The organism is Actinospineispora spinosispora DSM 44797 (assembly GCF_000429025.1).
Classification (GTDB): Bacteria; Actinomycetota; Actinomycetes; order Mycobacteriales; family Pseudonocardiaceae; genus Pseudonocardia; species Pseudonocardia spinosispora.
In genome coordinates this window covers 1-57,671 of sequence record NZ_AUBB01000047.1, presented here as the reverse complement: position 1 = coordinate 57,671, position 57,671 = coordinate 1, and the positions used below count along the sequence as shown (strand labels likewise).

Genomic DNA, 57,671 nt, shown 5'->3' with positions numbered 1-57,671 from the left:
CTGACTGATTGGCCGGGGCGAGTGGTCAACCGCGGGGTGGTGGTTGTGCAACGAGGCTGGGGTCGGCGCGAAACTCGCGCAAGGTGGTTGACGAGCCGTCGCTCAGGGAGATGTGCCAGAACGTCCAGTCGGTGCACGACTTGCGACCAGTCACCATCATTCCAGCCTCGTCTGGGCTGCCAAATGAGTCCACATCGCTGAGCCAGAGTAGGCCCTGCGCGTCTACAGTGGCCTCCTGTCGAGCAGCTTGGTGTTGTGCGAACACTCGCGTTCCCGGGGCGATGCGCCCGTTCGCGACGAGTGTGCCGAGTGGGGTGCGCGGCAATCTGCGACCCGTGCCGGTTCGGTCCGGCACGGTCGAATCAGAAGGTAGGAGCCCTGACGGGGTTGGCTCCGTTGTTTCGGCCTCGGGGACGATGAGACCGAGGACGGCGGGATCCCAAATGCGGAGTAGAAGCTTCCTGTAGAGCTCGCCACGAACGTCGATGACTTTGCGCATCGGCGTCGCCGTGCCGAAGGAGCGCAGTGTGCCGTCGAGGCGGTGCGAGTCGCGTAGCTTCCTCAACGCTGGATTGTTGCGTGCGTAGCCGTCGGAGAGTACCGCGAGCAGAGTGTTCCGGCGGATGTACCAGCGGGCCTTGGGGTCAAATGTCAGGTCTCGGATGCTGGCATTGTCGGAACTTGGCAGCAGGCCGAGCGCGCCGAAGCGGTCGCGGAGGAGCCGGAATTGGAGAGGGGTGAGGTCTGGATGTCGTTCCGCGTGGTTCGCGTAGAGGTGCTCGATCTGCCAGAGCCTTTGGGCTGGCATACAGGCATGGACGTCTGCGGGTTTGCTCATTTTGTCTTCAACGTATGTGGTCAGTCTCGCAAGGATGTAGTGGACCTGGGCGCGGTTGTCACCACGGAGGCGGAACGTATGTACGACGTCGAAGTCGGTGGTCGGGGTCTCTCGGCCGAGGCGTGCGGCGAGTTCTGATGACGTCCGGCACCCTCGGATGAGTGGGATGAGTTGGAAGATGCGCTCGGTCAGGTCCTCGGGCCGCGTCGGCTCGTCGTGCACTGCGCGTATGGCGTAGATCAGATCGAGGTAGTTGCCGGCGATCCGGGCTTTTTCTGTGCCTGGGACAAGGTGTCGTCGGGTTGGACGGCGGCCATGATCAGGGCCATTTGCGCGGTGAGACCGTTGATGTGGTTGTAGTAGAGGGAGCTGAGACCGTTTTCGGTGTACGGCTTCGTGGTCGCGGCGGCGAGGTTGGCGTAGTGCCTGCCGAGACTCACAAGGTGTTCTACGAATCGTGAGTAGGAGTCGTCATCGTCTCGTAGGTCGAGTCGGTCGCTGTTGCGTCGGACCCAGAGGTGTGGGGTGACGCGGATTTCCTCGGCATCCGCGGCGTCTTCGTCGAGGTCGGCGTAGCGGGCGAGAAGCACTGATTTGAGGAACTCCAGCGGGGCCGTTCGGTCGCCGCGGACCCTGGTGACCTCCGACAGCATGTCCCGCCAGCGCTTGTTCACCGCTTCCTCGTCGGCGCGGACCTTGGACAACAAGAAGCTCTTGACGAGGTCGACCGGCGTCAGGCGAGCGCCCCGGTCGTTCCTCGACTCGAAGATGCGGAACCCGTTATTGCGGTCGACTGCCTCGATGCCTGCCATGACGACGTTGTCGAGCAGCCAGTCGACGAACTGACCGTGCTGCTCGGACTCGAACCTAGCTTTCAGCGCTTCTTCGATCTGCCAGCTGCGATCCCACAGGTTCTGAACCGACAACGACGCACCGAGTGGAACCTCATAGTCGCGGTCGAAGAACAGCGCCTCCAGCGCGTCCTGGCGCTCTTCGATGTCAACGCGGAACCGTGGGCGCCGTCCGTGCTCGGCGACGATGACCCGGTCGAGCGGGTACCGCCTCCTGGCCGTCAGGGGACTCAGGCGGAAGAGATGCAGAAAGATCAGATGCAGCGTGGTGAAGCGCTGTTGGCCATCAACCAGGAACCGGCGGTCGCCGTCTTCCTCCGCATAGACGAACGGACCCAGGAAGAACGGCAATGGACGTTCTCTGCGCCGCCGCAGCGCCCGCCCTCGTTCGGAGGCCTCGAACTCGTCGAACAGATCGTTGAGCAGGATCTGGACTTGTTCGGCCGTCCACTCGTACTCGCGCTGGTAAGGCTTGGGGTTCTCCAGCGGTCTTTTACCGGTGAGTGGGCGGGTGGAAGGGCAGGGTTGGTGCGAGCAGGGTGAGCAGGGTGAGCACGACGGTTAGGAGGATCAGCAGGTAGAGGAACGTGTAGCCGACGATGTCGCGGGCTTTGAGCGAGAGCACGCCGAGGAGGGGCAGCATCCAGAAAGGGTTGATCAGGTTGGGGAGCGCCTCGGCGGCGTTGTAGGTCTGCACCGTCCAGCCGAGGTTGACGCCCATGTCGGTGGCGGATTGCATGACATAGGGGGCCTCGATGATCCATTTTCCGCCGCCGGAGGGAATGAGGAAGCCCAAGATGATCGAATAACCACCGATGAGCAGTGGGAACAGTTCGGGGGAGCTGATGCTGGTGAAAGCGGAGGCGAGGTAAGTCGATAGGGAGTGGCCATCGTGGTTGACGGCTTTGGTCATGATGGCCGCGATGCCCGCGTAGAACGGGAACTGGATCAACACACCACCGATGGCGGGCACTGCCTGGGTGACGGCGGCCAGGAAGTGGCGGGGGCGCCAGTGCAGTAGCAAGCCGAGTGTGAGGAACAGCAGGTTGTAGGTGTTGAGACCGGAGATGGCGACGATCGGGTCCTGGTCGGCGAACTGTTGAACGGCCCAGCCGCCGGTGAGTGCGACCACGACCAGGGTGAGCAACGGACTGTATTCGAGCCATTCGCCGGGGCGAGTACGGGGCGCGCTGTCGTCGATCGGCTGATCGGGGGCGACGCCCAGGTCAGCGGCGGTACGGGCCAGCTCGGCCGGGGGCGCGGAGAAGAACGCGACGATGACGCACACGGCCACGATGACACCGGCGAGCAGCATGGATTGCCAGGTGAAGATGGTCTCGCGGAAGGGGATCACGCCGGTGATCGGGAGCAGACTCTTGGGGATGCTGGCGGGGTTGGCTTGCAGCTGGGCGGCTGATGAGCTGAGGCCGAGGGCCCAGCTGCCACCGAGGCCGAGGTAGGCGGCGGCCGAGGCGGCCCGGTAGTCCATGCGAAGTGTGTCGCGGTCGGCCAGGCGTCGTACCAGGAGCGCGCTGAAGATCAAGCTGAATCCCCAGTTGAGCAGGCCGGTCAGGAGGCTGACGGCGGCGACGAACGCAACCGCTCCACGCGGCGTCCTCGGCAGCCGGGCGAACCTGGTGATGAGCCGGCCGACGGGACGGGCGGTGGCCACGACGTATCCCCCGATGGCGACCATGGCCATCTGCATGGTGAAGGGGATCAGATCCCAGAATCCATCGCCGAACACCAGGGCCACTGTGGCCGGAGGGGCGCCGATGCCGAGCGCGGCGACGGCGACGGCCGCGACGGTGAGGAGCGCGAAGACCAACGTGTTGGGGAACCAGCGTTCCGACCAGGCCGCGCTGCGGATCGCGAGTTTGGCCAACGGGCCGGATGCGGTGGGGGAGGTGGTGGTCATGAAGACTCCTCGCGGCCGGGGTGCGTGGCGTGGATGGCGTCCCGGTACACGAGTGATGCCGCGGTGAGATCGGCCAGTGCGGTGCCCACGGTTTTGAACAGGGTGATCTGCCCGTCGTCCCGGCGGACTGGCACGTCTCCCCGGCACAGCTCGGGCAGGGTGGCGGCGATGGTGGCAGGGTCGAGGACTCCAGCGGCGATGGGTTGAGTGAGGTCGCCCGACTCCTCGAGCGCGACCGGCGAGTCGAGATAGATCGTCGCTTGGCGCACGCAGTCGTCGTCGGACTCGCGCATGCTCGTGCGGAAGCTGCCGATGAGGTCGAGGTGGGTTCCGGGGCGAAGCCACGACCCGTGGATGACCGGTTCCGTGGCGAGGGTCGCGCAGGTGATGACGTCGGCGCGGCCGGCGGCTTCGGAGAGCTGGGTGACCACCTGCGCATCGGTACCGGCGCCGGCCAGCTGGGCGCGCAGTCTGGCGGCCGCCGCGGGGTCACGGTCGTGGATGAGCACGGTCTGGATGTCGAGTACTTCGGCGTAGGCAGAGGCCACCAGACTGCCGACATGTCCGGCGCCGACTATCAGATGGACACGGGACTTCTGACGGGCCAGGTAGGACGCGGCCAGCGCGGAGGTGGCCACGGTGCGCCTGCGGGTGAGCTCGTTGCCGTCGATTACCGCGAGGTGTTCCCCGGTGCGCGCGCTGGCCAGGACGAACGCCGAGGAGAGTGCGGGCCGGCCGGCTGAACTGTTGGCCGGGAACACGCTCACCAGCTTGACGCCCAGATGGTCGCCGTCCGTCCAGGACGGCATCAGCAGCAGGGTCGCGTCTGTGTCGGCGTCGATGACGTGGTGATGGCGGTGAGGGGTATGGCCACCTCTGGCGAAGCCGTCGCGCAGCGCGGGTATGAGCGCATCGAATCCGAGTGCGCGGACGGTGTCTGCGGCATTGATGATCAGCATGAGTTTCCTTCTGGGGTCAGGCGTCCAGGACGAGGTCGCCGATCGGGATGGATTGGCAGGTCAGGCAGTGGTCGGCGGGCAGGTCATCGGCCGGTGTGACCAGGTGGGCGACCGATCCGTGAAGGACCGGTACGGCGCAGCTCTCGCACTGGCCGAGGCGGCAGCCGCTCGGCATCGGAATGCCGGCCTGCTCGGCGAGCTGCAGCAGGGTGCCGTTGTTCTTATGCCAGCGCAGCTGGGTGCCCGAGCGTGCGAAGCGCACCAGCGCGGTCGCGTCATCGGGCACGGTGACCGGTCGAGCGGCGGCGTGGAACTTCTCGGCGAAGACCTCGAACCGGGCGACCCCGCGGCGGCGCAGGCCCTCGGTGAGCTCCTCCAGCATCGACTCCGGCCCGCACAGGTAGAACCGCGCGCCCTGCTCGATGAGCTCGTCGTCGAGGGCATCGACAGTGATGCGGCCGTGCCGGGCGTAGTCCTGCCCGAGGATCTCGCCGTCGGACGGAGTGCTGTAGTGATCGACGACGCGGAGTCGGGGGATCCGGCTGGCCAAGGCACGAATGCGGTCGGCGAAGAGGTGACCGGCGCGGTTGCGGCTGCCGTGGTGCAGGACCACGTCGGGTCTGTCGGCGCGCTCGGCCAACGTCTCCAGATACCCGAGGAACGGCGTGATCCCGATGCCGGCGGCCAGCAGCACGATGGGGCGGGTGTGTCGGGTCGGGATGGTGAACGTTCCGCCCGGCGGCGTCAACCAGACCCGGCTACCGGGGCGGAGCTGTTCGTGGATCACCGTGGACAGGCGGCCGCCGCTGACCCGCCGCACGGCGATCGAGTATTCGGCCCGGTCCGGTGCACGCGCCGGGCCGGTGAGGGAGTAGCTCCGGGCGGTCGCCAGGTCGTCGGCGCCGGCCAGGGTGATGTGCTGCCCGGGTAGGTAGTCGGGGAGCGGGTCGGTGTCGGCGGGGCGCAGCCGCAGTTCGACCACGTCGGCGCCGGCCGGCGAGGCGGCCGCCACGACGAACTCGCGCTGCCCGCGCCACGTCGTGGCGCTGGCCCGCCGCACGCGGCAGGCGGCGGAGCGCATGGGCACCGAACCACTGATCGGGTCGTGGTACTCGTCGTCGATGAGCAGGTTGTAGTTGCGCCCGCCGTCGCGGCGCAGTGGGTCCGAGCCGGGCAGGCCGAGGTCGGGGGTGTCCTGCCACCAGCCGTATTCGGCGACCACGACCTCGGGGTGCAGCGACTCGTCGAGGCGGGCCCTCATCTGTACGGCGGCGTTGCGGGTGCGGATCTCCACCCAGTCGCCGTCCTGGATCTCGTGCCGGGCCGCCAACACCGGGCTGAGGTCGACGACCGGGTCGATCGAGCGTTTGCGCAGTGAGGTGAGGCCACGATGCTGGCTGTGGCAGAAGTACCCGTTCTTGGCGCACGTGAGGACCAGTGGGTAGCCCGGGTCCTCGGCTCGGACCGGGTGCACCGGTACCGGCGAGTAGCCGTGCTCGGCCAGCCGCTCGGAGTAGAGCTCCACCCGGCGGGTCGGGGTGGCGAAACCGGTCACCTGCCCGTCCGGTCCGAGCTCGGCGTACTTGCGGTACCGGGTCTGTAGCGGCAGCCGGAGGCCGCCCGGGTGCGCTCGCAGGTCGTCGACAGCCAGCCCCAACGGGGCCAGCTGATGGTTCCAGGCGGCCTCGATGTCGCCGTCGAAGAACTCCGATCCCATCCCGAGTCGTTCGGCCAGTTCGAAGACGACCTCGGTGTCCGAGCGCGACTCGCCGACGGGGGAGACCATGCGGGGCCGGACCTGCACGGTTTCCTGGGCCCGTTGGTTGATCTCGAAGCCCACCTTGATCGCTTCGTGTTCCCAGGGGCTGTTGACCGGCAGCAGGATGTCGGCGAAACGCGCGGTGGGGTTCTCGAACAGATCCAGGTGCACGGAGAATTCGAGTGCGCTCAGCGCCGCCGCCGTTCGATGCGGGTCGGGCTGGGAGAGCAGCAGGTTGCCGCCGAAGGACACCAGCGCCCGGATCCGGTAGGGATCGCCGGTGAGCACGGCCCGGCACAGATCTCCGGCGTTGACCCAACCCTGTGCGGCCGGGCCCAGTGGGAAGCGCTCGGCCCCGACCGCCTTGGCGCGTTGCTCGGCCGGCAACTGCTCGGGCGAGGTGACCGGGCCGGCGGGCAGGCGGGGGAGTAGGACGTTGCCCCCAGGAGCGTCGAAGCTGCCGGTCAGCGCATAGAGGGTGGCGATCGCCCGTTCGGTCTGGGTGGCGTTGTCGTGCTGACCGATCCCGGACCACGCCGCGTAGGTCACCGAGGAAGCGTGTGCGAGCTCCTCGGCGCAGGCCACCAGCTGGCCGGACGGGACATCGGTCACGGCGGCGGTGCGTTCCAGCGGCCATGCCGCACACGCCTCGGCGTACCGCTCGAACGCGGGTACACAGTCGACAGGGCCGAGGCGGGTGCGCACGCGTCGCTGCCCGCGCAACGCGAACCGCTCGGGCGCGGAGGCGGCCACCCGGGGGTCGTAGGACTCAGGTTGGCCGGCGACCTCGTCCCACACGACGTAGCCGGCCAGCTCCGGATGTACCTCGTCGGCGCGCAGGAACCGACCGTCGTCGCAACGCACGAGCAGCGGACCGTTGCTCCACGCGCGTAGGAACGCCGCGTCCGCGCCTCCACCGGCCAGCACTTGGTGAGCCAGGCCCAGGGCCAGCGCCGCATCGGTGCCGGGGCGCACCCGCAGCCAGTGATCGGCGTTGAGCGCACTGGTCGAGCGGCGTGGGTCGACGACCACGAGCCGCGCGCCGCGGGCTCGCGCGGTGGCCAGGGCGGCCGACTGGGCCAGCCACGACTTGGCCGGGTTGTGTCCCCACAGCACCGCCAGATCGGTGCCGGCGTAGTCCGGCGCCGGCAGCCCGGTGCCGAAGGTGAACGCGTGGGCGAAGTCCTTGTGCCAGTTGCAGATCTCGGTGGAGTAGCACGTGTTGGGGCTGCCGAACAGGCGGATGAACCGCTCGACCCAGTCGATCGAATCGGACAGGGCGGTGCCGCTGGGCGAGGTCACCGAGAACGCAACCGCCTCCGGCCCGGACTCCGCGCGGATGCGACCGAGCTGCCCGGCCACCTCGCTCAGGGCCTCGTCCCAGCTGATCTCTCGCCACCGGGGGTCGGGATCGGACTTCGAGGTGGTGCGGCGCTGTGGACGGGTCAGCCGGCTCGGGCTGTGCACGATCTCGGGCGCCGCCCGTCCTTTCGGGCAGAGCGCGGCGCCCGTCGGATGCTCCGGATCGGGGCGGACCGCTCGGAGCGCATCACCGTCCACCGAGTACACCGCCCCGCAGCGGGATCGGCACAGCGTGCAATAACCGCGAATCTCCGGCACTGCCACCTCCGTATAGCTATCGGTGACCGGTAACCGGTTACCCATTACCGGTGACGAGTACTATCTGCTCGGTCATGGCGAAAGTCAAGGTCGAGCACGCAGACCGAGGAGCCCGGGTGTCCGAACTGCACTACACGAACCTGCGTGACCAGGCGCTGGAGGTGGTCCGCCAGGCGCTCGTGTCCGGCGAGATAAGGCCCGGCGACATCTACTCCGCCGCCGCGCTCGCCAACCGCCTCGGCGTGTCGAGCAGTCCGGTCCGTGAAGCCATGCTGACGCTGGTGAATCAGGGTCTGCTCGAACCGGTGCGCAACCGCGGCTACCGGGTCGTGGAGATGAGCGAGCGTGACCTCGACGAGGTGTACGAGATGCGGCTCCTGATCGAGCTACCCGGCACACTGCGCGCGGCGTCGCACGCGACCGCCGAGGACATCGAACGGCTCGGACTGATCGCCGGCGAGATCGAGAAGGCCGCCAACGACGGCGACATCGTGCGCTTCCTCGACGCCGACCGCCGGTTTCATCTCGACCTGCTGGCGCTGTGTGGCAACCGTCGGCTGGTCGACACCGTCGCCGCGCTGCGCGACCAGACCCGCCTCTACGGGTTGGAGAGTCTTGCCGAGCACGGGCGTCTCGGGAGCGCCGCGAGCGAACATCGGGAGTTCCTGGCCGCGATGGCCGAAGGCGACGCCACGGTCCTGGAGGCCATCGTGCGGCGCCATCTGGAACACGTCCGCGCGGATTGGGCGGGCATGAGTCCAGACAACTGACGGACCGGCGCGTGCGGCCATCGCTTGGCTGAGTACTAGGTGGTCGCCGCGATCAATCAGGCGCTGAGGCCTCGCCACCAGGGACTCGAACCCCGGACCCGCTGATTAAGAGTTGCGACCCGGACAGTGGTCGTCCCGGCACAGTCGTAGGCCTGGAGACACTGCACCGCGGCGTCCAGGATTTGGCGGCGCGTCGCGGCGCTGCGTTGCTCCTGGGTGCGTCTCAGTGGCTTGTTCTCAGCGTTGACGCCTTGTGGCATGGACCGAAAGTACTGCACCAATAGGCAACGCCATGGTTCCGAAAGCGTCTGCGCGGCCGCCGTGTGATCGGTGAGCGCTGGGGTCATGATGCCGGCGCGTTGTGGTCATAGGTCGGGCCCGATGGTCGCCATACCGTCGAGTGGTCGGCCGCAAAGGTGCGGGTTGTCGAGTTCGGAGAGCGAGGCTTCACCGTGGTGCAGTCGCCCATGATTCGGTGTGTCGACCGGGAACGGAGTTATCCCGAGCTGCGTGAACGACTCATGGACGCGAGGCGTGATCGGTGCTTCGCCGACGCCTTTAGAGGCCGTGACGAACCAGCTTGCGTAGGGCCGCGCTACGTAGGTAGAGCCCGAGCCACACTGGGATCGCGAAGACGACAGGAATCAACAAGACGGGAAGCGGTGCGTGAATCCGGAGCGTTGCGCACAGTGCTCCGCCGAGGTAGGCCGTGATGAGAACCGCGCCGAAGAGTGAGGTTTGTGGCACCGAGTACAGCGCGACACTGATCAATAGTAGCGTGCCGATCACCGGGAGCGTGCCGGGATCGAAGCCTATTGTGGCGGCGGCGGACGCCTCGGCGTGAGAGGCCAGCAACTTGCTGACGGCGTCGACGAGTAGGAAAAGAACGACGAGTGTGCCTATCGTCATTCCTGCCCAATTCATGCGACGGTCGGGCCTGGTGTCGCCCGGTTCGGTAGGGGGTTGGGCATTGTTGGCGGTCATTATGGTCACCTTTCCCGGGATGTTTGCTTGCCGCAGTGCGTTTGTTGGGAGGTGGAGCACAACTCGCGAAAGAGAATTTCGAGCGGTATTGCTTCGCTTGGCTATTGATTCAACCGGTGATGCGAGTTAGAAGCCTTCTGGATTGCGAGGGTGTAGCTCTCCTCAAGCCATGTGACTTCTTCGTCGGATAGCGCCAGGTCGACGGCGGCCACAGCGTCGGTGATGTGGTGGGGCTTGGTGGCGCCGATGATGGGCGAGGTGACCGCGGGATTGTGCAGTACCCAAGCCAGGGCGACTTGAGCTTTGGTGACTCCACGATTGGCCGCGACGCTTGCCGCCGCTTCGATGATCTTGTTGTCGGAGTCGAGGTCTTGCTGGTAGCGCACTCGCGCGAATCCGTCGTTGCGCCCGCGGTCGGTCGGTACGTCGGGATTCCGGGCGAGCTTGCCTCGGGCCAGGGCGCTGTAGGGCAGCACACCGATGCCCTGGTCCTGGCAGAACGGGAGCATCTCCCGTTCCTCCTCACGCATGATCAAATTGTAGTGATTCTGCATGGATACGAATCGAGTCCAGCGGTGTAGGTCGGCCAGGTGTTGGGCTTGGGCGAACTGCCAGGTCCACATCGAGGACGCGCCCAGGTAGCGGACCTTGCCTGCTGAGACCAAGTCGTGCAGTGCTTCCATGGTTTCCGCTATAGGCGCCGAGGGGTCGTAGCGGTGGATTTGGTAGAGGTCGATGTAGTCGGTACCCAGCCGGCGCAGGCTCTGGTCTACCTGGGCAAAGATCGCGCCACGGGACAAGCCCCTGCCCTTGGGGCCTTGATGCATGGGGAAGAAGACCTTCGTGGCGATCACGACTTCGTCGCGCGGGGCTAGTTCCGCGAGGAGCGTGCCGGTGATCTCCTCGCTGCTGCCCTGACCGTAGGTGTTGGCGGTGTCGAAGGTGGTGATCCCGGCTTCGAGTGCCTGACGAAAGAAGGTGCGCGCTTCGTTGAATCCGAGAGTCCACGAGCTGCCGCGATCGGAGGCGCCGAAGCTCATGCAGCCGAGCGTGACACGTGAGACCTCGAGTCCGGAGCGGCCCAGTCGTGTGTACTTCAACGGCCTTACCTCCTAGGGGGCGGCGTATGGTTCGGTCGGCTAGAGCAGGGCGTCCAGGGTGATGGGGAGCTCGGTTATACGTCGACCGGTCGCGTTGAAGACGGCGTTGGCGATCGCGGCGGGAATCCCTACCATGACCAGTTCTCCCAGCCCTTTGATTCCGATCGGATCGGCTGTGGGTTCTTCGGTATCGAGAAATACCGCGTCCAGCTCGGGCACGTCGGCGTTGACCGGGACCAGATAGTCCGCCATGTTCGCGTTGACGATCCGTCCGTCGCGGTGGTCGGTGATCCCGTTTTCCAGAAGGGCCATTCCGATTCCGGCGATCATGCCGGATAGGGCCTGGCTGTGCGCAAGCTTCGGGTTGATGACTCGGCCTATGTCGTAGGCGGTGAAGATGCGCCTGATCCTCGCGGTGGCGAGCATCTCGTCGACGGATACCTCGGCGAAGATCGCGCCGTAGGCGTAGGAGGAGAAATGCTGGTTGAAGTCTCCTGGGCCCCAGCTCTGCTGTGTGTCCATGTGGGTCTGGTTGTGTCGTTGAAGGATCTGCCGGTATGAATCGCTCCGTCCTGGGGCGTTGCGCGCGCTCAGCAGCCCGTCCCGAACTGTGATCGAGTCCGGAGACGCCCCGTGCAGCGGGGAGGCGGGGTCCACCACGGCGGTGCGTATGAAGCTGTCGCGCAGAGCGTTGCAGGCTGTGAATACCGCCGAACCCACGCTCGCTAGGGTCTTGGAGCCGGAGTGCATGGGTGCGGTGGGGAGAGTCGAGTCACCGAGCTGGAAGGTGACCCTGCTGGCTGGCAGACCGAGTGCGTCAGCGGCGATCTGGACCATGGAGGTGTAGGTGCCCGGGCCCATGTCCGCGGTGGCGCTCGCCACCACGGCGGTGCCGTCATCGTGGACGCGGGCCATCGCGGTCGCGGACGTTCGGTTGTTGGAGTGCGCGGCCGTGGCCATGCCCAGACCGATCAGCAGGTTGTCTTCGCGCAGGGCCCGAGGTGTCGGGCTACGTCTTGACCAGCCGAATCGCTCTGCTCCCAGTCGGTAACAGTCGGCAAGTCGGCGGGTGGTGAAGGGCAGGTTGTTGAATGCGTTGTCGGCCGGCTCGTTCCGTAGCCGCAGCTCGATCGGGTCGATCCCGAGTTCGTGGGCTAGGGCGTCCATGGATGACTCGAGCGCGAAGGCGCCGGTCACTGTGCCTGGGCCGCGCATGAACGTCGGGGCGTGCACGTCCAGTGGTACGAGGCGGTAGCTGGAACGCACGTGTGGACAGCGGTAAAGGAACTGGGATAGTTCCATGCCCGAGTCGTCGTAGTCGGTGTAACGGGCTGTTTCGGAGATGCCTTCGTGGACGACCGCGGTCAGCTGGCCGTTCGCGCTGGCACCGATCCTGAAGCGTTGCCGGCTCGTCGGTCGGTACCCGACGCCGCTGTACATCTGCTTGCGGGTGAGCACCACCTTGACCGGCCGCCGCATCTCGCGGGCCGCGAACGCGGTCAGGATCACGTGTGGCCAGGTACGACCAGAGCTGCCGAACGCGCCCCCGATGAACGGGCAGATCACCCGGATGTTTCCCGGCGGTACGCCGAGCGCGGTCGCCACATTCTGGGCGTTGCCCTGCACCCACTGTGTCTTGTCCCAGAGCGTGAGTCGGTCGCCCTTCCAGGCCGCGATCGTGGAGGGCAGCTCCATGGGATTGTGGTAGTTGCGGGCGATGCTGAAGGTGTGGTCCAGCACCGTGCTCGCGCCGCGCAGCGCGCCGTCAGGATCCCCCCGACGGTAGTCCGGAGTCTCCGACGACAAGTGCGGCGTTGTGTCGGGTGTATCGATGTCGCTGCGCCCTGGCTGGTCCGCATACCGCACGTCGACCAGCGTCGCGCCGTGCTCGGCTTGCTCCAGGGTGGCTGCCACGACGACGCCGAGAGACTGACCGAAGAAGTTGACTTGGTCGACGGGGTAACCGAGGTTGACGCCGCGTAGGTCGGTCAGGACGCGAAGGACACCGGGTGCGGCCAGCGCACGGTCGGGATTGATCGAGATCACGCGGCCCCGGCTGACCGTGCTGCTCACGATCACGCCATGGACGATGTCGGGTACGGGATGCTCCGCGGCATAGGTCGCGCGGCCGGTCACCTTGAGTGGGCCGTCCACGCGTGACATCGGTTGGCCGACCGCACCTCCGCTGTGTATCTCTCCAACGACGCTCATGGCAGCGTCGCCACAGTGGCGAGTTGGCGGGCAACGGTGCGCTTCACCAGTTCGATCTTGAATCCGTTCCGCGAGAGCGGTCTTGCCCCGCTCGCCGCGTGCTGCGCCGCGTCGCCCCACAGTTGCCGCGCGGCGGTGTGACCGACAAGGGCCCGCTCCACCTCGGGCAACCTCCACGGGACTGTGGCGGTCCCTCCGACCGCCACCCGCGCGCCGCGAATGATGCCGCCCTGGATGTCCAGGGCTACCGCCGCGGAGCTCAGCGCGAACTCGTAGGACTGGCGGTCACGGACCTTCAGATAACCCGATCGCGCGGTATGGGGTCCCGAGGGCACTTCCACGGCGACGATGAGCTCTCCCGGGCGCAGGTCATGTTCTTGGTCCGGAGTGTTGCCCGGCTCCCGGAAGAACCGCGCCACCGGGATGCGCCGGTCACCGCCCCGCGACCGGGCGATGACCACAGCATCGAGTGCAACCAGAGCGACCGCCAGGTCGGAGGGGTGAGTCGCGACGCACTGATCACTCGCGCCCAGCACCGCGTGGCCACGGTTCTCGCCGCCGATCGCGGGACATCCCGAGCCCGGCTGCCGCCGATTGCACGCCGAGGTGACATCCCGGAAATACAGACACCGAGGTCGTTGCATGATGTTGCCCCCGATCGAAGCCATGTTGCGCAGCTGCGCCGAAGCGCTCAACTCCAAGGCCTCGGCAATCACCGGGTATTGAGTGCGCACCCTCGGGTCCTTGGCCAGGTCGGTCATTCGGACCAGCGCCCCAACACGCAGACCCCTCGGGTCGAGCTTGATGTCGCGGTAGGGAAGGGCGTTGATGTCGATCACGGTGGCCGGGCGCTCCACGGTCTCCCGCATGAGGTCGACCAGCGTCGTACCGCCCGCGATGTACCGACCGCCGCGCTCTCCGGCCGCGAGAGCGGAGCGCTCATCAGCTGCCTGGGTGAAAGCAAAAGGAAACATTGTCGCCTCAGGTCCGGGCCGCGGTCTGCGCGATCGCGCTGACGATGTTGGTGTACGCGCCGCAGCGGCAGATGTTTCCGCTCATCCATTCACGGATCTCCGCCGGTGAACCTGTGTGGCCCTCGGCGATACACCCCATTCCGGACATGATCTGGCCCGGAGTGCAGTAGCCGCATTGGAACCCGTCGTGATCGATGAAAGCCTGCTGCAACGGATGCAGCCGGTCCCCGTCGGCAAGACCTTCGATGGTGGCGATCTCGGCTCCGTCGTGCATGACCGCGAGGGTCAGACACGAGTTCACCCGCCTGCCGTCCACATGGATCGTGCACGCCCCACAAGCACCCTGGTTGCAGCCCTTCTTGGTGCCAGGTAATCCAGCTCGTTCACGCAGCAGATCCAGTAGAGAGGTGCGGTTGTCCACCTCGATGACACGATGCGCGCCATTGATGGTCAGCGTCACGGTCGTGAGGTCTTCCGGTCCTCGTTCGGTGCCACAACCGGCCAGTGCAGGCGCGGCCGCCACCAGACCGCCGACCACCGCCGTCGCCCCCACGAATTTCCTGCGGTTGATGCTGAAGGGCGCGGCGGCACCGTCAGACTGCTCCGGATGCTCCGCCGGCACGGGGACCGTGCTGTCCACGGGCTACCTCCCTCTCGACGTACCGACGTCGGGAAAGCCCAGCGTCCGATGGGGTTGATACGTCAACCCTAGCACCGAGGGCGCAGTGGATTCCGTGTGAGAAACCTAAGAACTCGCAACTGGTGCCGCAGGCGAGCGGCCTCGGGCTCGGCGACGCGAGCGCGACCGCTCATCGACGTGTCGCTGGGCTCCGCCGCGTACCGGGGGCGACTCAGTGCGCTGAATCAGCCCTGCTCTGAGCTGAGCTGGGCATCGACGACCCGGTTCGCGAGGTTGATGATGAACTCTTGCTCTTCGTCGCTGGTGATCGAGAGGAAATACCTGCGGACCGCCTCGGCGTGAACCGCGCGGGCATCCTTCATGATCTGCTCGGCCCGAGGGGTGACCGACATGGTGACCAGGCCAGTGCCTTCTTCGTAGACCCGCTCCACCAATCCGCGAGCCTCCATCCTCTTGAGCTGGTGCGAGAGGCGGCTCGCTGACCAGTTCAACTTCACCGCGAGCGACTTCATGCCTGAGAGTCGATTCTCAGGCGCGTCACTCAACCTGTTGAGCACCAAATAGTCGGGAGAGCTCAATCCGGTAGCGGGAGTGAGCTCGCCGCTAACTGAGCTGCGCAGGGAATCAGCCAGTTTTAGTACACCGCGCCACGCGTCCTGCTCGCGCCCGGTCAAGGGTTCGTTGATCACTCGGCCGCTCACCAACCGAACGCTACCCCGCTCAAGACGGACGCTCAGACCTGCGCCTTCGCTGAACTCAGGAACTCATCGACACTGACCTGCTACATGGCCTAAGGGTTCCGCGAACTCCGGATCCAAATCGACGTGATCGCCGTGGGAGTCATCCGCGCCTAACTGGTGACGGGCTGAGCGGCGACATTGAGACTCAACTCGTGGTGACACATCACGACAACTACCACCGGGCCGTGATCTGCGAGAGCGACATACAGCGGGTCGCAAGATGGGGGTAAATGGTCTCCACCGACCCCGCCTCAAATGTCCACTCCCACCGAAGACCGACCTTGCGGGTCTCGTCGGCCAGGAGGTAACGGCGGTCCTACGAATGGCCGAAGGCTGCCCGGCGAGCTGAGTTGTCGCCACAGCGTCTGTGCGGCGGCGACCGCTCGGGTGTCGGCGGTGGGGCGGATGTTGATCCGGCGGCGTTGGCGAAGTAGGCCATCGTCGAACGTGCCGGGGTCAAGGTCCGAGAAGCGTCCCGTCCGAGGAAGCCACCACCACGACCCGACTTGCGGCGTTGCTAGGTGTTGGCAGCCCGATCCGACCGGCCGAGTGAGTGCGTGCGCCACCGGTATGAGCCTTGCGCCGCGGGGTGAGGACGCCGAGCGGGTACGTCGGGCAGGGCCGCCCGGTAGGCCTCAGCGGTAGTCGCCACACCGAGGGCGCGTAACGCCGGGATCGTGGCCCTTGTCCCGGACAAGGGCCACGGACCATCTGATGCTCAGCGCAATTCGCACCGGCCCTCGCTACGTCGAAGTCACACTGTCGGCGTTGACTGGGGTATGGCGGCGATGCATCGGATTGACGCACGACCCGGATGCGGATCGTGGGGGAAGCAGCCGCGCTCATCTCGAACCCGCTTACAGCTCCTGACCGGGCCGCGTACTTAGTTCACACAATGAGGGTCGTGCGCCCAGCGGGCTGCTGCGGTGAACCGGCGCGCATGCCCTAGGTGAGGTACTACCCACTACTCAGAAGACGGCCCAAGATCAATGAACAAACATGGGTCTGTTATCTCGGGCGCAACTCGGGCGCAACTACGTCCATAGTGGATAGACGAAGGAGAGATGCAACGACACTTAGAAAGCAAAAACCGCAGGTCAGCGACATCTCGACCTGCGGTGTGAGTGTGCGCCGCCAGGGACTCGAACCCCGAACCCGCTGATTAAGAGGGTGCCAGAGTATGCCGTTCTTGCAGCTTAGGCTCAGTAGTCGCTGTCGTGATGTGGCACTTTCTGTCGGCATGTGGCGGTTGTCTCGGGCGCAACTCGGCCGCAGAGATGTCGGCTTTTACTTAAGCGAGCGCGTGTACGAACAGCACGCGCAAGTCGGTTTTCGCCCTGTTCCAGCGCGCTTCAGGCCCGCGCGAGGACTGAAGTTCCGCCGTATGCATCAGGAGAATTCCTCGGACAGTGTCCATGGCGGTGTAGATGGCATGTTGTACGGCGGGTCGTGCGCCGTCGGCGCCGAACAATGCCCGGTCCTGTCCCAGGCGAACAAGGCCGCGAACGGCAGTCCGGCACCCTGCCTTCCGCTCGGGCCCTCCGCCAACTCAGCTCCACCGTCGGGAGGACACCGATGACGCGCGTGACCGCACTCGCCATCGCCGCCGTCGTGGTGCTCGCCGGCATCGGATGGTTCCTCTTCGGCACCGGCCCGGCGCGCAAACACGTGACGGCGGACTTCCCGAACACGGTGAACCTGTATCCGGGCGCCGAGGTCAAGGTTCTCGGCGTGACCGTCGGCTCGGTCGAGGCGGTGACCGTGCGGGGGACCAGGGTGGACGTGACGATGAGCTACGACGGGGCGCTGACGCTGCCCGCTCACGCACACGCGGTGATCGTGCCCCCGTCCATCGTCGGTGACCGGTTCGTCCAGCTCGCGCCCGCCTACACCGGCGGCCCAACACTGGCCGACGGGGCGCGGCTGGACAGCGAGCACACCGACGTGCCCGTCGAGCTGGACGACGCCTACACCAGCATCGACAACCTGGCGAAGGCACTCGGCCCGAACGGCGCGAACGCGCACGGCGCGCTGTCGCGGCTGCTCACCGAGTCGGCCGCCAACCTGAACGGCAACGGTGACGCCGCGCACCGCACCATCCAGCAGCTGTCCGGCGCGGTGAGCACGCTCGCCGACAGCAGCCCGGACTTCGCCGCAACGGTCACCAACCTCGGCGAGCTCACCGGCACGCTGGCCGCCGACGACCCACAGGTGCGGGCGCTCGTCGGCAACCTGGCGACGGTCTCCGGGGAACTCAACGGGCAGCGCGACGAGCTGGCCGGCGCAACCGACAACCTGCCGACACCGACCACGTCGTCGCCACTCGACCAGCTGCTCGGGGGTGGCCGGTGATTCGCAGAGGCGTCGCTGTCCAGCTGGTGGTGTTCGGGGTCATCTCGATCGCCGCGATCGCCGTACTGCTGTTCCGGTTCGCCGGCCTGAGTACCCTGATCAGCCCGCCGTACCTGGTCCAGGCACATTTCACCGACGCCGGTGGGATCTTCCCGCGTGCCGAAATCGACCTGCTGGGCACCGCCGTGGGCACGGTCGAGGACGTGGCGGTGGACGCGTCGGGAGGTGTGGTGGCGAGCCTGCTGATCAACAACGGCGTGTCCGTCCCCGTCGACGTGACCGCGACGGTGACCAACAAGTCGGCGCTCGGCGAGCAGTACATCGAGCTGGTTCCGCGTTCCTCGGGTGGACCGTTGCTCGCCGAGGGCAGCGTGATCCCGGTGGACCGCACCCGCACACCGCCGCTGGTACGCGACCTGCTGGCCAACCTGAACTCCCTCGCTGCGTCAGTCCCGAAACAGGCGCTGGCCACCAACCTGGTCGAGCTGTCCGCTGCCTTCGGCGGGACCGGCCCCGACCTGCAACGTCTGCTGGACCAGAGCGACACACTGACCAGCACCAACCTCGCCAACCTGCACGACCTGATCGGGTTGATCGACAGCAGTGGGACGGTGCTGGACACCCAAGCCGCGCGTGGCGACCAGATCCGTGACCTGGGTCGGAACCTCGCCGGGCTCACCGACCAGGTACGCGAGTCGGACCCGGTACTCGCCGAGCTGTTCGGTCACGGCCGAGGGGCCACCGACCAGGTCACCGGGCTGGTGCGGGACAACAAGGAGGTGTTGCCCGGTCTATTCACCGATCTGCTCGCCGTCACCGACGTGGCGCACGCACGGCAGCCCCAGATCCGCAAGTCACTGGTGGTACTGCCCTGGGCGCTGGAGCGAGCCGCCGGCGCGATCCGCTACTGCGACGAGAACGACCCGAAGACCGGCGAGCCGATCCCGAGCACCTGCCACTACGACGCCGAGGGCCGACCGGACCTCGCCGCCCGCTTCGCGTTCCAGCTGCCGGAGAAACCATTGGTCAGCGCCCCGTACAACGTATGCGTACGTGGCTACCAGGACACGAAGAAGTACCTACCCAGTGGGCTGCCGGCCGACGGTCATGGCCCGGTGGAACGCCCCGACCAGCGGCCGAACAACAACGCCCGATGCGCCGCGCTGCCGACCGATCCCGGAACACCCAACATCCGAGGCGCCCAGAACGCCCAGCACCCCCGCTAGGTTCGGTGCGAGAACGACCTCGTCGACCGGTCGAGTGGCTCACCACCCCGCGGACGGTCAACGCGTTCTACAACCTCCGGCTCAACGAGGTGGTGTTCCCGGCCGCGGTCCTGCGGCCTCCGCTGTTCGACCCCGACGTTGACGACGCAGCCAACTACGGCGGCATCGGTTCGACCATCGGCCACGAGATCGGACGCGGGTTCGATGACCAGGGCTCCCAGTACGACGGCGAAGGCAACCTGGTCGACTGGTGGGAGGCAGCCGACCGGACGGAGTTCGAACGCCGCGCCCAGGCCCTGCGCACCCAGTTCGACGCATTGTCTCCCGCCGGTCTTCCAGGACACACCGTGAACGGTGCCCTCACGCTGGGGGAGAACATCGGTGACCTCGGCGGCATGATCATCGCGTCAGGTGTCGCCTGCCATCAGGACCGCTGACGAGTACCGGACTGTGCCGGTAATCGAGCGTGCTCGGTCGTTGCGAGACTTGCTCGGCAGCTCGGGCCAGATGTATGACCAGCTAGATGCGTTCTGCCTGACTCCGGCTCTCGCACCATCGGAGCTGCCCGGTTCCGACGAGAGTCCCGCTTGAGCCACGAGGGGAAGCCGTCTTGCCTGTACAAGTTGCCGTCTGCGGTCCACGCGAGTGCACGGAAGCAGATCAGGCGAACGCCTACGAGGTGGGCCAGTTGCTGGCTCGCGCTGGCGCCACCGTGATCTGTGGTGGCGGTACCGGCGTGATGGCGGCTGTGTCGGCAGGTGCGCGGTCCGAGGATGGCTTAGTGATCGGTGTTCGACCAGGGGCCAACGCAGACGATGCGAACCCCGACCTGTCGGCCGTGATCGTGACCAACATCGGCGAAGCCAGGAACGCCGTGATCATTTGGTCGGCCGACGCCGTGATCGTGATAGGTGGTTCTTGGGGAACCCTCTCGGAGCTGGCCCTAGCCAAGCGCCGCGGCGGTATCCCCGTAATCAACTTGAACGGGTGGACCTTGCGGCAAGCTGACGGCACTCCACCGCCAGATGCTCCAACCGAGGCGACCAGCGCCACCGAAGCAGTGGACCTCGCGCTACGTGATCTGCGGTTTATGGGACCGGTTGGTGGCTAGATGGGGAGTCGTGGCCCGGCTCGAGCCTGAGTAGACGGAAGCCCTGGCGACCAACCCTGGGCGGGCCTCGTCGAGTGGCGGTCAAAGGTGGAGCCACGCTCGCCCGAAGAATGGAGCCGTTGACGAGCTGTCCAGAGACGCGACAGATCGAGAATTGTGGGTATGGACTCGTCCATCACGTTGTGTCGCCTCGGTGCAGCACGTTTGCTGGGAACAAACGAGCAGCGGCCGGTCGCCTATCACATAGTCGTTCCAGGGGCCCGAGCGTGCCCGCCGTGGCGGCGCCCTTCACCAGCCGACGGTGGTGCGGGTGGTCATCCGGAGGCGGTAGGCGTGGTCGGCGTAGTGCCTGGTCAGCCGGTAGACCGTTCGCATGGGGTAGCCGGGGTCGGGGCTGTAGACGGTGTACATCCGGGTGCGCGTCGAGGTGCGGACCTGCGACCCGAGCAGCCCGCCGATCTCGGCTGTCCAGGTGCCGCCGTTGGTGACGCTGAACCGGCTGTCGGCCGGGCCGAAGCCGAACGCGACCGTGTACGACACCGGGGCGACGATCCCGTGCGCGATCGGCGGCTGCCCCTGGCACGGGTACAGCCAGGCCAACTGCCAGTCGACCAAGGTGCGCCCGTCGCTCGGCAAGGCGTCGGCGACCGGTAACAACCTGCGCACGGTGGGCATCGCGAAGGCGAGCCAGCCTCGCGTCACCGTCGCGGTCAACCGGAATGCCACGGCTCCGACGGGCAGGTCGGAACCACTGGTGATCGAGGCGTCCCGCCAGGAGGTGTCGTCCTCGTGGTCGTCGAGTCGACTGTCTCCGACCACCCGGAGCCCTCCTACGCTCCCGGTCGAGGGTGCGGCGAACTCGGCGGTCAGCTCGTTGCCCGCGCCGGTCAGGCCGCTGACCGTGGTCATCAGCTGGTTCCTTACGGACAGACCGGCTGGCAGGCGCAGCCAAGGCGTGCGCAGCCGGTGCGGCGCGCCGACCGTGACTGGGAGGCTGCCCCACACCTGCTCGGTTGCCGGGCCCGGCTCCGGCGGGCTGTCCGGCCACCAGCGATTGCGGGCGAAGCCGTCGACGGCCGGCTCGCCGGACCACACGGTGACCCCGACAGCGGTGTCCGGGTCGGCTACCCACAACACCCGAGCCTCCCCGCAGCGGTGCCCGAGCGGGTCCTGCACCGCGTCCGCCCACGGCGACCAGTTGTCCCACGTGCGGACCACCGCGACCCCGAAACCGGTGACCAGGAAGGCCAGCTCCGCTGTAAGGAAGCACCCGATCAACACCCCCGAGGTCAGCACCGGCGCGAGTGAGCGCCGGGCTCGCCAGGTCCACAGCCCGACGGCGATCACCACCGCGACGGCCACGGCCGCGATCACCGAGAATGTTCCGGCCAGCAGCGGTTCGCCGGCCCTCGGCACGCCCGGCATCACGTTGTCCGCCCACCAGTTTCGTCCCCGCCCGGACAGCCACACCCAGCCGACCGTCGCCGCCAGCGACAGCGCGCCGGCCCCCCGCGCCAGGCTCGGCCGGTCGCCCAGCAGCATGACCGCCAGCCGGGGCAGGGCCAACGCCCACGCGCTGAGGAAGACCGTGGCGATCCCGGCGAATGCACCGAAGTGCCAGGTCCACTTGCTCGGGGTGAGCACCAGCACACCGAGACCGAGCAGACACGTCCATCCGGTGAGCCACAAGACCCTCGGCGGTGGTCGCTGCCGCCTACGGGCATGCGCACAGAGCATCACGAAGAACGGCAGCACGAGTAGGAGCAGCAGCACCGGGGTCCGGATCGCGTAGTTGCCGATCGAGCCGTCGCCTAGCAGCAGCCGGTAGCGGTCGATCTCGTCGACCAACGGTCCGGCTGTCGACCCTGCCGACGTGCCACCGAAGGATGAGCCGCCTCGGACGAAGTCTTTGAGCGAGCCGTCGGCGAAGCCCGCGAAGCCGGCCACGGTCGCGCAGCAGAGCACGCATACGGTGGTGGCCACGGCCTCCACCGCGGTGCGTGAGGTGCGTCGGACCAGACGCGCGGCGGCGGGGCCGCCGAGCAGCAGCGGCAACACCCCGATCGCGCCGGCGGGGTGGTCGATCAGCCCCAGCGAGGCGGCGGCTACCGCCAGACCGAGGTAGGCGGGTTGCTGGCGCCGGTGCGCGGCGGTCATGGCGTACCCGGTCACTGTGAGGCAGGCGGCGACCGAGGCCTCCTGGCGAGTGCCGAGACCGAACGGCAACCACCAGGCCAGGAACAGCAACGCGGGGACGAGCAGCCGCCGGCCACGGGCGAGGTCGCCGAGAGTCCCCCGCACCGCCGCCCAGGTGACCAGCGCGAACGCCAGCGACGGAATCCGCATGAGCACGGGTGAGATACCGAGCCTGGACCACCACGAATAGATCCACAGCAGCCAGGTGAATGGTACGTAGGAGTTGTTGAAGTACATGTAGTAGTTGCCGAAGTAGCCGGCATAGCGCTGGTTGATCGCCATGGCGTACATCCAGCCGTCGTCGTGCGTCATGGGGGCCAGGAACAGCCACACCACCAGGACGCCAACCACGGCGGCGTCGGTTGACGCCGGCCGGAACCGCATGAGCCTTCTACGTCGCCCGTGCCCATCCGGTCGTTTCCGGACGGTGAGCAGGTAACCGACGGTGACGCTCGCACTGACAGCCAGCAGAGCCAGCAGAGCGATCTTCACGGGTGCCGGCGAGGTAGCGAACCGGTCGTCGACGCGGACCGTGACCGTGAGGTCCGGGCCCGGCAGTGCGGTGATGCCGGTGATCAGCGCGTCGACCACCGGGAGCGGTGAGGTGCCCAGGCGCAGTCCATCCCGGGTATAGGTCAGCCCATCGTCCGAGGTTGTGATGCGGTATTGGCACGGGCCCGGCGGGACGGTGTCCCGCAGAACCTGCCTGGTACCGACGAAGGCGGTCAGCGTGCCCGGACCGGCGACCAACCGCAGGCCCTCGGCGCGATCCGGCCGGTCCGGGTCGGTGGTGGCGAGCAGCACACGGTCGCCCTCGGAGGCGGACGCCTCGACCACCGCCCGGCAGCTGAACCCGACCTCCAGTCCCAGCGGACTCCCGGCCTCCAGCGGCAGCAGTGTGGAGGTCGGGGCGGTCGCCACCAGGGGCCAGCTGACGGTCGGCTCGTCGACCTCGACCGGAGCGAACGGCAGCAGCAGCGAGCCCACGATGGTGACCAGGCCGGAGAGCAACGCCAGCGTCGTCGATGCTGTCCACCACGCCCGCCTGGTGGTCGCGGTCGACGACGCCGGAACACTGATCGCGACCTCGCCGCCGGCCGGGATCATCGCATCGGCGGGCCCGCGAGCCCGGCCCGGTCAGCGCGGACACCATCCCAGGGCACCGCCGAGGAGCAGCGGGGCCAGGCCCCGATGCCCTGGCTTCTCAACACCTGCTCGGCGACCAGCACCTGCGCATGCACCAGCCCGGTGCGCGGGGCTGTCGCGCCGTCGGGCGCCCGATCGGGCGAGGCGGCTCGAGCTGGTTCGGCCACGGGGGAGAACCGGGGCCCGGCTTCGTAGGCGATACCGGTTCCGATGTTCCAGTTGCCGCCGCTCTCGCACCGGGCGACCACGCTCCAGGTGCCGCCGTTGGGATGGAGCGGGATCGCGGCGACCACCGGTGCGGCGCCGACCGCGAGAAGGGTCAAGGTCAGCGGAACGGCGGTCCGGACGAGGAAGCTCCACACACGCTCGAGGCCGGTTCCGCGCATGCTTTCCCCCAACACCACCGCCCGCTGGGAGGGGTGAATCGTCAGATCGGTATCTGCCATAAGGACCACCCCCGTCGCCGTGGGATGAGCGGCCCGCCCAGATATACCAAGTGGACGGAGCGTGGACTACCCCGCTCAACCGCGGAACCACAGGTCTGAGATCTGTGGCCACCCAGCGGACTGATTTCCCAAATTTCCCAATCGGCGCAGCTCAGGGCCTGTGCGCGGGATTAGGACATCGATTTGGATCACCAGACCTCGCCCGACCGGTCGGAGTCTCGCCGAGGGTGCTCGCGCGGAGCTGGGGTGGTGGCTAGGGCCCGGAGTCAGGCCGCGATACCGCATTTCCAGGAGTTGCTGGACGAGTTGGAGCCGGTCGGAGTCGGGTGCGGCTGGAACTTCACGGCCGGCCCAACCTGGCCTCGCCGGTGGTCGTGCGCACCTTCTAGCGCATCCTGCAGTGAGTCGCTGACAAACGTGCGGAAGGGCGCCCCGGCGCCGCCGTCCTGGTCACTCTGCGCTTCGGCGCCGACCGGGTGCGACTGACTATGCGCAACAACCCTCCCGAAGACCGGTGAGACGTTCGCGTGACCGACCGCGGCTCCGGGATCGGGCTGTTCCAGCGCACAGAGTTGATCAGCGGCTCGCTCGAGGCCAGTCCGACTCCGGACGGGGTTTCCAGGTGGAGGCCACGCTGCCGGCATTCGTCCCACACTCCGGACACGACCACGCAACCGGCGCGCGGGATCGCATGATCTACATAATGTTGTCATCAACTGAGTTGTTTCATGGAGCCTTCAGGTGGGGCCAAGTCGAGCCGCCCAAACCGGGGCCAAATCAACCGCCAAAGCCATGTGCCGTTGCCTGCGGCAATACCGGCGAGCCGCAGGGCGTCCAGCGATACAGCGTGGGGCAACAACTAGTTACTACAGTCCTATGTCGGCTTCACTCGACGTGGTCACCGAGCTTGGAGCTATTTCGAGGCCAGCGTGCTCACTGCGGTTACGGCTTGGGGCCCGAAACCTGTGGCCGCGTGTGGGATTCCGTGACGCGGGGCGACCTCAGAACGCGGTTGCCAGCAGGGCCGCTGAGTGTGTCGGGAAGACAGGGAACGGTGTGGTCGCCCCGCTCCACGTTGCGTACTGCGCCAGGGCGCTGCCCGGACGTAGAACGAGGTACAGGTCTAGGTGCCTGCGGGATGTATCCGCCATGATCTGGTGGAGGGATTGGATGCAGCCGATATCGAATGTGGTGACAGCCCACAGGTCAAGGATCACCACTCGTCCTACCGCTATCTGGAGGGCATTCTCCGCGGCATCCCACAGGTCATCTGCCCGGTTGAACGCGCACCCACCTTGCACGGTGACGGTCACGCATGATTCATGGTCTTCGTCGACTTCCAGCCACGTCCGCATCCTGCGCTCTGTCACGCCAATCACCGGGCCACGACCTCTCCGCCAGTCTCCTTGCCGCGTCGCCAGGGGCCGCGTTCGAGGGGACAGCGCTGACGACGGTGGTGGGTGCTGTTTGCTAGCTGTTCACTCAACGGGCCGCTGGGTCCGAAGTGACGCTGCTGGAGGAGGGAAACGGCACGTAAATTAAGAGACCGGACGCATGCGCGGATCATCACCCCCGGACCGCACACGGGCGGATCGACCTCGTAGTCCTTTCCAGGGGCGGGTAGGTTGCCGGTTCACCGACAGCCACAATGAACCATGGTGTCAGGTGGCGCGCGATGAGTCGACGAATTCGCAGGCCACGCGGCGGGTGGGTGGAGTCCCGACGGAGCGCAGCGCGCGGTCGCTGCTGTTGACGGTTCTCGGGGAGTTGGCCGTCCCGGCGGGTCAGCCGGTTTGGACCGCGTCCTTGATCCATGTTCTTGGCGGTCTCGGTGTAGTCGAGCAGACCGCGCGTCAGACGCTCGCCCGGGCTGCTGGCCGGGGATGGATTACCGGTGAACGGATCGGGCGGGCGGTTCGTCGGTCGGTAATGCCCGTGGCGACCGACATGATCGAGGACATCACCCGGCGTGTGGTGTCGCTCAATACGTCGCGGAGCATCGGAACGGTAACGGGATCTTTCTCAATGTGGTTGTTCCTCAGGAGAAGAAGGCGGTCCGTAGGCGGCTGTACAGCGCATCGGGGTGGGCCGGATTCGGCAATCCCACGCCGGGCCCGTGGACCAGCCCGCACGTTGATCGGTTCGACGAGACCAGAGGGATCATCGAGGACTTGGATTTGACTGGCTCGACGATCGTGGCTATCGGCCGACTGGCCAGTGCAGGTCTGGCCGTGCCCCAGATCATTGCCAGGGGCTGGCGGCTCGACGAGGTCGCCGAGCGCTATGCGAAGCTGCTCGACACCTACCAGGTCATGGCCAGCACAGGGCGACGATCTGTTGCTCAGCTACCTTGCATTAGTTGATGAGTGGCGCAGGTTCCCAGCTATGGACCCGCAGCTGCCCAGGGACGTACTCTCGGTCTGGATCGGCCGCCGGGCGGCAGACACGTTTGTGATTCTGAGGGCCAGGTGGCTGCCCTCCGCGTACAAACGTTGGCTAGAAGTAGCAGAACTCACCGCACCGACGATCTCCATCGGGACCCTGCCATTCATGTTTAGGCTACTCACTTGATTCTGATCCGCACGCCACGAGGAGGAATCAGTGAGCACCCAGCTCGATGCGCCGAATCCTGAGACTCTTGAAACGCGGCAGGTAGATCAACAGCTGCGCGAGGTTGAAGATCGACTCGTCGCCCGATACGCGAATCACGCGGACCTCACAGAAGAGGTGGTGCGTGGCGCGGTCGCTGAATTGCGAGATCGCTACTCGATCGCCCGGGTGCGGAGCTTCTTGCCGATCATCATCGAGCGAGCGGCCCGCGCGAAGTTCGACGGCTAGTCGAATGGATCCAGCGATGCTGATCGGATCGCTGGATTTGATCCGACTCGATTGCTCCAGGATCCATCCCGCACCGAACTGGGTGGTGGGCGGAAGGACGACATTGAGACTCAAGCTCGCCGCGGTGCTCGGTCATTAATGGTCTTGGCCGATGTGCTGGGTTCGCCAGCTGTCCTGGTCGCGGGTCAGCCATTTCCAGGAGTTGGAATCCTCACCGGCGCCAGTAGACGCGATGCTTGGCGATCAATCTGTTGACGATGTCGAGGGATTCGACGACGTCGAGTTGCTCCCCGGCCGGTCCGGTGGATGTGTATTCCCAGATCAGGACTTTGTCGTTGGGGTAGGGCGGTTCGAATCGGTCCAGCCGGGCACGTCTCGTCCCAGAGGCGCGCCCGATCGTGGAGGAGGTTGTGGCGTATCGGTCGGCGTTGTGGCGGATCGCGGGTAGCTCGACACCAGCCGGAAGCTCGGCGGATCGCACACGTCGGGCGATGTCCATTCCGAAATCGAGGTAGCGGGCCACAGCGAATGACCTTACGACTTCGGCCTGTGCCGGACAGTGCTACCGCAGACCGGTACAAAGATCATCATACGTGTTTGGCTCGGTAATGTGCAGTCTGTGATTACGGCGGCCCTGGCTGACCCCCGGTGTCGGTGGTATCGGCTCCGCCAGCTTTCTGGCCGACGTCGGTCATGAAATTCCTACGTCCTTACTGGCGAGCTTCGTCACCAGCACACTTGGTGCCCCGGCTGCTGCGCTCGGCTTGATCGAAGGCATCTCCGACGGGCTCGCCGGAGCCGGTCGTTTCGTCGGCGGCGCCCTCTCCGACGACCCCGGTCGCCGCCGCACCCTGGCGGTCGGCGGGTACTCGGCGACGGCGATCCTGTCCGCGCTGATCGGTGTGACTGGCTCAGTGGTACAGGCTGGTGTCCTGCGTGGTGGGGCGTGGGCCGCCCGTGGCTTGCGGGTGCCCGCACGTAACGCGTTGCTTGCCGACGTCGTTCCCGCTGGTGCCTATGGGCGGGCCTACGGGTTCGAGCGCACGATGGACAACCTCGGCGCCATAGTCGGACCGCTGCTTGCGCTCGGGTTGGTGTCTTTGCTCAGTATTCGGACCGTGATCCTGCTGTCGGTCATACCTGGGCCGCTCGCCGCGTTGGCCATCGTCTACGCCATCAGACAAGCACAGTTGCCGAAGGTCACCGAGCGGCGAAAGCTTCGGTTTCAGGTGCGTCCGGTCCTACGGGGGCAGCTGGGTCGCCTGATGGCCGGGTTCACCGCGTTCGAGCTCGGCAACGTCGCGGCGACGTTGCTCATCCTGCGCGCCACTGAGGTGCTCACCCCCGGCCACGGCTCGCACGCCGCCACTCAGATCGCCATCGCTCTGTATGTGATCTACAACGTCGCCGCCACCGTCACCTCGTTCCTCGCGGGAGGGCTGTCGGACAATCTGGGTCGGCGAGGACCGCTGCTGGTCACTGCTGCGGGTGTGGCGGCGTTTGTGCTCGCGTACTTCCTTTTCGGGGTGTCCGGACCCACTGTCGTCGTACTGGGTGCCGCGTTCGCGCTGGCTGGGATCGGGATCGGCTGCGCGGAGACCGCTGAGCACGCCGCGGTCGCGGCCTTCGCTCCCGTCGAGGTACGCGGCTCGGCGTTCGGGCTCCTGGCCACTGTCCAGGCTGTGGGTAACGTCGCCGCGGTCGCGGTCGCGGGTCTGCTCTACACCGTGGCGACGCCGACGGTCGCTTTCTGCTATCTCGCCGCGTGGATGGTGGTTGCGCTCGTGGCGTTGGGCTGGGCGTGCCGGCCTCTGAGGCCGATCAGGTGAGACGGCTGCGTACTGCACCGCAAAAACGGCTACCCGAGGCTTGACAGTCCGCACACGCGAGATTTACGTTGACAGTGTTCAAGCACATGTGGAATGTGCTCTTCTGCTGATTGCGCGACGGATTGCCATCCGAATGCGGGTGTAGTCGTCGAAGCCTCCGATTGGTCATCGGGCGACTCGGAGGGAGCGTGCTGCGATGCCAGCTGGCTATTTCATCGCGATGCGAGTAGCGCTGGCCCTGGCGTCTCTCGGCGCCACCACATCGCTCGCGGCCTGCGGTACGTCAGCGCCCGCCGCACGGTCGGAGCATGTCGTGACCTCGATGTCCGGTGTGACGGTTCAGGTGCCCAACCAGGTCGGTCGCATCGCCGAGCAGTTTCCCGCGCATACCACGACTGACATCATGCTCGGTGTCGGCGACAAGGTAGTGGCGATTCCGCAGAATGTGAAAACGCTTCCGTTTCTCAGCAAGGTCTTTCCGAGGGTGAAGTCGATTCCTGAGCTGTTCCACAATGGTGGCGCGGTCAACATGGAGGATCTTCTCCAGCTCAAACCGGACGTGGTATCCGCCGTCGATGGCGGCGCCACCCTGAAGCCGTTCCAGGAGGTCGGGCTCCCGGCCGTCGACATGAACTTCAACACCTTCCAACAGTTGACGCAGTCCATGGTCCTGGCGGGACAGGTGTACGGCGGCGACGCCGTAGGTCGCGCGCAGTCCTTCACCGAGTACGTCAACGCGAAGGTCCAACTGGTTCGGTCACGGTTGGCGTCGCTTCCCTCGGCGCGGCGGCCCAGCGTGGTGCACATCGCGAGTTATCCGCCGCTCGTGGTCGACGGAGGTACGTCGCTGATCGATGAGTGGATCAAGCTTGCCGGCGGCACGGACGCGGCGAGCCCATTGAGCGGCGCCAGCGGCACGCATGTGACCGTCACGATGGAACAGTTGCTGACCTGGAATCCCGACGTGCTCATCGTCGAGACACCCGGCGGCGACCAGGGCATCGCGGCGAACTCCGGCCAGTCCGTCGTGACCGCGCTGGCGAACACCCCGGGCTGGCAGAATCTGCGGGCTGTACAGAACCATCGTGTGTATCTGAACCCGCAGGGTCTGTACCCGTGGGACCGCTTCGGCCCTGAGGAGGCCTTGCAGGTTCAGTGGGCGGCGAAGACCCTCCACCCCGAGCTGTTCACCGATCTGGACATCCGAGCCGAAGCGAGGGCCTTCTACCAGAGGTTCTTCGCGTACGACCCGAGCGATTCGGAGCTGGACCAGATTTTCCAGGTCGGTCGGTGACCGAATCACCTCGAGCGATGATCGAGCGCATGCGGTTCGGGCTGCCCGGTGGACGCGGGGTACTCGACGCGAGGAGCCCGGACTCGAAGCTGCGGCAGGCCGAGGTCGCCGATGAGCTCGGATTCGACTGCCTGTGGTTCGGGGAGGAACACTTCAGCAGCGCCGACGCCCCGGTGCGTCGGAGTCCGTCGGCGCCCCTAGTGCTCGCTGCCGCCGCGGCCGCTCGGACCACCCGAATTCGGATCGGGTTGTCGTCGCTGTTGCTCACGCTGCACCACAGTGTCCGCCTGGCTGAGGAGATTGCGACGCTCGACGAGCTCTCCGGCGGACGGGTCGACGTCGGTATCGGATGGCCGGGTGATCGTGACGCCACGGCGTTCGGGCGCGGTGAGACCGCCGAGGTGTCCCTTCCGGACCAGCTCGATGCCATGATCGGTCACTGGGCGGGGCGACCGATCGAGGTCGACGGCGTGCCGCACAGGGTCGAGCCGCCACCGTCGCAGCGGCCACATCCGCCCATCTACGTGGCTGCTCGCAACGACGAAGCCGTCGTCTGGGCCGCCGAACGGAACTACAGCCTGATCACCCCCGGAGTGGAGTCCCCGACCTCGCTACGGCGGCGGCTGGACCTGTTCGCGGCGCACGGTGGCAGCGTGACCGAGGTGCCGGTGGAGCGCTTCTGCTTCGTGGCGGACTCCGATGCTCTGGCCCGTCGGCAGGCTCTACCCCTCATCAAGGTGCTGGTCGCGCGGCAGCGCCGGCTGGGAACGATCGATCGACACCTGGGAGTGACCAGCGACGACGATCTCGACCCCGAACGGTTCTACCAGGAGTCCGCCATCATCGGCGGCCCCGATAGCGTTGCCGCTCGGGTCGCCGCGTTGCGCGACGACCAGGGCGTCCGATACGTGAACCTGCGGCCCTCACTGACCGGGCTCTGTCCGCTCGAGCTGCAGCGGACGACGGTGGCACTGTTCGCGAGTGAGGTGATTCCCCGCCTGAACGGGCCGGTCGAGCCCACGCCGCCGCGATGAGGGGGAACAAGCCGGGCGTTGAGCGGTCGGTCGAGCAGCAACCCGCCGACCCGACCTCCGGGTCCACGCGCCGTCGAGCCCGCGACCACCTCTCCGGGCTGCTGCCGGGTGTCCTCCTCGTCGTCGGACTGCTCGCGCTCACCGTGCTGTCCTTCGGTTTCGGGCGCTATCCGGTGGACCCGGTCACCGTGGTCCGGGTGCTGGCTGGCCGGTTCGTCGACGTCACCACAGCGGCGACCGACCAGACGGTGGTCCTGCGGATTCGGTTGCCGCGGATCCTGGCCGCGTTGCTGGTCGGGGCGGCACTGTCGTCCTCCGGCGCGGCATACCAGACGATGCTTCGCAACCCGCTCGTCTCACCGGAGATCCTCGGCGTGGCCGCGGGCGCCGGGTTCGGGGCCTCGCTGGGCATCCTGCTCGGGTTGTCCCAAGGCGTGCTGCAGATCCTGTCGTTCGTGTTCGGGCTGTCGGCGGCGGTCATCGCGCTGGCGATCGGGCGGCTCGTGGGCAGCGTGTCGCCGATCGTGCTGGTCCTGGGCGGCATCGTGGTGGGGGCGATGTTCTCCGCGCTGATCTCGGGAACGCAGTACTTCGCCAACCCGGAGACCACGCTCCCGGAGATCACCTTCTGGCTGTTCGGCAGCCTGGCGAGGGCGTCGACGGGTGGTCTGCTGATCCCCGCGGGCATCGTCGTGATCTGTCTGGTCGCCCTGTATGCGGTGCGTTGGCCGCTCACCGTGCTGGCGACGGGGGAGGACGAAGCGCGGACGCTCGGGGTGAACCGCACCCTGGTCTGGGGAGTGGTGATCGGCGCCTCCACTCTGATGACGGCCACCGTGGTCAGCGTGGCCGGCATCATCGGATGGGTCGGGCTCGTCGTGCCGCACCTCGCGCGGTTCGTGGTGGGCCCCTCGTTCACCCGGCTGCTGCCGGTGGCCACCCTCATCGGCGCGGGCTACGTCCTGGCCGTCGACGATGTCGCGCGGAGCGTGACATCGCTCGATCTGCCGCTCGGCATCCTGACCGCGCTCATCGGTGCACCCTTCTTCGTCTCGCTGTTGGTCAAGGCCGGGCGCCAATGGCTCTGACCGGGCCCGAGGAGGCGTCTCGCGGCGGGACGGCGATCAGCATCGACGGGCTGAGCTTCGCCTACCCGCGCGGTGGGCACCGCGTCGCCGAGGTGTCCGTGTCAATCCACGAGCACGAGGTCTGTGTCCTGCTCGGACCCAACGGCGCGGGCAAGACCACCTTGCTGCGCTGCCTGCTGGGGCTGCTCACCCCGCACCGAGGACAGATCCAGGTCCTCGGAACCGACATCGCCGAACTGTCCGCACGTCAGCTCGCCCGCCGCGTCGCCTACGTCCCGCAGATCACGACGACGCCGTTCCCGTTCACCGCACTGGACATCGCCGTGATGGGCCGCACCCCGTACCTCGCCGCGACGGCCGCCCCGACGGCGGCCGACCGGCGGACAGCGACCGCGCAGCTGGACAGACTCGGCATCGCCCACCTGGCACAACGCCCGTTCTCACTGCTCTCCGGCGGCGAACGGCAACTCACCCTGCTCGCCAGGGCCCTGGTCCAACAGGCGCCGGTCCTCGTCCTTGACGAGCCCACCGCGGCACTCGACTACGGCAACGAGGTTCGCATCCTGGGCGTGATCACCGAACTTGCGCGTGCGGGGCACTGCGTCCTGATGACGACCCACCAGCCCGCGCACGCCCTCACCCACGCCTCTCGGGCGGTGCTCATGCGCGGTGGTCGGCTGGTCGCTGACGGCCGCCCCGAGGACGTCGTGACCAGCGACAGCCTCAGTGACCTCTACGGTGTCGGAATCCACGTCGCGCAGGTGAACCTGCCAGGAGAGAACGGTCTCCCGGTGCGTACCTGCATCCCCATCCCGTCGCGCCCGTCCCCTCGGTGACCCCAGACGCGAGTGCGGGGCGGTCAGCGGATCCGGCGTCCCGTCTCGGCGCAGGAGTACCCGCCGAGCGCCTCGACGTCGGCACGGAAGTCAGCGCGGTCCAACAGCTCCCACAGCGGGGTGAGCAGCGGGTCGGACAGTGACTCCGCGCGCAGCACCAGGTCGTACGGCTCCTGGGCGACGGGGACGAAGTCCAGGCCGAACGCCCGTGCGGCGGCCAGGATGCCCATTCCGGCATCCGCTCGCCCGGCGGCCACCGCCGCGGCGACGGCGAGGTGGGTGTGTTCTTCCCTGGAGTAGCCCGACACCTGGTCAGGGTCGAGGCCGCGGCGGGTCAGCTCATGGTCGAGCAGGGCGCGGGTGCCGGCTCCGCGTTGCCGGTTGACGTAGTGCAGTCCGGGCCGGGTCAGATCGTCGACACCGGTGAGCCCGAGGGGGTTTCCCGGGGCGACGATGAGCCCCTGGTCGCGGTGCACCAGCCGGACGACGGCAACCTCGCCGCCGGTCCCGAGCAGCCGGTCGACGTAGGACAGCGTGTACTCGCCGGTGGCCGGGTCCAGCAGGTGCGACCCGGCGATGTGGCACAGCCCGTCGCGCAGTGCCACCAGCCCGCCGAGTGATCCGACGTTGGAGGAGGCGAGGGTGATCAGCGGATCGTCCGCTCGCAGCTGTGAGGCGGCGAGGTCGAGGACGAGGTCGTGCGAGCCGATGGCGACGATCGTGCGTCCGATCTCGGCGAGCCCGCGCAGCAGCTCCACCCGGACCTGTTCGCCGGCGTGGTGGCCCTCCAGACCTGCGGGCACCATCAACAGACCGTCAGCGCGCACCAGCGAGGTGAGCACACCGGCGCCGCGCGGCAGGGGCGTGGCGACCACGTCGCCGCCGACACGCCCCAGCCGCACCCGTACCCAGTCGTCCATCCCGATCGCCGAGGGAAGTTTGCGTGCCAGCCGCGCGGTCGTCGAGGGCCGTTCGCGGGGCGCGGCGCCTTCGAGCTCGGCGAGCATCGGCGCGGCGAAGATGTCGAAGGTGAGCGCCGCGGAGACCGGGTAGCCGGGCGCTCCGAGTACCGGGGTGGCGGGGTCGCCGGCGACGGTGCCGAGGACGACGGGGTGACCGGGGCGGACCGCGACACCGTGCACCGCGAGCGTGCCGGCTTCGGCGACGACGCGGGCGGTGTAGTCGTCGCGGCCGGCGCTGGAGCCGGCGATGAGGATGACCAGGTCGGCCTCAGCCGCGGCGGCGCGCAGCGCGGCGGTGATGGCATCCGGGTCGTCGGAGACGATGTCGGTGACCCGGGCCTCGCAGCCCACTTCGCGCGCCTGCGCGGCGAGCATCAGCGAGTTGGTGTCCAGGATCTCTCCGGGGGCCAGCTCGGAGCCGATCGGACGGATCTCGTCACCCGTCGGCACGATCACCACGACCGGGGCGCGGCGCACGCGGAGCTCGACAGCTCCGGCCGCGGCGCAGGCAGCGACGTCGACCGGCCGCAGCCGGTGCCCCTCCGGCAGTAGCAGCTCCCCGGCACTGATGTCCTCGCCGATCGACCGGACATGCTGATACGGCGGGACCGCGGCGCGCAGCTCGGCCGGGCCATCAGCGATTCGGTGCACGTGCTCGCGCATGACGACCGCGTCGTAGCCTGCCGGTAGCGGGTCGCCGGTGTCGACGACCTCGAAGTCTTCGATGCCGAGTAGCAACGGCGTCGACTCACCGGCGCCCACGGTGTCCGCCGCACGCACGGCGATGCCGTCCATCGCGGCGGCGTCGAACGCGGGGGAGGACCGGCGCGCCCACACCGGCTCGGCCGTCACCCGCCACACCGCGGCACCGACCGGCACCTCGACCGTGTCCACCCTCGGCGGGCATCCCGCGTCGACCCGGGCGGCGCGCCAGGCGTCGAGCGCTTCGGCCGAGGGAACGTCGGAGACGAACGGGCTCTCAGCGCTCATGCCGCGACGGTAGCCGCGAGGCGCGGGCCCTCATGCATAGAGGGTGATCTCGACGTCGGTGCCGGTGTCCAGACCGGTCGCCGGTTCCGGGACGATCAGATAACCGTCGGCGCGGGTCAGCACCGACAGCAGCGCCGACGGGCCGAACAGCGGCTCGGCGATCCCGTCGCGGACCCTCACCTGGACCACGTCGAGACGTCCGGCCGCCGAGGCGAGGTCCCGCGAGAGCCGGGCACGGGTGGACGGCCTGGGCGGCGGGGTCTCGCAGCCGGCTGTCCGCCACAGCAGCGGTATCCCGATCTGGCCGAAGACGACCAACGCGGAGAGCGGGTTGCCCGGCAGACCGATCAGCGGGATTCCGCCGCACTCCGCCAGCAGGGTGGGTTTGCCCGGTTTGATGGCCAGACCGTGGCACCAGATGTCGCCGACCTCGGCCACCGCACCGGCGGTCTCGTCCCGCGTGCCGACCGAGGACCCGGCCGAGATGACCACAAGGTCGACCTCGGGCAGCACGTCGGACAGTCGGGCCTTGAGCGCTCCGGGCTCGTCGCTGACGATCCCGGCGGGTACCGGTTCGCCGCCGGCGTCGACGACCAGGCCGGCGAGCGCCGATGCGGTGGCGTCGCGTACCTGGCCGGGGGTGAGCTCAGCGGTGTGTGGCGGCACGACCTCGTCGCCGGTGGAGATGATCGCCACCCTCGGCCGGGCGTGCACCGCGACGGTGGTCACCCCGGCCGCGGCGAGAAGACCGAGTTCCGGAGCCCGCAGCGGGCGGCCCGCCGGTACCAGCGCGGCACCGGCGGCGACGTCCTCATCGGCTCGCACCAGCCCACCGCCGGGAGCGACCGGTCGCGTCACCTCGATCGTGCCGGGCATGGTCTCGGCGGTGTACTCGACCATCACCACCGCGTCGGCGCCGTCCGGGAGGACCGCTCCGGTGGGTATCGCGACGCAACCGGCCGCGCGGACCGCGACGTCCGGCGCCGCCCCCATGCGTACCGCGCCGAGCAGGTCGAGGTAGGACGGAAGCCCCTCGGAGGCCCCGTAGGTGTCGGCCGCCCGGACGGCGAACCCGTCGACGGTCGAACGGACGAAACCGGGCAGCGCGCACGGCGCGGACACCGGGGCGGCAGGTACCCGGTGGAGCGCGGCGGCCAGCTCCAAGCGCTCGACCGGTGTGCGGTGGAGGGGCCGGAAGCCGGTGAGGGCCTCGCTGACGGTGCGGGCGGTGAAGAACTCCCGCCCGCTCACCGTGCGGGCTGTCCGGCTTGGCCCTCCGGTTTGGGATGCTCGCGGGCGGCCGGTCCGCCCTTGTCGAGTCCCAGCACGGAGACCACCGGACCGAGTGCCACCTGCCCGAGCCCGCAGATGGAGGTCTTGCGCATGGCCTCCTCCAACCGCAGTATCTGCCCGCGCCCCGCCTCGTCGAGGACCGAGGTGCCCGAGTCGAGCGTCCCGCGCAGCAGCTCGTGTGCCTTGGTCGAACCGACCCGGCACGGCACGCACTTCCCGCACGACTCGTTGCGGAAGAACCGCAGCACGTTGGTCGACGCGGCGAGCAGGTCGGTGCCTTCCTCCAAGACGACCACCGCGCCCGAGCCGAGCATGGTCCCGCCCTCGGCGAGCGTTCCGAAGTCCAACGCCAGGTCGAGCTTGTCGGGGCCGATGAAGTTCGACGACGCGCCGCCGGGTTGTACCGCGCCGATCTCGGCCCCGTCACGGACGCCACCGGCCAGCTCGATCAACGACCGGACCGTCGTGCCCATCGGCACGCAGTACACACCGGGTTCCTGGACGTGCCCGGACACCGCGAAGAACTTCCAGCCGACCGACTCGCCGAGGCCCTGCGACTTCCACCAGTCAGCCCCGCGCTGCACGATCACCGGGACGTCGGCGAAGGTCTCCACCGAGTTCATCAGGGTCGGCCGGCCGTGCAGACCGTAGTTGCCGGGGAACGGCGGTTTGTTGCGCGGCTCGCCCCGGTGGCCCTCCATGCACTCCAGCAGCGCGGTCTCCTCGCCGAGGATGTAGCCGCCGGGGGAGACGAAGATGTCCAGGTCCAACCGCCGCCCCGATCCACACGCGTCCGCACCGATCACCCCGGCGGCACGCAGCGCGTCGATCTCCTCGCGCAGGACGTGCTCCTCGGGGCCGTACTCGTGGCGGATGAACACCCAGCCCTGCTCGGCGCCGACGACCGCCATCCCGAGCAGCAGTCCCTCCAGGACCAGGTGCGGCTCGTCGGCCAGAATCTGGCGGTCCTTGAACGTGCCCGGCTCGGACTCGTCGGCGTTGCAGATCACGTACTTGACACTGTCCGGCTCCGCCGCCCGAACGAGCTCCCACTTCTTCCCGGTGGGGAACCCGGCACCACCCATCCCGCGCAGCCCGCAGTCCTTCAGCGTGCCGAGGATCTCCTCGGCGTCCAGCTCGCCGCTCAGCAGCGCACGGAGTGTGGTGTAGCGCTGTGGCACGCCGGAGCCGGCGGGGTACGGGTCGTTCGGCCACGGCTCGTCCCGCCCCGACGCGGTCGGCTCGGCCGTACCCACCCCCGCGTCGCGCGCTGAGGCCACCAGCGCCTCGACCCGGTTCACCGACGCCGGGTACTCGTTCACGGCCACCGCCGGCGCGACGTCGCAGCGACCGAGGCAGGACACCTCGACCAGCTCGACGTCGGTGTCCTCGCCGTACCGCTCGCGGAGTTCGGTGATCCGCTCGTCACCAGCCCGCAGCCAGCACGACAGGTCGTGGCACACGTGCAGCGCTACCTTGGTCGGCGGCTCGGTGCGGAAGTGCGGATAGAACGAGATCAGTCCCTCGATCTCGTACCGTGGTCGACGCGTATCGCGGGCCAGTTCCTCCAGCTCCTCGCGGGGCAGCCAGCCGAGCCGGGCCTGGATCGCGTTGAGCGCCGGAATCAACGACGGGCCGGGGAACTTGCCTGCCCGTGCCTCGACACCCGGAACCCGGCGGGACCACACCTGCGCCGCGCGGTCGGACACCTCGGTCATACGGCTGCTCCCTGCGTCGAATCAGTACCCGAGTACGCCATGCCCAGCGGTTCCACCTGCAGCGCGCAGAACTTGAACTCCGGGATCTTGCCGAACGGGTCCACCTCGTCGATGGTCAGCAGGTTGGCCGCCGCCTCCCGGAAGTGGAACGGGATGAAGCAGTTTCCCAGCTGCTCGCGGTGACTGATCCGCACCTGCAGCTCGATTGCCCCTCGGCGTGACCGAGCACGGACCAGCTCACCGTGGGCCAGCCCACGATCGGCGGCGTCCTTGGGATGCATGTACACCTCCGCGACCGGGGAGATCGCGTCGAGCGCGAACGAACGCCTGGTCATGGACCCGGTGTGCCAGTGCTCCAGCAGCCGGCCGGTGTTGAGGACCAGCGGGTACTCGGCGTCGGGCAGCTCGCGGGGCGGTAGCCACTGGGCGGGCACCAGGTGCGCGAGCCCGTCGTCGGTGTTGAACTTCTCGTCGAACATGACGACCGTGCCGTCGGAGTGCTCCGGGTCGGAGTTCGGGTAGAGCTTCCCGGACAGCCCGAGGTTGTCGTAGGAGAGGTTCTTGTAGGACGGCATGAGCGCGACCATCTCGTCGAACACCTCCCGGGGCGCGCCGTAGTTCCAGTCCAACCCGATGCGCCGGGCGATGTCCTGCACGATCCGCCAGTCGGGCCGTGCCTGCCCCGGCGGGTCCATCACCTTGCGGCCGAGCTGAACCCGGCGGTCGGTGTTGGTGTAGGTGCCGTCCTTCTCCAGATAGGAGGTGGCGGGCAGGATCACGTCGGCGAACTCGGCGGTCTCGGTGAGGAAGATGTCCTGGACCACCAGGAAATCCAACGTCGAGAGAGCCTTGCGCACCTTGTTGATGTTCGGGTCGGACAGGAACGGGTTCTCCCCGAGCATGTACATGCCGCGCACGCCGCCGGGCGTCAGCACCGACTTGATGATCTCGGTGACGGTCAGGCCCCGGTTCGGGTTGAGCTCGGTGCCCCATGCCTGCTCGAACAGGCGTTGGGTCGCGTCCCGGTCCACCCCCTGGTAGTCGGGATAGAACATCGGGATCAACCCGGCGTCCGATGCGCCCTGCACGTTGTTCTGCCCGCGCAACGGGTGCAGACCGGTGCCCGGCCGTCCGACCTGGCCGGTGATCGAGCACAGCGCGATCAGGCAGCGGGCGTTGTCCGTGCCCGTGGTGTGCTGGGAGATTCCCATGCCCCAGTACACGACCGCGGCACCGGCCTCGCCCCACAGCTTGGCGACCTCACGGATAGTGTCCGCCTCGACGCCGGTGATCTGCGCGGCACGCTCTGGCGGATAGTCCGCGACGGTCCGTGCTAGCTCGTCGTAGTTCGACGTCCGGTCGGCGATGAAGTCGCGGTCGATCAGCCCGAGCCGGATCACCTCGTGCATGATCGAGTTGTAGAACGCCACGTCCGTGCCCGGCTTGAGCTGCACGAAGATGTCGGCATGCTCGGACACCGTCGACGCTCGGGGGTCCACGTAGACGATCTTCGTGCCGCGACGGCGGGCCTGCTTGAAGAACGAGCTGGCCACCGGGTGGTTGGCGGTCGGGTTGGAGCCGGTGATGATCACGACGTCGGCGTTGGCGACGTCGCCGTAGGTGGTGGAGACGGCGCCCGAACCCACACCCTCGAACAGCGCGGCGACCGACGAGGCGTGGCACAGTCGCGTGCAGTGGTCGACGTTGTTGGTGCCGAAGCCGGTCCGGATGAGCTTCTGGAACAGGTAGGCCTCCTCGTTGGAACACTTCGCCGAGCCGAAGCCGGCGATCGCACCCGGACCACCCTGCGCGTGCACCTCGGTGAGCCGTCGAGCGATCAGGTCCAGCGCCTCGTCCCAGCTGGCCTCGCGGAAGTGCGGTAGGACCTCGTCGTAGTCGACCAGCCCACCGGGCTTGCGTCCCCGGTCCTTACCCGGCCTGCCGTCCTTGCGGTTGTCACCTCGGCCACCGCCGCTGCGGTTGCCGCCTCCACCGCCGCGACCTCGGTCGTTGTGCGTGCCGCCGCGACCGTCACCGCGGACATCGGCCGAGAGCGGGCCCTTGGGATAGGCGGAGTCGACGCGGATGAGGGGCACGGTGAGTCGTTGCGGCGACGCGGAGTAGTCCCAGCCGTAGCGACCCTTGACGCACAGCCGGCTCTGGGAGCCGGGCTGGTCACGGCCTTCGGCGAACGCGATCGCGCCGCGTTCGCGGTCGACGTAGTAGGTGAGCGCGCAGCCAACCCCGCAGTAGGGGCACACGCTGTCGACCGCGTCGAGCTCCTCGCGCGGGCGGATCGGGATGTTGCGGATCGCCTTGTTGGTCAGCGCGCCGGTGGGGCAGGCCTGCACGCACTCGCCGCAGGTGACGCAGGAACTGGCGCCCATCGGGTCGTCGAGATCGAACGCGATCCTGGTCGAGTAGCCCTTGCCGGTGCGGCCGATCACGTCGTTGCCCTGGATGTCGTCGCACGCCCGCACGCAGCGGTCGCACAGGATGCACGAGTCGTGGTCGACGTCGATGACCGGGTTCGACGAGTCGTGGCCTCGGCCGGAGCCGCAGGGCAGCTCGGTGGTCTCGCGGGCGACGTCGAACCGGTCGGCCAGCTCCAGCAGCAGGTTGTCCCCGGTGGTGGTCTGCTTCGGGTCCTGCTCACGGGGCAGTTGGTCGGAGACCAGCAGCTCGGTCAGCGTGGCCCGGTTGCGTTCCAGCTCCGGCGTCGAGGTCTTGACCTCCATGCCGTCCTCGCACGGCCGCACGCAGGCGGCGGCGAACACCCGGCCGCCGGTGTCGACCACGCACATCCGGCACACACCGACCGGGTCGTAGCGCTCGTCATGGCACAGCACCGGGATGTCGATGCCGGCCTGCTTGGCAGCGTCATAGATCGTGGTGCCCTCCGGCACCGTCACGCTGCGACCGTCGATCTCGGCGGTGACGGTGCGTACGGACGCGATCGGCTCGTGTACGGCCGTCATATCGGCCTCCGTCCTTCGAGCTGTGTGACCCAGACAGCCTGTCTGAATACAGTATGCAAGACCGGCTGGGATGTTGCGCGGATCCTCGTGCGCGACGGCGGCGGCGTGGGGCTGCCCCTGTCCAGCCGTCATCTCACTCTTGGACGCTAGCGCGGTGTGACCCAGACAACCCTAGTTGACCGACGTGCAACTGGCGTCTCGATGTTGGGAAGCGCGACTGTCACACGTCGAGCAGCAGGTCGGGCAGGTCGTCCGCCGCGACCCGGCCCGCCTGGTCCAGCCCGCGTGCGACGTAGTAGCCGTCGACCATCGATTGCAGCCGGGTGGCGTCGAGTGTGGCGACACGGCCTGATGCCAGCTCCAGCGGAGTCTCCAACATGCGGGTCGGCAGCCGATCGTCCGCGGCGGTCGCGCCCTCCCGCAGGTTGAACGCCCGCTTCGCCCGCACGATCCGTCGAGCGGTCGCGTGCAGCTCGTCGGCGTCCACGGTCCACCCGGTCACCGTGGTCAGCAGCGCCGCCCACTCGGTGAAGGGTTCGGCGAAGACCCCGCGCAGGAATTTGCAGAGGATCATCGAGTCCATGATCGCCGCGCGATCCTCGGTGCCTACCGCGGCGGCGACATGCGCCGAGCCGCCGTCGAACCGGTCCAGGTCGCCGGACAGATCCGCCTCGTAGGCGCCGGACCGGTTGTGATCGGCGCCCCGGGAGTTCACCGCAAGACCCAGCGCCATCGACTGGAGGCTGCGGGGCTCGTAGCCCGGTAGCTCCAGCCCCTTGACCTGTGGCGCGAAGTCGATCGAACCACGACCGACCGTCTCCGCCGCCCGCCGTGACCCCTGAGCGAGCAGCTCGCCCAGGCCCGGCTCCCGACTTCCGATGGCGTTCAGAGCGCGCAACAGGGCCACGCCGTCACCGAACCGCAGCCACGGCTCGTCGATCAGGCCGCGCTCGACGCACTCCATCGCCCACGCGATCGTGCCGCCCGCTGAGATGGTGTCGATCCCGAGCTCGTCGCAACGAGCGCTCGCGGCGAACACGTCGTCCGGATCGGACACCCCGCACAGCGGACCGAGCGCGAACACGTTCTCGTACTCCATCCGCTGGCTGCCACCGCCCTTGCGCGAATAGATGTGTTCACAACCGATGGAGCAGGACGCACAGCTGTTGCGGGCGACCCCGCGCATTTCGTGCAGCTCCTCCGCCGCGAGCTGGGGCGCCCCCTCGAACGTGGCCGAGGTGAAATTGCGGGTCGGCAGGGTGCTGACCGCGTTGAAGGCCAGCAGGTTCGCCAGTGTGCCGAGCTCCCGATACTTGGCGGTGGCGGGCCCGAAGCTGCGCTGCCGTAGATCACGGGCGGCGGCGAGGACACCCGCCTGGTCGGCCACCGCGACCTTCGTGCCCGCGCGTACCAGCACGGCCTTGATGTTCTTCGCGCCGAGCACCGCGCCTAGCCCGCCCCGCCCCGCGTGTCGGCCGTCATGGCTGATGGTCGCGTAGCGGACACCGCGCTCACCGGCCGGGCCGATGGCCGCCGTGCGCCAGCCTCGTCCGAACCGGTCCCGGACCGATGTCTCCGCGACCGAGGCGGGCAGGCCCGCCAGCTCCGGGGCCGGCTCGAGGCGCACGCCGTGAGCGTCGATCAGCAGGACCGAGAGCTCGTCGGCGCGACCGCGGATCACGATGGCGTCGTGGCCGGTGAGCTTGCCCGAGATGGCGAACTGGCTGGAGGCGAGCGCATCGGTCAACAGCCCGGTCAGCGGCGACTTCGCCACGACGGCGAACTTCGCACTGGTCGTCAGGGGTGTGCCAACCAACGGCGAGAACACGAACGCCAGTGGTGCCGCCGGGGCGAGCGGATCCACGCCGGGCGGTGCACACCTGTGTAACAACCAGGTGCCCAGACCGACCCCGCCGAGGTAGGAGCGCAACACCCGCTCCTCGATCGCCAACGGCGCAGCTGTCGCCGCACGGCCGCTGACCTCGACGATCAGCGCCCGGCCGAAGTATCCGCCCGCGCTCACCGGACGACTGTATGCCCTCCGGCGCGCGGCAGCGGGTTCTCAGCCACCGGCATCGGCGGATAGGAACGCCACGCTGTCCCCGGCGACCAGCGGAAACTGCTCGTCGCGGGTGATCTGGTCGCCGTTCAACGCGGCGACGACATGACGATCCAGCGCCAGCCCTACGCCTGCCGCGGCCTCGCCCAGCGTGGCCGCCCGCACCGGACGTGCACCTCGCCGGCCGCCCCCGGCGAGCGCGCCGAAACACTGCACGGTGATCTCGATCGGCGGGCGCGCGTGGGCTTCCGCGTAGTCGTCCGGTGTGTTGACGTTGACCACGGATTCCAGCCCGGGGTCGTACCGGGCCAGTGTGGGGTCCGCGAGCAACTCTGTGTCGTCGAGCTGACGTACCGCGCAGTGTTTGAACAACATGCCCGGCCGCAGATCGCCCTGGGCGATCAGGGTCGTGATCAGCCCGGCCAGTGTGGTCCGATACGCGGCGGCCAGCGGCTGTCGGAAACCACGCGCCACCGGAAGCACCATGTCCACCTCCGGGTCAGCGGCTGCGTGCAGCACTCGCCGGATGAACGCGGTGTGCAGGAACGGCATGTCCGTCGAGCACACGAATGCCGATCCCGCGCGATCGGCGACCGAGGCAAGCCCGGCGGCGATGCCCTGCATCGGGCCCAGCCCTTCGACCGGGTCCTCCACGACCGTCACCCCGGCCGGTAGCGCGGGGAGCACCTGCCCGGGGGCACTCACGACAACAACAGGACCGTCCACCGCGCGGGCAACCAGCGCCGCCGTGCGATATAGAAGGGTCGAACCGTGCCACTCCAGGCCTGACTTCGGCGCGCCCATCCGGGACGAACGCCCACCGGCAAGCACCACGCCCGCCGCGACATCGACACCGGTCTGCACGCAGCGATGCTAGCCCGCGGCCGGAGGAGTTCTGGCTATGGCGCCAAACGACCGGCGCCGGATGGCCGCCATCATCTGAAGCAGCCTTGGTGTCCGTCCGAGGGCGTGATCTGGCAGCTTGGAAAGGCGAAATGCGAGTAGTGTGCCCGCGCGCAGAACTCGCTCATCGCACGCGGTACGGACAATCCGATATGGGGAAGGCGGCAGAGGCATGACTGGCGATATCCAGACTCGTCAGCTGGAGTATCTCCTGGCCTTGTCCCGTGAACAACACTTTGCCCGCGCTGCCGCGGCCTGTGGGGTGAGCCAGCCGGCGCTATCTACCGCCATCCGCAAGCTCGAACTCGCACTCGGCGTAACGATCGTGCGGCGTCGTCAACGATTCGCTGGGTTGACACCTGAGGGACAACACCTCGTGGGATGGGCGCAGCATCTCCTTTCCGAGGAAGTCCACCTGCGAGACGACCTCAGCCGGATGAGACAGGGTCTCCCTGCCACATTGCGCATCGGGGTGATACTCGCCGCGGCTCCAGTCGCCCCACTGCTCACCTCATCGTTCTCCTCGATCCACAAGCTGGCTCGGATCCGTGTAGAAGTACTGCCGTGCCGAGCGATCATCCGAAAGCTCGCTAATTTCGAACTGGACGCCGGGCTGATCTACCTCACGTCGTGTCCTCCCGCTCACACCCGCTCTATCAGCCTCTACCAAGAGCGTTATCTACTGCTCGCCGCCGAGGGCGAATACGGGCACCGAGACGCCGTCACGTGGTCAGAAGCCGCGACGCAACCGATCTGCGCTCTGACCGCCGACGAGGAGAACCGAGACGTTCTCGAAGCAGTGCTCGCCCCAGCCGGCAGTAGCCGCCGAGGCCCAGTCTTGAGAGCCGACTCCATTGGTGCGGTCTACGCGCATGTTGCCACCGGCCGATGGTCCGGCATCGTGGCCCACACCTGGCTACACGGCCTTGGCCTACCTCCCAGCACCCGTGCTATCGCCCTAGCCGAGCCTAGCCCACATCCCACGGTCGCTCTCATGACAGTTGACCGCGTGCCGCCTTCGGCCGAGGCCAGCGATCTGGTTGAGGCGATGGCCGACCTCGATGTGTCCGGCGCACTCGACCAGTCAGTCGCCCAGCTGACATCGTCTAGCAATGCACCGGAGCCCTCTCATACTCACCAACGACCCTACCCATCGAGAGTCAGATACGAAACAGATTGATCACGAGGCGCGGGCGGAAACTTGGCACTCTCTCTGAGAAGTATTAACGACGTATTCGGCAATCTTTAGTTCGCACGTGTGCGCCTCGCTCTGGGAGGGTGAAGAATCCTTGCAGGAATGCTGTATTCCTGGCAGAGGTGAAGTAGTTCGGTTCCAGTGATGAGAGTGAGCGGTTTCCCGTTCGCCCAGGCGTAACTACTGGGGCCGAAGCCCCCGGTGGTGATGAGAAGTCCTTTCGTTGCTCCTTCGTGTTGGACGGCTCCGTAGAGATCTCTGACGGCGGTCGGCTGAACAGTGCCGACGTACCCGATACGTCAGCCAAGACCGGCGAGAGCGATCTCGAGGCGGAGAACCGCGAGCTCCGGAAGCGGACGAAACAGCTCGAGCAGGAGAATGAGATCTTGCGCCGCGCGCCAAACCCGTCTCTGACCGCGACTACGACGACGCTCACCTGATCAACGCCGCTCTCGACGTTCACCACGACGACCCCGAGTTCGGCTACCGCTACATCACCGACGAACTCGCCGACCAAGGCTGGATGGCCTCGCGCAACCGCCGCGTGAACAGGTTCTGCACGCTCCGACTGCTCTGGTCGGTCCATGCCCGCCGACGCGACCGCCACCGCAAGCCCGGCCCGCCAGTGAGTTGGCATCGCGGGCGTCGATGAGCCCTCGGACATTCAGTCGCCAGTTTCGCGCTCAGACCGGCACGACGCCGCTGAACTGGATGAATCGGCAGCGCGTTCGACTGGCGCAACGACTGTTGGAGCAGACCGACCATTCCTGCGAGCGAATCGGTGAACTCGTGGGCTTCGGATCGCCCACGGCCTTCCGGGAGCGCTTTCGGGAGATCGCCGGTGTCAGCCCGAGAGTCTACCGCGGCACGTTTCGCGCCCCGATGACCCACGCAGGGAGCGGCTACTGCGATGACTCCGTAGATGAGCACGAGTGGAACGATTGACAAGGCCCCTTTCGCACCTGTGATGAGTTCGATGCTGTCCGTCGCAAGGTCGAGCGCGATGCAGAGAGTGGCGATGCCGAAGCAGATTGACGTGGTTTGTGCGTTGACTGCACAGTGGTCGTATGGCGCGGAACTGGGGAAACTCGCTGATCAAGGGCCAGTCGCTTGATATGTCGGGAAACCTCAGAGCGATGAATTGTTTCTTTGTTTTGCGGTAGGAAACCCTCTCGCTAGAGTGGCGTGTCTCCAGTCAGAGTCCATGTGATCGGGGATACTCTTCTTGAGATTGCTCGTCGTTCGATAGTTCTCGTTGTGCACGTGTTCTGGCGGTGCGGGTTCGAATCTCAGCCAATTTCGGTGGCCGCTTTTGACTGCGGTCGCTGCTTCGTCCATTTGCTGCCTGCTCATCTTCGTGAGGTCTCGACTGGTTTGCATGGTCAGTACATCACCCCTCGAACCCGAGGCGATATTGCCTAGCGATCGGGGCTCGCAATACCTCAGCCGAGGCTTCGCGGAAGCGGTCACTCAACTCGGTATCCGACCGTCGATGGGCCGAGTCGGATCATGTTCCGATAAGGTGCTAGCCGAATCGTTCAATGGCGCGCCTCACCGAGCTACAATCATGCGCTCCAGCTGGGGCGGTCGAGGCGAGGCAGCGACAATCGTACCTTGCCGTGCTTGTGTTGTCGGCATACGTGGAGCAGGCTTTCGCCACTGAGCTGCTTGCTTACGGGAGCTCCCGCCTGGGCTATCTGCTGAGGGAGCAGGTGGGGCGGGTCTCGGAGTTCCTGGATGCACTGAATCGGGTCTTTGCCGGGGCACCGCCATCGATCCGGACGTGGTCGCCCAGTTGCTCGCGCGCACCCGCTCGAACAGTCTCCTGATGAGGCTGAACCACGGTGGGTGCCCCACGTGGTCGACCACGTGGGACACCCACCGTGACGTCGGAACGATGGGGCGCTGACCCCTTGGTGAGGTGGTTTAGCTGTCAGATTCCCAGGTGGACGTGCTTACCGACCAGCGGCTGAACTTGCCGTCGCGCACGGTCAGGATTTCGAGTCCGAAGATCTGGATTTCTTTGCCGGTGGTGGCGTCGGTCCAGCTGCCGGTCCAGGATGCCGCGAACTGAGGTGGGCTGAGTACTTCTACCTGCTTCGACAGTCGATAATCGCGAATGTTGGCGAGTCGCTCCTTGAGCATCTTGCGAAGATTTTCTTTCCCGGTGAACGGGGGGAGCGGTGCGTAGCGGACCTCGACGTCATCGGTGAAGTCCTCCACGATTGTGTCGATGTCACCTTCGGCGAAGAGCTTCTCGTACCGTTTCAGTGCGGCGGTCACCGACGATTCGGTGAGTTCGTCCGTTGTCGTTATCGCGGTCATCGTCGTGTCTCCTAGTGGCTGCGCAGTTGCGAGCGTGTCGTCGGGGTCAGTCTCAGAGTCTGGGGTGGCCTGATCAGCTGGCTGGTGAGTCTGGGATACACGTCCTCCTTCCATGGTTTCCCGAGTGCGGTCAGGAAATCGTGATATTTATTCAGGTCCGCGAATCCGGTGAAGGTGATGAAGACGTTTTGGTTTTCGCGGACTGGTAGGACTGGGAAGTCGTTCGGGCTGTGGTTCGTCTCGAACATCCCGAGGAAGTGGGCGCCGGCTTTCTGGACGGCGGGCACCGCCACGGTCTCATAGAAATCCATGAACGTGGCCGTGTGGGTTTTGTCGAGATGATGGATCGTCACGATCACGACATCGTTCGGAGTGTCCGATTCGATGGCCGGTCTCTGGGCGGCGTCATCGAGGGCGAAGCCGGTGTCCGGGCGAACCGGCTTGAGCAGCAGCACGTCGGTGTGGTCGATCAACAGTGACCGAACTGTGTCGCCGTGGGTTATCCACGCAGGCGCTTCGTTGTAGAACGTTTCCAATGCCTTTTTGCGGGTGATCATGTCGGGGAAGCCGCGTAGCCAGATGAAACGGTTCGGGTCCCCGAGATCGCGGAACTGGCCGACGATCCGCGCGCCCGCCGCTTCCTGAGGGCCGATGAACTCGCGGTCGAACAGCTCGATGAACGTGTCTCTGGCTCCGGGCAGAAACGTGTACTGCCGCAGCTCGAGGACTGGACTGCTGAGTCCGCTCGCCGGTCGCGGGGGACTGAGGGTGCCTGCTGGGACGGTTGCCATGATCTCTGCTTTCTTAGCTACAGGTTGACCTGTCTGTAGTACAGACCGGTCGACCTGTTTTGTCAAGGTGATAGCCTGCTGCCATGGCACCTGCGGGTACAGACGTCGACGCCACGGTGGATGGATCAACGGCACCGGAGCGACGTCGCACCAGGAATCCCGTCGCTGTGCGGCGGAAGATCCTCGATGCCGCCATGGGCGCGTTCCAGATGCACGGCTACCACTCGACCTCCACCAGCGAGGTCATGCGGCTGGCGGGCGTGACCAGCGGTGGCTTCCACCACCATTTCCCGACGAAGAAGTCGCTCGGGCTGGCCGTCATCCAGGACCGCGTCGCGCAGGCCATCGAGCGAACGTGGATACAGCCGGTGATTTCCGCTCGTACCGCGACCGCGGGGATTCTGACCGTACTCGACCAGATCGCCGAGTCCATAGAAACGGATGAGACGATTCTCGGCTGCCCGTTGAACAATCTGACACTGGAACTCGCCGCCGCGCCGGACGCCGACTTCCGCAAGGCGCTCCATGCCGTGTTCGAACAGTGGCACTCGGCGATCGAGGACAAACTACGGGCCGACCAGGCTGAGGGCTATCTGACGGGAATCGACCCCGGCCAGCTGGCCGTCTTCGTCATAGGGGCCTACTCGGGTGCTATGTCGATGGCGAAAGCCAGCCAGAGCACGGCGCCTCTGAGAGCGTGCGCGCAGCAGTGCAGACAGCTCCTTGAGTCGAGTACACCTCAAGATCGACTGATGTCAGGTTCGATGACGTCGCCTGAGTGACTTCGACTCGGGTCCCGTTTCATGCCGGTGCTCGGCGCGGTCTGTCGCAAACGGTTTTGTGGTAACGAACTGATTTCTGCGCACCGGTGGTGTTCGTGCCCCCACCGTTCCGACGACCTGACCCGCCACCGGCGCCGCCGTGGGCGCATCGGCCGGGCAGGCTGGCACTGCGGCTGACGCCGTGCGACGTCCTCGCCCGGGTCGCTCCAGCGGGACAACGGGCCGCGCAGGGCGAAGTCGAGCTCGCTCAACGGCTCGCCGAGCTCGGGGCTCCGGTGGGTCTCCTGGAGCCTCGGGTGGAACCGAGGTTGTATACACGCGACGGCTTCGCGGTGACCTGTGGACCTTTTACGAGCCGGTGAGACCTCACGTCTCACCGGTCGACTACGCCGAGGCGCTGCAGTGGTTGCACGCCGGCATGCGCAGGGTCGATGTGCCGGGCCCGAGCTTCTTGGATCGAATCACGGAGGCGCGACAGGTCGTCGCCGACCCGGAGCTCTCGCCGGACCTCGCCGATGCGGACCGGGTGTTTTCTCGGCGGCAGGCTGGCGAGCCTGCGTCAGGCGATCGAGGACCGCGGCGCCGTGGAGCAGTTGCTGCACGGCGAGCCGCACTCGGGCAATGTGCTCAGCACGAAGATCGGCCCGTTGTTCATCGACCTGGAGACGCGCTGTCGTGGACCCGTCGAGTTCGACCTGGCGCACGCTCCCGAAGATGTCTGCGAGCACTATCCGAACGTCGACCGAGGGGTGCTCGACGACTGTCGACAGCTCGTCCTTGCGATGTTCGCGGCATGGCGGTGGGAGCGTGGCGACCAGTTCCCGAATGGGAGGCGATTCGGAGAAGAGTTTCTCCGTGTCCTGCGGGCGGGTGCGCCCTGGCCGACCTTCGCCGTCACCTTCACTCTCCGGACCGCGCCGGAATCGGACACGCTGCGCGACCTCGACAAGCTCACGCTCATCGAGCGATTCCGATAGACGACACGGGTCGCTAGACAGCCCAGGCCCCAGGCGGCGCGGTCAGTCAAGGTCTTGGGTTTCTCCTCGGTGATGATGTCGGCCAGCAGGGTGAAGCTGTGTTGTGCCTGGTTGGCGTTGCCGAACTGGCGGTGGGCGAGCGTGGCTTCCTTCGTCGCTCATCAGTCGTGGTGTGCCGGCGGCTTCGGCCATGAGCTGCATGTGGCATGCGCGGTTCATGGTGATGAACCACCAGACGGCTTCCTCGACGGTCCGGCCGACGGTGAGTAGGCCGTGGTGGCACAGGATCGCGGCTTTGCGCATGCCCATCTGTGCCGCGATCGTTTCGCCTTCGAACTTCGCCCAGATCGTCGGCGAGTGCCTGCGCTCCGCCAACTGCGGGTCCGAGAGACGGTTGTGGACGGACAGGACTACGCCGTATCCGCTTTCATCGGCCTGTTGCGCGGTGAGAACGTCGGATAGATGATCGCCCGCCTCACCCGTCCTGGGCTATTCGCCCGATCGACCGTTTCGGCTAGCGCTTCGATGAGTGGCGATCCATCGACCGCAGGAGGCGATCAGCGCGTAGCGGTGACCGGTCTGGCGAGAAACCGCAGCACGCCCCGAACGACGAGCTCGACACACATGCTGACCGAGGCGAGGTCGACCCACTCGTCGGCACTGTGGAGGTTGCCCCCGACTGGTCCGAGTACCACTGACGGTGCCCAGCCGCCGCCCTGCACGATCTTCGCGTCGCACACCATGGTTCCCGCACGGGTTCGCGCACCGGGGCAGCCGGATGCGGCGAGGTCGTCGGCGAAGGCGACGACCAGGGGGTGGTCGGCGGCCAGCTCTCCGCCGCGGTGTCCTCCAGGCCGCACGCGCACTGTGACGGGCAGCCCGTCGGGTTCGGCGACCCGCCGCACCGCCTCCTGTAGCGCTGCTTCGGCCTGATCCTGTGTCTCGTCGGGCAGCACGCCCATGAGGCCTTCGAGGTGTCCGTGGCCGGCCCGGGTGGCCAGCCAGTCGCCGGAGGTCATCGTGACATTGACGAATCCGGGCAGGTCGTCGTCGGAGTAGCCGCCGGCTCGGTGGGCCGTGGCGGTGCGGGCCTGTTCGAGCTGGTCGAGGGCAACGGCGATACGGGCGATCGTAGGGGTGGCGCTCGTGCCCCACGAGCGGCGCAGCATCCCGCCGGAGCGGCCTGTGACGTCGATGTCGAATGCCTGGATCCCGACGTGACGGTGCACCACCTGCAGGTCGGTCGGCTCGGTGAACACCGCGGCGTCCGGGACGTATCCGCGATGCATAGTGGCGAGGGTGCCGTTGCCTCCTGTCTCCTCCTCGGGAACGACCGCGAACAGTACGGTGCCGGGTCCGGACCAGGTCTCCGCGAGGTAGCGGAACGCGAGGGCCGCGGCGACGATCCCTGCTTTCATGTCCATCGCGCCGCGCCCGATCATCAGCCCATCGCGCTCGTGGGGGACGAACGGCGAGCCGGTCCAGTCGTCGGCATCGGCGGGGACGACGTCGACGTGGCCGTTGAGCATCACGGTCGGTCCGTCGCCGCGGCGCAGCGTGTAGACGACGGTCTCGATCTCGTCGAGAACTTCGGCGTAGGCGGGGTCGCGCTCGACGAGCGGGATGTGCAGCAGTTGGCTGTCGACGGGTGAGGCCAGGCCCGCGATCGCGTCCCAGTCCGGGACCCAGCGGTCGCGGCCCACGTCCGGGTGGGAGCCGACAATGGTCTCGACCATGTCCAGCGCGGCGTTCTGCACGAGCGATGCGGGCAGGCTCCGCAGGGTGAGTAGGTCGCCGAGCATCTCCCGGATCGGCGGGGCGCCGGCGAGCCATGCCCGTACGTCGGCACGGATGTCCGTGCCGTCCGGGGCGTCGGTCGTCGGGTGTGTGCGCGGTCCGGGCGCGGACATGGCGACTCCAGTGCAGGACGGATCGGGCCGGCGTGGGTGGGCGGTCGCGCATCGGGGAGCGGTCGGTGACCCGCTCGGTTGCCCACCTACTCCAGGGTGAACTTGAACTTGTCGTGCTCGGGGTGCAGACAGGACTGGTCGACCGGTGCGTCCGGGTCGGCGAGGAACTTGCGGATCATCGTGCGGGCGCACGCACTACCTTCGAACACTCCGTGTGTGGCGTTCGGGATGATGCTGAGCTGGCCCTTCGGGAACCGCGCCGCGGCCGCCTTGGCCACAGCTGCCGGGCAGCCGGGGTCGATCTCGGCGGCGAGGAACAACGTGGGCAGCTCGCTGCTCACCGGCTGGGCCTCGACCGGGTCCGGCGGCCCGACCGGATAGTCGCGGCAGACCTGGAAGTAGCGGCCCATGGAGCTCACCAGCAGCCGCGTCACCGGGTCGCGCTGCGCGCGCTGTCGCATGGTGGCCTCGTTCTCGAACGGGATCTCCTCTTTGCACAGGTGTGTGAGGTGCTGTGCCTCGTGGTAGCTGGAACGTTCGGCCCGGTGGGTGTCCAGCTCGGCCATGTTCCCGGTGCTGAACCTGGCCGCGGTGGCGGGCAGGGCGCGTGCCCCTGTTGCGCTGTAGGCGGCGTCCATCAGGAACGCGCCGAGGTCGTCGGCGGTGTAGGTCTTGCCGTTGACCGTCTGGGGTCCGCCGAGCAGCTTGTTCGCCAGTGTGTCCAGCTGCGCCGCGGCCGTCGGGTACCGGCTCTGGCAGGCCGGGTCGGCCGCGCACCGGTTGAAGATTTCCCGCACCGCGTCGGAGACCATCGCCGGGCCGTTCTCGGCCCAGGTGGCCTCGGGTGTCCACGGCGAGTCGAGCACGACGGCGCGAACGCCGTCAGGTGCGTGCTTGACCGCGGCGAGCGCGATCCGGGTGCCGTAGGAGATGCCGAACAGGTCGATCCGGTCCAGCTTCAGCGCGGTCCGCAGGTCCTGGATGTCCTTGACCACCTCCTCGGCGTTGTACCGGGACAGGTCGACGCCGGAGGCACGCAGCCGGCCCGCGCAGGCCGTGAGCTGGCCGGCTGCGGCGTCGGTCAGCGGACCGGCGTCGGTCAGTGCCACCGCGCCGCAGTCCAGCGCGGGCGCGGAGAGACCGGCGCCGCGCTGGTCGAAGAAGATCCAGTCCTGGTCGAGCGCGATCAGCTCGCGGCCACCGGCGTCGCGTAGCTGGTCGCCGAGGTTCTCCACCGCCGCGGCGCCAGGGCCGCCGTGCAGGTAGACGACCGGGACCGCGCCGGGCTTCGGTGCGCTGGCCCGCACGATCGTCACCGGCAGTGCGACCTGGCGTGTACTCGGTCCGCCCCGGGTCTCCGGCACGACCAGCGTGCCGCACTCGATCTTGTTGGTCAGCCCGGTGTAGTCACCGGCGCAGGCGCCGGGCCGGAACACCGACTCCGGCGACGGTGCGGGTGTCGGCCCCGAGCACGCCATGGCAGCCACCAGCACCACCGCGAGCATCGCCCCCAGCAACAACCGCATGAATCTCCTCCTGGCCAGTTGGACCTGCTTCAGCGGCGACTGCATCGCGCAGCTGTAGCGGCCGATGATGTTTTCGTAGAACGGCACACCCACCGCGATCAGCGCGGCGGCGGGGAGTGGACGGTCAGGCGGTGACCCGCTCGATGTAGCGGCTCAGGAAGCTTGGGCGGTCCACCTCGAATGCGACGCGCACGGTCGGGGTCGAGCGATCCCAGCGCCGCGCCTCGCTCTTCTGCCCTCGGCGGCGGTCGCCGACCGTCATACCCCGGGTGATGGTGCCGGTGAGCTCCACGCGCATCGGGATGGTCTCCTCGCGGGTGATCAGCTCGGGGTGCGCGACGACGGCGACGGTCAGCGGCGAGTGCATCGCGCAGCTGTAGCGGCCGATGATGTTCTCGTAGAACGACATGTAGGACGGCACCCCCGCCGCAATCAGCTCGGCGGCGGGGCTCGACGACGCGCGGACGGCGGCGAGGTGCTCCTCCTCGAAGATCGTGTGGTCGGTGACGTCGAGCCCGATCTGCAGGAACTCCCATCCCTGCGCGATGCACAGTGCAAGGGCCTCGGGGTCGTGCTTCGCGTCGGCCTCGGCGACAGGCGTCTCGTTGCCGGGCACGGAGACCGCTCCGCCCATCCACACGATGCGCGGCAGCTTCCGAGGTAGTTGCGGGTCGAGCAGCAGGGCGAGTGCGAGGTTGGTGATGGGTCCGAGGCCGATCCAGGTCAGCTCGCCGGGATGGCGGTCGGCCAGGTCAACGATCAGCTGTGCGGCGGTGACGTCGACGAGGTCGCGGAAGTCGGGGTCGGGCAGGAAGGCGTTGCCGAAGCCGTCCTCGCCGTGGATCTCGGGGTTGAAGATCGGCTCCGTACCGCCGACGGCGCGGGCAGCACCCTTGGCCAGCGGGGCCCGGCAGCCGAGGCGCTCCATGATCACCGCGGTGTTGCGGGTGACCTTGTCGACGTCGACGTTGCCGAAGCTCGTGGTCACGCCGACGATGTCGAGCTCGGGGGAGAGGATTCCGTAGATCAGACCCATGCCGTCGTCGACGCCGGTGTCGGTGTCGACGACGACCTTGACGGGGTTCGCGGCGGTGGGCTTCAGGGCGGGGGCGCTCATCGGTGCTCCTCGGAGGACGGTCCGGATGGTGGGTCAGGCGTCGACGGGTTCGAGCGCGACGACCCGTGCGGGTGAGCCGTCCAGCCCGGCGAGCGGGAGCGGCAGACAGACGATGTAGGTGACCGCGCTCAGCGCTGCAACGCCCGTGAGGCACTCGGCGACGAGAATGTCCGCGCCGAGCAGTCGGTGGTGGGTCTGATGCAGGTGGGTGAGGCTGGGGGTGGGCGTGTCGAGGCCGACGAACTCGACGTCGCAGTCGAGCAGCAGCTCGACGGCGTCGAGCTCGAGCTCGGGGAAGCCGGTCCAGTAGCCCGGCGTGCCCAGCCTCGCGGAGGTCCCGGTGCGGACGACGAGGCGCCGCGTCGTGCGCAGGTCGTCGATGCGGGCCGAGAGGTCGGCCGCGGTGACGGCGCCGGAACTTCCGGCGTCGACGACCGCGGCCGACCCGATGCCCTTGGCGAGATCGAGTTTCTCGATCGTCGTGCCGCCGCCGATGAAATGCGACGGCGCATCGACGTGCGTGCCGAGCTGGCTGAACAGACTGACGTTCCACATCTCGACGCCGCCGTCGGCGAGGGTCGAGAACCGGGTGAACGCGGCTGATGGCTCGCCGGGGTAGGCGTCCATCCCGTCAACCAGCGGGATGGTCAAGTCGATGATCTTCATGGGCACACCCGACAACGGGGCGGCGGTGCGCCACGAGGGGCGTGCGTCGGACTCCATGGCCGGAAGACTACGGACAACTGGTAATACCGGTCAACCCAATCTTGGCGGTCGCAACCGCTGGCTTCGGAGTCGGACTCACAGACGCTCCAGTGCCCATTCCGCGTTCGCCGCGGACAGCCCGCCGTCCACGGCGACGAGCGCACCGGTCATGAATCCGGCCAGTGGGCTGGCCAGGAAGGCGACGACGGGGCCGACGTCCTCCGGCTCCCCGACCCGTCCGGCCGGGTAGAGCGCCGTCTGGCGCCTCCGGGCCTGCTCGGGGTCGGGACTCGCGTCCCACGCTCGTGTCGTCAGCGGGGTTCTGATCGCCCCCGGCAGCACGGCGTTGACCCGGATCCGCCCTGCGTACTCCAGGGCGGTGGTCCGTGTCAGGTTCACGATGGCGGCCTTGGTGAGCGTGTAGGCCGCGAGTGCCGGGTCGCCGGTCACGCCCAGCACCGACGCCATGTTCACGATCGACGAGCCCGTCGCCGCTCGGGCAGCGAAATCCCTGGTCAGCGAGGCGGCAGCGGCGACGTTGACCGAAAGCAGGCGGGCGATCTGCTCGTCGGTGGTCTCGGCCAGGCGCAGCTCCAGCTGCAACGCGGCGTTGTTGACCAGCAGGACCGGACCGTCGGTCCCCAGCGTGTCGAGGGCGTGGGCGCGCACCGCTGGGTCGGTGACATCGCCGGTGACGACACGGTCGGGCCGGGCCGTGGCCGGCTCGACCAGGTCGAGCGAGACCACGAAGGCGCCGGCCTGCTGCAAGGCGGACACGCAGCCCGCCCCGATACCGGCGGCGCCGCCGGTGACCAGGGCGCGCACGCCCGACAGGGAGATGCTCAGCACGAGGCCTCCTGGCTGTGGGGGGACGTGGCGACGACGACGCGAATGCTTTCGCCGACCGCGGACAGGAACCGGTCGACATCATCGTCGGTCACCGCGGTGGACAGGCAGCCGGTCCCGCGCGGCATGATCAGGAATCCCCTGTTCAGCAGCTCGAGCCGGATGTCGGCGAGAAGCTCGACATCGGCACTGCGCAGCGCGCGGTAGCTGGTCACCGGCTCGGCGGACATGGCCAGGTTGAACATCGAGCCGAGCCCGCTGACGTAACCGGGCAGTCCGGCGTCGGCCAATGCGGAGCGCAGCCCTGCGCGCAGCCGCCCGGTGCGACGGTCGAGCTCGTCGTAGACGTCGGCCCCGAAGAGGTCCATCGCCGCACGCCCCGCGGCCAACGACGGTGGGGTGGCGGTGAACGTGCCGGTCTGGATCACTCGGTCCGCGCCGGTAAGAGTGGCCATGGCGGCGGCGCGGCCGCCGAACGCGGCCAGGGGGAAGCCCCCGCCCATGATCTTCCCGACGGTGACCAGGTCGGGGGTGTGGTCCCAGGTCATGTGCGCCCCACCGACTCGGGCGCGCAACGCCTGGATCTCGTCGACCAGCACGAGCGCGCCGGCGGCGCGGGCCGCGGTGAAGATCGCGTCGACGAAGGGCTGTTCGGCGGTGATCAGTCCGGCGTTGCCGAGGAAGGGTTCGAGGACGACGACCGCGATCTCGTCGCCCCAGCGTGCGAACGCCGTGTGCACCGACGCGGGGTCGTTGTAGACGCCGGTCACGGTGGTGGTCGGTTCGAGTCCGGCCGAGGCCGGACGGGCCGGGACCGCGGTGCCCGGTGCCAGCGGCGCGCGGGTTGCGATGTCCTGGGTGACTTCGTTGTGCGAGCCGTGGAAGCCGCCCTCGAACTTGAGGACGCGGACGCGTCCGGTGTGTGCGCGGGCGACCCGAACGGCGAGCCCGACGGCCTCCGACCCGGTCGTCGTGAAGTGCAGAGTCTCCATCGCGGGGATGCGTCGCCGCAGCTCAGCGGCATACTCGGCCTCGAGGACGTGCGCCGTGCCGACCGCGCTGGACCGGCGCAGCTCGGCGGTCGCGGCCTCGAGTGTCGGCACGTGCCCGTGACCGTGCGGCAGGCTGGTGAAGTTGTTGACCAGGTCGAGGTAGGTGTTCCCGTCTACGTCGGTGAGGTGGGCGCCGGCGGCCTCGGCCGTCGCGAACGGGTAGGGCTCGAACGCGAGGGTGTTGCGCGAGACGCCCCCCGGCACGATCCGGCAGGCCTTCTCGTGCAGGGCACGTGATGTCGGTGTCCGGTCCTCGTAGCGCTGCAGCGCCCTGTGGCGGGCCGGGTTGAGTGTGGTCTCCACGACGACTCCCAGTGTTCGGAACTGTCAATACGGCGGGGGTGACTTGCGGTGATGCCGCCAAGCGTGCGGTAATACTGGTTATACCAGTTGCGCCTGACTGGTTCATCCCGCCGAGACGGTGGGATGCAGCCGATCGCCGCGGACCGGCGACACGACCCCCCGTTACCTTCTTCGTGGCTCCTGATCAAGGAGCTCCGGTCGCCAGGCCCGGTATGACTTACACCCCCAGTCGCACGCATGATCCGGGGGGTGGTGTCACCGGGTCTGGTGGCATCGGTGGACCGCTAATAGGGACACGGCCACCCTCTGGGTAGGTCTCTTCGTAACGTGGCTGCCGGCTGTCGATGCTGACTGGTGACCGGCACATTCGGTAGGAGAGACGGTACGCACGTGGACAACGGTTACGAGGTGTTCCTCGGCCTGGACGTCGGCAAGGGTGCCCACCACGCTGTCGGTCTAGACCTGGCTGGGAAGCGGCT

Annotated in this window: 47 protein-coding genes and 2 pseudogenes; 18 read left to right on the top strand and 31 right to left on the bottom strand. The window is 67.6% G+C overall.

Going from position 1 to position 57,671, the window contains the following annotated elements:
* Nucleotides 1-25: 25 nt before the first annotated feature.
* The 5 genes from G406_RS0120255 to G406_RS0120235 are packed head-to-tail and all read right to left on the bottom strand — an operon-like array spanning nt 26 to nt 7,945.
* A complete protein-coding gene (locus G406_RS0120255) occupies nt 26-1,060 on the bottom strand; it encodes a restriction system modified-DNA reader domain-containing protein (RefSeq protein ID WP_028935224.1) in 1,035 nt (344 codons plus the stop codon).
* Nucleotides 1,061-1,077: 17 nt separating this feature from the next.
* The gene (locus tag G406_RS0120250) at nt 1,078-2,175 is read right to left on the bottom strand and encodes a DUF262 domain-containing protein (protein WP_084216239.1); all 1,098 of its coding nucleotides are present in this window, start codon (nt 2,173-2,175) and stop codon (nt 1,078-1,080) included.
* A gap of 7 nt (nt 2,176-2,182) precedes the next feature.
* Nucleotides 2,183-3,607, bottom strand: coding sequence for a short-chain fatty acid transporter (locus G406_RS0120245; RefSeq protein ID WP_028935222.1), 1,425 nt, complete (start codon nt 3,605-3,607; stop codon nt 2,183-2,185).
* Nucleotides 3,604-4,566: a bifunctional Delta(1)-pyrroline-2-carboxylate/Delta(1)-piperideine-2-carboxylate reductase gene (lhpI, locus tag G406_RS0120240; RefSeq protein ID WP_028935221.1), complete on the bottom strand. Its 963-nt coding sequence runs from the start codon at nt 4,564-4,566 to the stop codon at nt 3,604-3,606. Before lhpI ends, G406_RS0120245 begins: the two co-directional genes overlap by 4 nt.
* 16 nt (nt 4,567-4,582) lie before the next feature.
* Nucleotides 4,583-7,945 carry a molybdopterin-dependent oxidoreductase gene (locus G406_RS0120235; RefSeq protein WP_028935220.1) on the bottom strand — a complete coding sequence of 1,121 codons (3,363 nt, stop codon included), beginning with the start codon at nt 7,943-7,945 and terminating at the stop codon, nt 4,583-4,585.
* Between the two features lie 116 nt (nt 7,946-8,061).
* Between G406_RS0120235 and G406_RS0120230 the strand changes: the two genes are divergently transcribed.
* Complete coding sequence (locus G406_RS0120230; protein WP_028935219.1) at nt 8,062-8,715, top strand: GntR family transcriptional regulator; 654 nt, start codon at nt 8,062-8,064, stop codon at nt 8,713-8,715.
* A 558-nt stretch (nt 8,716-9,273) separates the two neighbouring features.
* On the opposite strand, the gene G406_RS0120225 is transcribed toward G406_RS0120230, so the two are convergent.
* The 6 genes from G406_RS0120225 to G406_RS57055 form a co-directional block, all read right to left on the bottom strand.
* The gene (locus G406_RS0120225) at nt 9,274-9,699 is read right to left on the bottom strand and encodes a DoxX family protein (RefSeq protein WP_051342405.1); all 426 of its coding nucleotides are present in this window, start codon (nt 9,697-9,699) and stop codon (nt 9,274-9,276) included.
* A gap of 101 nt (nt 9,700-9,800) precedes the next feature.
* Nucleotides 9,801-10,799, bottom strand: coding sequence for an aldo/keto reductase (locus G406_RS0120220; protein WP_028935217.1), 999 nt, complete (start codon nt 10,797-10,799; stop codon nt 9,801-9,803).
* A 39-nt stretch (nt 10,800-10,838) separates the two neighbouring features.
* Entirely contained in the window at nt 10,839-12,962 is a 2,124-nt protein-coding gene (locus G406_RS0120215) for a xanthine dehydrogenase family protein molybdopterin-binding subunit (protein WP_084216237.1), read from the bottom strand.
* A gap of 44 nt (nt 12,963-13,006) precedes the next feature.
* A complete protein-coding gene (locus G406_RS0120210; protein WP_028935215.1) occupies nt 13,007-13,984 on the bottom strand; it encodes an FAD binding domain-containing protein in 978 nt (325 codons plus the stop codon).
* 7 nt (nt 13,985-13,991) lie between these two features.
* Complete coding sequence (locus G406_RS0120205; RefSeq protein WP_084216236.1) at nt 13,992-14,624, bottom strand: 2Fe-2S iron-sulfur cluster-binding protein; 633 nt, start codon at nt 14,622-14,624, stop codon at nt 13,992-13,994.
* 224 nt (nt 14,625-14,848) lie between these two features.
* Nucleotides 14,849-15,325, bottom strand: a complete 477-nt coding sequence (locus tag G406_RS57055; protein ID WP_169736742.1) for a MarR family winged helix-turn-helix transcriptional regulator — start codon at nt 15,323-15,325, stop codon at nt 14,849-14,851.
* A gap of 1,614 nt (nt 15,326-16,939) precedes the next feature.
* Here G406_RS57055 and G406_RS48325 point away from each other — a divergent pair.
* The 4 genes from G406_RS48325 to G406_RS55930 all read left to right on the top strand — a co-directional run bounded on the left by G406_RS48325 (nt 16,940) and on the right by G406_RS55930 (nt 20,053).
* Nucleotides 16,940-17,716, top strand: a complete 777-nt coding sequence (locus G406_RS48325; protein ID WP_169736741.1) for an MCE family protein — start codon at nt 16,940-16,942, stop codon at nt 17,714-17,716.
* Nucleotides 17,713-18,942 (top strand): MCE family protein, encoded by a 1,230-nt coding sequence (locus G406_RS58955; RefSeq protein ID WP_028935213.1) that lies wholly within the window; start codon nt 17,713-17,715, stop codon nt 18,940-18,942. The genes G406_RS48325 and G406_RS58955 overlap by 4 nt, the downstream gene beginning before the upstream one ends.
* Before the next feature lie 5 nt (nt 18,943-18,947).
* Nucleotides 18,948-19,379 carry a M13-type metalloendopeptidase gene (locus G406_RS58950; RefSeq protein WP_028935212.1) on the top strand — a complete coding sequence of 144 codons (432 nt, stop codon included), beginning with the start codon at nt 18,948-18,950 and terminating at the stop codon, nt 19,377-19,379.
* Between the two features lie 173 nt (nt 19,380-19,552).
* Entirely contained in the window at nt 19,553-20,053 is a 501-nt protein-coding gene (locus G406_RS55930; protein ID WP_084216233.1) for a TIGR00725 family protein, read from the top strand.
* A gap of 288 nt (nt 20,054-20,341) precedes the next feature.
* Here G406_RS55930 and G406_RS0120180 read toward each other — a convergent pair whose 3' ends face one another.
* The 3 genes from G406_RS0120180 to G406_RS0120170 form a co-directional block, all read right to left on the bottom strand.
* Complete coding sequence (locus tag G406_RS0120180; RefSeq protein WP_028935211.1) at nt 20,342-23,356, bottom strand: arabinosyltransferase domain-containing protein; 3,015 nt, start codon at nt 23,354-23,356, stop codon at nt 20,342-20,344.
* Nucleotides 23,353-23,841, bottom strand: a complete 489-nt coding sequence (locus G406_RS48320; protein ID WP_084216232.1) for a transglycosylase family protein — start codon at nt 23,839-23,841, stop codon at nt 23,353-23,355. The genes G406_RS0120180 and G406_RS48320 overlap by 4 nt, the downstream gene beginning before the upstream one ends.
* Nucleotides 23,842-24,842: 1,001 nt before the next feature.
* Nucleotides 24,843-25,196, bottom strand: a complete 354-nt coding sequence (locus tag G406_RS0120170) for an STAS domain-containing protein (RefSeq protein WP_156935011.1) — start codon at nt 25,194-25,196, stop codon at nt 24,843-24,845.
* Between the two features lie 199 nt (nt 25,197-25,395).
* Here G406_RS0120170 and G406_RS59775 point away from each other — a divergent pair.
* From G406_RS59775 to G406_RS57050, 4 genes and pseudogenes are all read left to right on the top strand, one after another.
* Nucleotides 25,396-25,746 (top strand): annotated as a pseudogene (locus tag G406_RS59775) (hypothetical protein); the annotation flags it as partial.
* A 122-nt stretch (nt 25,747-25,868) separates the two neighbouring features.
* Nucleotides 25,869-26,204 carry a hypothetical protein gene (locus G406_RS58945; protein WP_028935209.1) on the top strand — a complete coding sequence of 112 codons (336 nt, stop codon included), beginning with the start codon at nt 25,869-25,871 and terminating at the stop codon, nt 26,202-26,204.
* Nucleotides 26,125-26,412 carry a PaaX family transcriptional regulator C-terminal domain-containing protein gene (locus G406_RS59770; RefSeq protein WP_084216230.1) on the top strand — a complete coding sequence of 96 codons (288 nt, stop codon included), beginning with the start codon at nt 26,125-26,127 and terminating at the stop codon, nt 26,410-26,412. The genes G406_RS58945 and G406_RS59770 overlap by 80 nt, the downstream gene beginning before the upstream one ends.
* A 30-nt stretch (nt 26,413-26,442) precedes the next feature.
* A complete protein-coding gene (locus G406_RS57050; RefSeq protein ID WP_156935010.1) occupies nt 26,443-26,679 on the top strand; it encodes a three-helix bundle dimerization domain-containing protein in 237 nt (78 codons plus the stop codon).
* Between the two features lie 211 nt (nt 26,680-26,890).
* Here G406_RS57050 and G406_RS0120145 read toward each other — a convergent pair whose 3' ends face one another.
* Nucleotides 26,891-27,202 carry a hypothetical protein gene (locus tag G406_RS0120145; protein WP_156935009.1) on the bottom strand — a complete coding sequence of 104 codons (312 nt, stop codon included), beginning with the start codon at nt 27,200-27,202 and terminating at the stop codon, nt 26,891-26,893.
* A gap of 115 nt (nt 27,203-27,317) precedes the next feature.
* On the opposite strand from G406_RS0120145, the gene G406_RS48310 reads away from it, so the two are divergent.
* The 5 genes from G406_RS48310 to G406_RS0120120 all read left to right on the top strand — a co-directional run bounded on the left by G406_RS48310 (nt 27,318) and on the right by G406_RS0120120 (nt 32,760).
* The gene (locus tag G406_RS48310; RefSeq protein ID WP_051342400.1) at nt 27,318-28,508 is read left to right on the top strand and encodes an MFS transporter; all 1,191 of its coding nucleotides are present in this window, start codon (nt 27,318-27,320) and stop codon (nt 28,506-28,508) included.
* A gap of 196 nt (nt 28,509-28,704) precedes the next feature.
* Nucleotides 28,705-29,802 carry an ABC transporter substrate-binding protein gene (locus tag G406_RS48305; protein ID WP_211241215.1) on the top strand — a complete coding sequence of 366 codons (1,098 nt, stop codon included), beginning with the start codon at nt 28,705-28,707 and terminating at the stop codon, nt 29,800-29,802.
* Nucleotides 29,799-30,836: an LLM class flavin-dependent oxidoreductase gene (locus G406_RS0120130; protein WP_156935008.1), complete on the top strand. Its 1,038-nt coding sequence runs from the start codon at nt 29,799-29,801 to the stop codon at nt 30,834-30,836. Before G406_RS48305 ends, G406_RS0120130 begins: the two co-directional genes overlap by 4 nt.
* Nucleotides 30,833-31,924: a FecCD family ABC transporter permease gene (locus tag G406_RS0120125; protein ID WP_084216229.1), complete on the top strand. Its 1,092-nt coding sequence runs from the start codon at nt 30,833-30,835 to the stop codon at nt 31,922-31,924. Before G406_RS0120130 ends, G406_RS0120125 begins: the two co-directional genes overlap by 4 nt.
* Nucleotides 31,915-32,760, top strand: coding sequence for an ABC transporter ATP-binding protein (locus G406_RS0120120; RefSeq protein WP_051342397.1), 846 nt, complete (start codon nt 31,915-31,917; stop codon nt 32,758-32,760). Before G406_RS0120125 ends, G406_RS0120120 begins: the two co-directional genes overlap by 10 nt.
* A gap of 23 nt (nt 32,761-32,783) precedes the next feature.
* On the opposite strand, the gene G406_RS0120115 is transcribed toward G406_RS0120120, so the two are convergent.
* From G406_RS0120115 to mobA, 6 genes are all read right to left on the bottom strand, one after another.
* Nucleotides 32,784-34,712, bottom strand: coding sequence for a molybdopterin biosynthesis protein (locus G406_RS0120115; RefSeq protein ID WP_028935203.1), 1,929 nt, complete (start codon nt 34,710-34,712; stop codon nt 32,784-32,786).
* 30 nt (nt 34,713-34,742) lie between these two features.
* Nucleotides 34,743-35,963: a molybdenum cofactor synthesis domain-containing protein gene (locus G406_RS0120110; RefSeq protein WP_028935202.1), complete on the bottom strand. Its 1,221-nt coding sequence runs from the start codon at nt 35,961-35,963 to the stop codon at nt 34,743-34,745.
* Nucleotides 35,960-37,723: an NAD(P)H-dependent oxidoreductase subunit E gene (locus G406_RS0120105; protein WP_051342396.1), complete on the bottom strand. Its 1,764-nt coding sequence runs from the start codon at nt 37,721-37,723 to the stop codon at nt 35,960-35,962. Before G406_RS0120105 ends, G406_RS0120110 begins: the two co-directional genes overlap by 4 nt.
* On the bottom strand, nt 37,720-40,701 hold the full coding sequence (gene fdhF / locus G406_RS48300) for a formate dehydrogenase subunit alpha (protein WP_084216228.1): 2,982 nt from the start codon (nt 40,699-40,701) through the stop codon (nt 37,720-37,722). Before fdhF ends, G406_RS0120105 begins: the two co-directional genes overlap by 4 nt.
* 220 nt (nt 40,702-40,921) lie before the next feature.
* Entirely contained in the window at nt 40,922-42,724 is a 1,803-nt protein-coding gene (locus tag G406_RS48295; protein ID WP_037077527.1) for an aldehyde ferredoxin oxidoreductase family protein, read from the bottom strand.
* Between the two features lie 39 nt (nt 42,725-42,763).
* Complete coding sequence (gene mobA / locus G406_RS0120090; protein ID WP_028935200.1) at nt 42,764-43,624, bottom strand: molybdenum cofactor guanylyltransferase; 861 nt, start codon at nt 43,622-43,624, stop codon at nt 42,764-42,766.
* A gap of 211 nt (nt 43,625-43,835) precedes the next feature.
* Between mobA and G406_RS59765 the strand changes: the two genes are divergently transcribed.
* Nucleotides 43,836-44,843 carry a LysR family transcriptional regulator gene (locus G406_RS59765; RefSeq protein ID WP_084216227.1) on the top strand — a complete coding sequence of 336 codons (1,008 nt, stop codon included), beginning with the start codon at nt 43,836-43,838 and terminating at the stop codon, nt 44,841-44,843.
* A gap of 65 nt (nt 44,844-44,908) precedes the next feature.
* Here G406_RS59765 and G406_RS55910 read toward each other — a convergent pair whose 3' ends face one another.
* The gene (locus tag G406_RS55910) at nt 44,909-45,154 is read right to left on the bottom strand and encodes a restriction endonuclease (protein ID WP_084216240.1); all 246 of its coding nucleotides are present in this window, start codon (nt 45,152-45,154) and stop codon (nt 44,909-44,911) included.
* Between the two features lie 334 nt (nt 45,155-45,488).
* On the opposite strand from G406_RS55910, the gene G406_RS48285 reads away from it, so the two are divergent.
* Entirely contained in the window at nt 45,489-45,803 is a 315-nt protein-coding gene (locus tag G406_RS48285) for a helix-turn-helix domain-containing protein (protein ID WP_281172484.1), read from the top strand.
* 981 nt (nt 45,804-46,784) lie between these two features.
* On the opposite strand, the gene G406_RS48280 is transcribed toward G406_RS48285, so the two are convergent.
* Entirely contained in the window at nt 46,785-47,183 is a 399-nt protein-coding gene (locus G406_RS48280) for a nuclear transport factor 2 family protein (protein WP_037077517.1), read from the bottom strand.
* An 11-nt stretch (nt 47,184-47,194) separates the two neighbouring features.
* Complete coding sequence (locus tag G406_RS0120065; RefSeq protein ID WP_028935198.1) at nt 47,195-47,974, bottom strand: NIPSNAP family protein; 780 nt, start codon at nt 47,972-47,974, stop codon at nt 47,195-47,197.
* Nucleotides 47,975-48,057: 83 nt separating this feature from the next.
* Here G406_RS0120065 and G406_RS48275 point away from each other — a divergent pair, with 83 nt between their 5' ends.
* Nucleotides 48,058-48,756: a TetR/AcrR family transcriptional regulator gene (locus G406_RS48275; protein ID WP_084216224.1), complete on the top strand. Its 699-nt coding sequence runs from the start codon at nt 48,058-48,060 to the stop codon at nt 48,754-48,756.
* Between the two features lie 515 nt (nt 48,757-49,271).
* Nucleotides 49,272-49,733, top strand: coding sequence for a phosphotransferase family protein (locus tag G406_RS58435; RefSeq protein ID WP_211241214.1), 462 nt, complete (start codon nt 49,272-49,274; stop codon nt 49,731-49,733).
* Nucleotides 49,734-49,775: 42 nt separating this feature from the next.
* On the opposite strand, the pseudogene G406_RS55895 reads toward G406_RS58435, so the two are convergent.
* From G406_RS55895 to G406_RS0120025, 7 genes and pseudogenes are all read right to left on the bottom strand, one after another.
* Nucleotides 49,776-50,147: pseudogene (locus G406_RS55895) on the bottom strand (class II aldolase/adducin family protein); the annotation flags it as partial.
* Between the two features lie 143 nt (nt 50,148-50,290).
* Entirely contained in the window at nt 50,291-51,643 is a 1,353-nt protein-coding gene (locus G406_RS0120050; protein WP_028935197.1) for a M20/M25/M40 family metallo-hydrolase, read from the bottom strand.
* Nucleotides 51,644-51,729: 86 nt separating this feature from the next.
* Nucleotides 51,730-53,256 (bottom strand): alpha/beta fold hydrolase, encoded by a 1,527-nt coding sequence (locus G406_RS0120045; protein WP_211241213.1) that lies wholly within the window; start codon nt 53,254-53,256, stop codon nt 51,730-51,732.
* A gap of 37 nt (nt 53,257-53,293) precedes the next feature.
* Nucleotides 53,294-54,286: a nucleoside hydrolase gene (locus G406_RS0120040; RefSeq protein ID WP_051342394.1), complete on the bottom strand. Its 993-nt coding sequence runs from the start codon at nt 54,284-54,286 to the stop codon at nt 53,294-53,296.
* Between the two features lie 33 nt (nt 54,287-54,319).
* On the bottom strand, nt 54,320-55,009 hold the full coding sequence (locus tag G406_RS0120035; protein WP_028935194.1) for a cyclase family protein: 690 nt from the start codon (nt 55,007-55,009) through the stop codon (nt 54,320-54,322).
* Between the two features lie 78 nt (nt 55,010-55,087).
* On the bottom strand, nt 55,088-55,840 hold the full coding sequence (locus G406_RS48265) for an SDR family NAD(P)-dependent oxidoreductase (protein ID WP_051342393.1): 753 nt from the start codon (nt 55,838-55,840) through the stop codon (nt 55,088-55,090).
* Nucleotides 55,834-57,192 carry an aspartate aminotransferase family protein gene (locus tag G406_RS0120025; RefSeq protein WP_028935193.1) on the bottom strand — a complete coding sequence of 453 codons (1,359 nt, stop codon included), beginning with the start codon at nt 57,190-57,192 and terminating at the stop codon, nt 55,834-55,836. Before G406_RS0120025 ends, G406_RS48265 begins: the two co-directional genes overlap by 7 nt.
* Nucleotides 57,193-57,671: the final 479 nt, after the last annotated feature.

Bases quoted from the DNA above. Each gene is read 5' to 3' on its own strand.
- lhpI (WP_028935221.1), bottom strand. From the start codon at position 4,566: ATGCTGATCATCAATGCCGCAGACACCGTCCGCGCACTCGGATTCGAT.
- G406_RS0120180 (WP_028935211.1), bottom strand. From the start codon at position 23,356: ATGATCCCGGCCGGCGGCGAGGTCGCGATCAGTGTTCCGGCGTCGTCG.
- G406_RS0120215 (WP_084216237.1), bottom strand. From the start codon at position 12,962: ATGTCACGCGTGGACGGCCCACTCAAGGTGACCGGCCGCGCGACCTAT.
- G406_RS58435 (WP_211241214.1), top strand. From the start codon at position 49,272: ATGCGGACCGGGTGTTTTCTCGGCGGCAGGCTGGCGAGCCTGCGTCAG.
- G406_RS59765 (WP_084216227.1), top strand. From the start codon at position 43,836: ATGACTGGCGATATCCAGACTCGTCAGCTGGAGTATCTCCTGGCCTTG.
- G406_RS0120245 (WP_028935222.1), bottom strand. From the start codon at position 3,607: ATGACCACCACCTCCCCCACCGCATCCGGCCCGTTGGCCAAACTCGCG.
- G406_RS0120120 (WP_051342397.1), top strand. From the start codon at position 31,915: ATGGCTCTGACCGGGCCCGAGGAGGCGTCTCGCGGCGGGACGGCGATC.
- G406_RS48320 (WP_084216232.1), bottom strand. From the start codon at position 23,841: ATGGCAGATACCGATCTGACGATTCACCCCTCCCAGCGGGCGGTGGTG.
- G406_RS0120105 (WP_051342396.1), bottom strand. From the start codon at position 37,723: ATGACCGAGGTGTCCGACCGCGCGGCGCAGGTGTGGTCCCGCCGGGTT.
- G406_RS0120225 (WP_051342405.1), bottom strand. From the start codon at position 9,699: ATGACCGCCAACAATGCCCAACCCCCTACCGAACCGGGCGACACCAGG.
- G406_RS48275 (WP_084216224.1), top strand. From the start codon at position 48,058: ATGGCACCTGCGGGTACAGACGTCGACGCCACGGTGGATGGATCAACG.
- G406_RS0120050 (WP_028935197.1), bottom strand. From the start codon at position 51,643: ATGTCCGCGCCCGGACCGCGCACACACCCGACGACCGACGCCCCGGAC.
- G406_RS0120210 (WP_028935215.1), bottom strand. From the start codon at position 13,984: ATGTTTCCTTTTGCTTTCACCCAGGCAGCTGATGAGCGCTCCGCTCTC.
- G406_RS0120065 (WP_028935198.1), bottom strand. From the start codon at position 47,974: ATGGCAACCGTCCCAGCAGGCACCCTCAGTCCCCCGCGACCGGCGAGC.
- G406_RS48305 (WP_211241215.1), top strand. From the start codon at position 28,705: ATGCCAGCTGGCTATTTCATCGCGATGCGAGTAGCGCTGGCCCTGGCG.
- G406_RS59770 (WP_084216230.1), top strand. From the start codon at position 26,125: ATGCGAAGCTGCTCGACACCTACCAGGTCATGGCCAGCACAGGGCGAC.
- G406_RS48325 (WP_169736741.1), top strand. From the start codon at position 16,940: ATGACGCGCGTGACCGCACTCGCCATCGCCGCCGTCGTGGTGCTCGCC.
- fdhF (WP_084216228.1), bottom strand. From the start codon at position 40,701: ATGACGGCCGTACACGAGCCGATCGCGTCCGTACGCACCGTCACCGCC.
- G406_RS0120040 (WP_051342394.1), bottom strand. From the start codon at position 54,286: ATGAGCGCCCCCGCCCTGAAGCCCACCGCCGCGAACCCCGTCAAGGTC.
- G406_RS0120170 (WP_156935011.1), bottom strand. From the start codon at position 25,196: ATGCGGACGTGGCTGGAAGTCGACGAAGACCATGAATCATGCGTGACC.
- G406_RS0120125 (WP_084216229.1), top strand. From the start codon at position 30,833: ATGAGGGGGAACAAGCCGGGCGTTGAGCGGTCGGTCGAGCAGCAACCC.
- G406_RS48280 (WP_037077517.1), bottom strand. From the start codon at position 47,183: ATGACCGCGATAACGACAACGGACGAACTCACCGAATCGTCGGTGACC.
- G406_RS0120035 (WP_028935194.1), bottom strand. From the start codon at position 55,009: ATGGAGTCCGACGCACGCCCCTCGTGGCGCACCGCCGCCCCGTTGTCG.
- G406_RS0120115 (WP_028935203.1), bottom strand. From the start codon at position 34,712: ATGAGCGCTGAGAGCCCGTTCGTCTCCGACGTTCCCTCGGCCGAAGCG.